Origin of the sequence: Roseibium sp. HPY-6 (genome assembly GCF_040530035.1) — a bacterium.
Taxonomy (GTDB): domain Bacteria; phylum Pseudomonadota; class Alphaproteobacteria; order Rhizobiales; family Stappiaceae; genus Roseibium.
The window spans coordinates 57,672-113,891 of the sequence record NZ_JBEWCD010000001.1; the positions used below are offsets into that span (position 1 = coordinate 57,672).

Sequence of the window (56,220 nt, forward strand, 5' to 3'; positions counted from 1 at the left end):
TCTTTGCCCACGCGAGATTCGACTCGGTGAACTCGAAGCTTTCTGGTTGTTCCGCGGCAAGTCTGCGAACCGCCATGGTGTTATCCCCGTCTTGTCACAGTGACCGGAGCCTGAATGGCGGCTGCCGAGGTCAGAATTTGGTCGTGAGCGCGCCGCATCAGCGGTCCACTTCACCGAAAACGATGTCCATCGACCCCAGCACCGCCGAAACGTCTGCGAGCATGTGGCCTCGGCACAAGAAATCCATGGCCTGCAGGTGGGCATAGCCAGGTGCTTTGATCTTGCAACGGTAAGGTTTGTTCGTGCCGTCCGACACCAGATAGACGCCGAATTCGCCCTTTGGAGCTTCAACGGCGGCATAAACCTCGCCTTCCGGAACGTGGTAGCCTTCCGTATAGAGCTTGAAATGATGGATCAGCGCTTCCATCGAGCGCTTCATTTCCCCACGTTTGGGCGGAACGATCTTACCGTCGACAGATGAAACCGGTCCCGTTTCCACTGTCAGCTTTTCAAGGCACTGCTTCATGATCCGGATCGACTGGCGCATTTCCTCCATGCGGATCAGGTAACGGTCGTAGCAGTCCCCGTTCTTTCCGATCGGGATATCGAACTCGAGTTCCGAATAGCACTCGTATGGCTGAGACTTGCGCAAGTCCCAGGGCGCACCCGACCCGCGAACCATGACGCCGGAAAAGCCCCAGGCCCAGGCATCGTCCAGATCGACAACGCCAATATCGACATTGCGCTGCTTGAAGATGCGGTTGTCGGTCAAAAGGCCCTCGATATCATCGAGCGTCTGGAGGAACGGATCACAGAAGTCCCAGATATCGTCGAGCAGATCACGCGGCAGGTCCTGATGCACGCCACCGGGTCGAACATAGGCGGCGTGCATACGTGCACCGCAGGCGCGCTCGTAGAAAACCATGAGTTCTTCACGTGGCTCAAAGCCCCAAAGCGGTGGCGTCAGAGCTCCGACGTCCATCGCCTGTGTCGTCACGTTCAGAAGATGAGACAGGATGCGCCCGATTTCAGAATAAAGAACCCGGACCAGTTGCCCGCGCTTTGGCACTTCGATGCCGATCAGACGCTCAACCGCCATCGCGAACGCATGTTCCTGGTTCATCGGGGCAACGTAGTCCAGGCGATCGAAGTAAGGGACCGCCTGCAAGTAGGTTTTCTGCTCGATCAGCTTTTCCGTACCTCGATGCAGAAGCCCGATATGCGGATCGACACGGGTCACAACTTCACCGTCCAGTTCCAGCACAAGACGCAGAACGCCGTGCGCCGCCGGGTGCTGCGGGCCGAAGTTTATGTTGAAATTTCGAACCTGAGCTTCAGCCATGTTGTGGCCCCTGTTGAGATGCAAACAGTTCCATGACCTGCGCACCTGTCAGTTTCTTGGTCTGGTTGGAAAATGCGAAATTGTCAGGCTTTTCGTCGATGAAGATTTCGGACGTGAATTCGAATAATCCGGGGTCATCGAAAGCGCCAACCGCAACACCTGCATGCGAACCGTCACGCATCTTCCAAAAGAGAGTGGATCCGCACTTTGTGCAGAATTGCCGCATGCCCCACTCTGAGGAATCAAATGTACCCAACTGCGCCTCGTCTTCAACGACAACACTGTCGCAGTTAACTTCCATAAAAGCGCCGCCGCTCCAGCGCCGGCACATGGAGCAATGACAAACACCCATCTCCATCTTGCTCGGGACCGCGGTAAACCTCACCGCGCCGCAAAGACAACCACCTGTCAATTGCTTGCTCATCCCGGCGCCGCCTCAGTTCGTCGTTGCTTTTTCGTCCCCAGGGAGCACGTAGTCGGTGCCTTCCCATGGCGACAGGAAGTCGAACGTTCGCATTTCCTGGTTCAATCGTACCGGTTCGTAAACAACCCGCTTCTTTTCATCGTCATAACGAACTTCAACGAAGCCGGTCACGGGAAAATCCTTGCGAAGCGGATGACCGTCAAAACCGTAGTCCGTCAGAATGCGGCGCAGATCCGGGTGGCCCGTGAACAGAATGCCGTACATGTCGTAAGCTTCGCGCTCGAACCACTCCGCCCCTGGAAACAACGGTGTAAGCGACGCGACTGGAGTGTTTTCATCTGTCTCCAGCTTCACGCGAATGCGCTGGTTCTGAACGGGAGACAGCAGGTGATAGACCACGTCAAAGCGCTTCTCTCGAGCCGGATAGTCGACGCCGCAGATGTCCGTAAGGTTTACGAACTTGCACGAGCTGTTGTCGCGCAGGAACCGGATCACTTCGAGTATGTCGGTCGCATTTACGGTGAGCGTCAGTTCGCCGTACTCGACCTTCCAGGACACCAGGGACTCACCCTTGCCGAGCTCGATATGCTCAGCGAGTTCCTTAAGCGTCTCATCCATCGTGTTCGACCTCACCCCACAGGAGCTATTCAAAAGCGCGCAGCGCTCGTTTTCTTGCAAATCTGCCGCCTCATGGCGGCAAATGTTTTATCTCTCAATTGTGCCCGTACGCCGGATCTTCTTTTGAAGAAGAAGCACGCCATAAAGGAGAGCTTCGGCTGTCGGAGGGCAACCCGGAACGTAAATGTCCACCGGTACAACGCGATCGCAACCGCGAACAACCGAATAGGAGTAGTGATAGTAACCGCCGCCGTTTGCGCATGATCCCATAGAGATCACGTAACGCGGCTCGGGCATCTGGTCGTAAACCTTACGCAGGGCCGGTGCCATCTTGTTCGTCAGTGTTCCGGCCACAATCATGACATCGGACTGGCGCGGAGACGCGCGCGGCGCAAATCCGAAGCGCTCGGCATCATAGCGCGGCATCGACATCTGCATCATTTCGACCGCGCAGCAAGCAAGCCCGAAGGTCATCCACATCAATGACCCAGTGCGGGCCCACTGAATGAGGTTGTCGGTCGATGTAACAAGGAAGCCCTTGTCGGCGAGCTCGTTGTTCACTTCGAGGAAAAACGCATCGTCCTCGCCAACCGGCTTGCCCGTATTGGGGTCAATAATGCCTTTGGACTGCGGTGCGACGAGCGGTTCTGTCGTGGTTAATCCCATTCCAGCGCTCCCTTCTTCCACTCGTAGATAAAGCCGATGGTCAAGACGCCAAGGAAAACCATCATCGACCAGAAGCCATACCAGCCAAGTTCACCAAAAACCGCCGACCAGGGGAACAGGAACGCCACTTCAAGATCGAAGATAATGAAGAGGATGGCCACAAGATAAAAACGTACGTCGAATTTCATACGTGCGTCATCGAACGCGTTGAAGCCGCACTCATACGCCGACAGCTTCTCCGGGTCCGGATTCTTGTAAGCCAGTACAAAGGGCGAGATCAGCAAAGCAAGACCGATCACCAGCGCAATGCCGATGAATACGACTATCGGGACATATTCCCGCAGCAATTCTTCCATGTTCCTCGCGTCCTTGCATTTGGATCCGGACCGGGAGACGGTCCTGAACCTGGGCTTCGTACTCATCGCCCCCTGCCAGAAGATTGCGCTGAGCCCGTCGGCCTATTGAACCAACATGCGAAGGCACGCTTATCTTACGACTTGGTGCAACGCAAGACCCCCTCATGGTCAAACTCTCGCCACACTCAAACCCAATTCGCAGCACGCCCCGCGGACTCAACCATTTCTGCCAGTTTGCACCAAGATAAAATCTCTTCACAAGTGGCTGGCAATTTTGCCGCACCTGCTCTGTCTTACCATGTTCAATCGCCAATCCGGAATGAATCGCTTTCAAACGCAAAAGGTCAACAATTTGAAGAAACTGCTTCCTGACGCCTGCCAAAGAACACAAAGACGCAAGCGGGAGCCGGCACACCGTTCAACGCAAAAGCACCACGCGGTTGGCGAACGGCTGATAAGCACGACAAGAAGACTGGATACGCATCGAGGTGGGAAACCGTGAGTGGCGCGAGTGACGGGGCTCGAACCCGCGACCTCCGGCGTGACAGGCCGGCACTCTAACCAACTGAGCTACACCCGCACATTCACGGTATTTTGCGCCACCCTCGTTCGATCTGAATGACCTGGAGGGAGTGGCGCGAGTGACGGGGCTCGAACCCGCGACCTCCGGCGTGACAGGCCGGCACTCTAACCAACTGAGCTACACCCGCTTCGTTCGGCGATTTGGCGTCGCCGTGAAGTGGCGCTGATGTACGGCGGCTGGAGAGCGAAGTCAAGCGCCGAGATTGACCTATTGTGTCGTTTTTTTAAAACCCGCCCATAGTCGCCAATGCAACGGATAAAAAACTCAAAGCCACTTGTGGAAAATGAATGACGTACCTGGGCGCGGAAACATCCGAAGACACGCATCGACTATCGGGTTTTTTCATTTTTTTCAGCCGTTTAGATCCAGAGTTTCCGCTCGGGACCCAAAAAACGCAACTGGACGTCAACCGCACTGCAGAACGGCAAACAAAGCAGATTTGCTTCGCTCAGCGAAATTCAAAACTGGTATGTTTTTGAGAGAGAATGGTGGGCGATGAGAGACTCGAACTCCCGACATCTTCGGTGTAAACGAAGCGCTCTACCAACTGAGCTAATCGCCCTCAACGAGGTGAGACGCCTTTTAGGGGCTCCGCTCTGGCTTGGCAAGACCTAAATTCCACAATCTGACTGTTCATCGCAGCTTTTGGATGAGCATTGCCTCAAGGCCCACAGCAGGCATCCCTTCTGCGACGCAAAGCCAATTCTCTACGAGCCTGCCGCGCTTTACCCTCATTCTTTATAAAGCTTGTCTGAGTGCTTTGAAAAATCTGGTGCAGGCATCAGTCACTGCGTGCGACCAGCTGATACCTACCGGCTGTCACTCAATCAAGCCCAAGGTGAATTGATTTCGGACAGCGGGTATCAAGAAACACGGCAGCAAACGGAACCTCAACAAAAAGCCCCGCTCCTGAAAATCAGAAACGGGGCTTTCGAGACGACTGTCCCGATCGCATGCAATTATGCGTTCACAGCGTCTTTCAGACCTTTACCAGCCTTGAACTTCGGCGTCTTAGAAGCCGGGATCTGGATCGTTTCGCCGGTCCGCGGATTGCGGCCTTCAGTTGCTGCACGGGCGGAAACAGTAAAGTTACCAAAACCGATGATGCGGACTTCGTCACCGCTTTTCAGCGTTTCTGTGACTGCGTCAAAAGTTGCGTCAACTGCTTCGCCCGCCTGCGCCTTGGTGAGGCCGGTCTTTTCTGCAACAGCTGCGATCAGATCGTTCTTATTCATAGCAGATACCTTTCTAAGAAACGGCAGATTGCCGACGATTCCTGTCAGCGCCGTTGCGCGAAATTCGGGCGAATTGAAACGAAACGCAAGTGGTTTTTTCGCAGAAAACCGCCATTTTGACCGATTATTCAAAAGAAAAGCCCCGGAATCACCGGGGCTCGTCCTTTTGTGCAGTGCAAATTAGACTTTAGTGGGCCAATACGCCCGACTTATCCTTGTCCGACTCACCTGCTTTGGCAGCCGCTTCAGCGGCACTTTCGTCCCACTCGATCGGGTCCGGCAAACGCACGAGAGCGTTTTTCAGAACCTCTTCCATTCCGGAAACCGGAATGATCTCGAGCGAGTTCTTGACCGAGTCCGGGATATCCGCAAGGTCCTTGGCGTTGTCTTCAGGGATCATGACAAGCTTGATACCGCCACGAAGTGCGGCCAGCAGTTTCTCCTTGAGACCGCCGATCGGAAGCACCCTGCCCCGCAAAGTGATCTCGCCGGTCATGGCAACATCCCGGCGAACCGGAATTCCTGTCATGGTCGAAATCACGGCAGTCGCCATTGCGATACCCGCTGACGGACCATCCTTGGGCGTTGCGCCTTCCGGTACGTGCACGTGAATGTCCCTCTTGTCGAAATTCGGGGGTTCAATCCCGAAATCAACCGCCCGCGAACGGACATAGGATGCCGCTGCTGAGATGGACTCCTTCATCACGTCCTTCAGGTTGCCGGTAACGGTCATCTTGCCCTTACCGGGCATCATTACGCCCTCGATCGTCAGCAGCTCGCCGCCGACTTCCGTCCAGGCAAGCCCCGTCACGACACCGACCTGGTCCTCAAGCTCAGCCTCGCCATAGCGATAGCGCGGCACCCCGAGGTAGTCTTCCACGACCTCGGGCGTGACCGTGATGCTTTCCTTGTCGCTCATGAGGATGTCCTTGACAGCCTTACGGGCAAGTGTCGCCATTTCGCGCTCAAGGTTACGCACGCCTGCTTCACGCGTGTACCGACGGACAACGAACTGAAGAGCGTCGTCTTCGATCGCGAATTCGCCTTCGCGCAAGCCGTGATCCTTCTCCGCCTTCGGAATGAGGTGACGCCGGCAAATCTCGACTTTTTCTTCTTCCGTGTAGCCGGCAATGCGGATGATCTCCATGCGATCCATCAGTGGACCCGGGATGTTCAGCGTATTTGCCGTGGTCACGAACATCACGTCCGAAAGGTCGTATTCGACCTCCAGATAGTGATCCATGAAGGAGGAGTTCTGTTCGGGATCAAGCACCTCGAGCAGCGCCGATGACGGATCCCCGCGGAAGTCCATACCCATCTTGTCGATCTCATCGAGCAGGAAAAGCGGGTTGGATTTCTTTGCCTTCTTCATCGATTGGATGACCTTGCCGGGCATCGAGCCGATATAGGTACGCCGGTGACCGCGTATTTCGGCCTCGTCCCGCACACCGCCCAGGGACATGCGCACGAACTCGCGTCCCGTCGCCTTCGCGATCGACTTTCCAAGCGATGTCTTACCGACACCTGGAGGGCCCACCAGACAAAGGATCGGACCGCGAAGCTTGTTGGCCCGGCTTTGAACCGCCAGATATTCGACGATCCGCTCCTTGACCTTTTCAAGACCGTAGTGATCGGTATCGAGAACCTTTTCCGCAAGCGCAAGATCATGCTTGACCTTGGACTTCTTGTTCCAGGGGATGCCGATCAGCCAATCCAGATAGTTGCGCACAACGGTCGCTTCGGCGGACATCGGGCTCATCTGCTTGAGCTTCTTGATCTCTGCAGCTGCGCGCTCACGCGCTTCTTTGGTGAGCTTCGTCTTCTTGATCTTTTCTTCAAGTTCCGCGACTTCGTCGCGCCCGTCTTCGCTGTCACCGAGCTCTTTCTGAATGGCCTTCATCTGCTCATTCAGGTAGTACTCGCGCTGCGTCTTCTCCATCTGGCGCTTGACCCGCGAGCGGATGCGCTTTTCGACCTGAAGAACGGAAATCTCGCTTTCCATCATGCCGAGCACGCGCTCAAGGCGCTCGGAAACAGACACGACGCCCAGGATCTCCTGCTTTTCCGGGATTTTGATCGCCAGGTGCGATGCGATCGTATCGGCGAGTTTGGAATAGTCGTCGATCTGGTTGACCGCTCCGAGAACTTCCGGCGACACTTTTTTGTTCAGCTTTACGTAATTTTCGAATTCGGAAACGACCGAACGCGCGAGGGCCTCAACTTCGATATTCTCGCCATCGCGCTCGGGAAGCACGGTTGCCGAGGCTTCAAAATAGTCTGACCTGTCAGAATACTCTCCGATCTGCGCGCGCGCGCCACCCTCGACCAGCACCTTTACGGTATTGTCGGGCAGTTTCAGCAGCTGAAGAACGGTGGCAAGGGTTCCGACGTTGTAGATCTGGTCCGGGTTCGGATCGTCGTCCGCAGCATTCATCTGTGTCGCCAGAAGAATGTGCTTGTCGGTGGTCATCACCTCTTCAAGCGCCTTGATCGACTTTTCGCGACCTACAAACAGCGGCACAATCATATGAGGGAAGACGACGATGTCGCGCAGTGGCAAGACGGGATAGACAGCAGTGCTGTCCGGATCTGTGGCGCGGATTTCTGCGTCGCTCATTATATTTCCTTTCTCGGCGTGTCCCGGCCCCATTCAAAAAAGCAACCAGAACACTGGAAAACGGCTTTCGGGCACTCTCCCGACAGGCCGAACCACTGCACCCCGACTGGGCGCGCATATGGTTCGCACGAGCCGTCTGTTAGCCCTATTAGGTGGACACCTCCACTGCCGGTGTCAAGGCAATCTGGTGTTGCAAACAGGTCTCGTCTGTTGACGACTCGCACCGCCGGTGGAAAACGCGCTGCCGTTTCACAAGCAGATACAAAAAACAAAATGCCGCTCGTTGAAAGCGGCATTTATTCACTAATTTCGCGAAACGCAAGATCGTATATTAGGCGCTTGTCGCCGAGGTCTCTTCGCGGTCCTCATAGATATAGAGTGGCCGCGCCTCGCCTTTGACGACTTCTGGCGAAATAACCACTTCCTTTACGCCCTTGAGGCCAGGAAGCTCATACATGGTATCGAGCAGGATCGATTCCAGAATGGACCGCAGCCCGCGGGCACCAGTCTTGCGCTCGATCGCCTTGCGGGCAATCGCTTTCAGTGCCTCGTCGTGGAACGCCAGTTCGACCTGTTCCATTTCGAAGAGACGCTGATACTGCTTGACCAGCGCGTTCTTCGGTTCGGTCAGGATGGTAACCAGAGCATCCTCGTCGAGGTCTTCCAGCGTTGCTATCACCGGCAGACGGCCGACGAATTCCGGTATGAGACCGAATTTCAGCAGATCTTCCGGCTCAAGTTCCGCAAAGAGCTCACCGATACGCCGGTCTTCAGGGGCATGAACCTGCGCCTGGAAACCGATCGACGTCTGTGTGCCGCGATCGGAAATGATCTTGTCGAGACCTGCAAAAGCACCGCCGCAGATAAACAGGATGTTTGTCGTGTCGACCTGCAGGAATTCCTGTTGCGGATGTTTGCGGCCACCTTGCGGCGGAACAGACGCAACGGTTCCTTCCATGATCTTCAGGAGCGCCTGCTGCACGCCCTCACCGGATACGTCCCGGGTGATCGATGGGTTGTCCGCCTTGCGGCTGATCTTGTCGACCTCATCGATATAGACAATGCCGCGTTGCGCGCGTTCAACATTGTAGTCGGCCGATTGAAGCAGCTTCAGGATGATGTTCTCGACATCTTCACCGACATAACCTGCTTCGGTGAGCGTGGTCGCATCGGCCATCGTGAACGGCACATCGAGAATGCGCGCCAGCGTCTGGGCGAGAAGCGTCTTGCCGCAGCCGGTTGGACCAACAAGGAGAATGTTGGACTTCGCCAGTTCCACATCGTTGTTTTTCGACGCGTGGTTGAGGCGTTTGTAGTGGTTGTGAACGGCGACCGACAGAACCTTCTTCGCACTGCCCTGCCCGATCACATAATCATCGAGAACATCGCGAATTTCCTGAGGGGTCGGGATCCCGTCCCGTGACTTCACCAGCGAGGACTTGTTTTCCTCACGGATGATATCCATGCACAGCTCGACACATTCATCGCAAATGAAAACAGTCGGGCCGGCGATCAGCTTGCGAACCTCGTGCTGGCTCTTGCCGCAGAAGGAGCAGTAGAGCGTATTCTTGGAATCGCTGCCGCTGGCCTTGGTCATGTAGTCAACCTCGCGTTTATGGGGACTTACCCCTTATCTTTCCGGTTTCGGTCAAAGTATGGCCTCGCCGGTATTGAAGACGCCGAAGGGCGCTGCTTCGTAATATAAGTCATCATGCTTCACCATTAAAAATCAATATAGGTTTAAGGCGAAGATGAAAACCCGGCATCAATTGGGGAAATTCCGGTCTCAGGGCAGAAAATTCAAACCTTCCTTAAGACCGGGTAAGTTCCATCAACCTTCGCCTTCGGCGCCCAGAGACGTCCGGTCGGTGATCACATTGTCGACGATCCCGAATTCCTTAGCCTTTTCAGCGGTCATGAAGTTGTCGCGTTCCAGCGCCTCTTCGACCTGATCGAGGCTTTGGCCCGTGTGCTTCACATAGATTTCATTGAGCCTGCGCTTCATTGCCAGAATTTCCTGTGCATGAAGCATGATATCGGCCGCTTGACCGCGGAAACCGCCGGATGGCTGGTGCACCATAACCCGCGCATTCGGCAGGATGAAGCGCATGTCCTTCTGTCCGGCCGCAAGCAGCAGCGATCCCATGGACGCCGCCTGGCCGATGCAAAGCGTGGAAACGGCCGGCCTGATAAACTGCATCGTGTCATAAATTGCCAGCCCGGACGTGACGAGACCGCCTGGCGAATTGATGTAGATTGCGATTTCCTTAGTCGGGTTGTCGGCTTCCAGATAAAGAAGCTGTGCGCTTACCAGAGTTGCCATGTGATCCTCGACCGGTCCGGTCAGGAAAATGATGCGCTCCTTCAGCAGGCGCGAAAAGATATCGAAGGCCCTCTCACCGCGATTCGTCTGTTCGACGACCATCGGCACGAGAGTGTTCATGTAGATATCGACAGGATCCTTCATACCTCATCCATAATCTTGAGATGTTGCCCGCAGACACCGGGCAGGACACAGACCCTATGAGCGCATCGATCCAGGGCCTGACTCGAAAAAAGCGACATCCCGTATATATGGGATGTCGCCCTCAACGCAAAGTCATGACAGATGCGGCGTGAAGGCAAGGTTAAAGCCCGGGCCGCATCTGGGGATAACAGGGTCTACGCTCAGGCGTCGTCCTCGTCATCGGCGACCAGTTTTTCCAACTCTTCCTTGGTCACCGTGTTGTCGGTTACCTTGGCGAGTTCAAGCATGAAGTCGACCACTTTTTCTTCGTAGATCGGAGCACGCAGGGACGCGAGCGCCTGCTGGTTGTTCTTGTAGTATTCGAACACCTGCTGCTCTTGTCCCGGGAACTGGCGGACGCGGTCGTATAGCGCGCGCTGCAACTCTTCATCAGTCACCTGAATGTCGTTCTTCTCACCGATTTCGGACAGAACCAGGCCCAGGCGCACACGGCGTTCCGCGATCTTGCGGTATTCCGCTTTAGCCTCTTCTTCCGTCGTGTCTTCGTCCTCGAAGGTCTTTTCGTTGCGCTTCATGTCTTCTTCGACCTGGCGCCAGACAACCTCAAACTCCGAATCAAGGAGCTTTTCCGGAAGATCAAAGGAATAGTGCTCATCGAGCTTGTCCAGAAGCTGACGCTTCACGCGCTGGCGGGTCATCTGGCCGAATTGGCTTTCGATCTGACCGCGAACGATTTCCTTCAGCTTGTCGAGCGACTCAAGGCCGAGGCCCTTGGCAAATTCATCGTCAAGCGTCACTTCGCCCGGAGCAGCCACTTCCTTGACTTCAACGTCGAAGGTTGCAGCCTTACCGGCAAGGTGGGCGGCCGGATAGTCTTCCGGGAAAGTCACTTCAACGACTTTCTCATCTCCTGCCTTCAGGCCGATGAGCTGATCTTCAAAGCCCGGGATGAACTGGCCGGACCCCAGCACCAGCTGACCGTTTTCATCGGCACCGCCTTCAAACGGCTCGCCGTCGACTTTGCCGAGATAGGACATTGTCACCCGGTCACCATCTTCAGCCGCACCGTCCTTCGTATCGAAGGGTGTGTTGTTCTTGGCGATGTCAGCGACCTGCGTGTCGACTTCCTCTTCGGCAATCTCGACGACCGGACGCTCGATTTCAAAACCGGCAAAATCAACGATCTCGAAGTCCGGCAGGACGTCATAGGTCATTTTAAAGGAAAGATCGGCATCCCCTGCCATGATCTTTTCTGCGTCTTCTTCCGGAAGATCCACTTCTGGTGTCAAAGCCGGGCGCTCAGAGCGCTCCTCAACGGCTTTCTGTGTGGTTTCCTGGATGGTGTTCGACAGGATTTCCGCCATCGCCTGACGGCCATACATTTTCTTCAGGTGCGCAACAGGCACCTTGCCTGGGCGAAAGCCCTTGATGTTGGCCTTGGATTTCAGGTCAGCCATGTATTCTTCGAGCTTGGTGGCAAGATCACCGGCCGGAATATCGATTTTGAGCTCTCGCTTGAGGCCCTCGGAGAGGGTTTCGGTTACCTGCATGGGTTTTTTGTCCTCGATCCTGAGCGGCAATTCGCCCTGGAGGTTTTGTTTTAAATCCCGTGTGCCGCACCGCTTGCGCTCCCCTTTTTCCGGAAGCGTTCAAAAGCAGCGCCTCGCCCCAAAGCGGACTCCGGGACGCACGATGGGAGCGCGATAAAGCGTGGGGCTGAAAGTGTCAAGGGTCGAGCGCTCCGGATAAGGGGAATCACAACGGTTTGGCGCAAGAAAATCGGATGCCGACGGCTTGTGGCCGGAGCGCAAACGCTGGCGATCTTCACCGGCACATCGATGCAACAGTATCTGCTTGCCGATTTTGCCGGTTTGTCCCCGCCCTGACGCATGAGCAAGTCCCCTGCTCTGCGCCAGCGCAGGAAGCAGCGGCACATCCCCTTATCGGGTACGCAAAGTGGCCAGTTGGTTGGCTGACAAAACTGATACACTTTAATCCGCATGCGGAAACGCTGTTGATACACTGCGCCGCAATATTCTCCAGCAATTGCCCAACCGCCTACCGGGCGGCATTACCCCTGCAGGAGAATGGAAATGAAAAAAGTCTTATCCGCTGCCTTTGCAGCGCTTCTTGTTTCGGCATGCACTGCGTTCGCGGCACCCGTAAGCGTGACCTTCACGAGCAACGGACCACTGCCCTATTCCGAAAGCGGCTTCTTGTTCGAAGGCAAGCCTGGCGACACCGTGACCGACAGTGTTCTCAATCCCATTCCGTTCGATGTCGGAGACACGATCGAGATTACACGAAGCGGTGAAGCATTCAGGTTCGTCTCATTCGAGATATACCGCCACAACTCGCTGCATTCCGCTTTCGACCTTCTCGGATTCCTGGGTGGCATGGAAGTCGTCAACTACGGCAATTTCGCCTTGGGCGGCGGAGAGTTTTTTGAAACGATCAACTCTGGCTCAAACACCCTGATCGACGAGTTGCGGATGGTTGGCACCGACCTGCGCGGCGGCGGACTGGCCATCAACACATACAGCTTCGACGTCGACAGAGGCCCCGTACCGGTGCCTGTTCCTGCCGCCCTACCGCTCCTTGCCGGCGGGTTGGGCCTCCTGGGCTTCGCCGGCAGGCGTCGCCGCAACGCGTCCTGAGCCAGGGTCAACCAGAGTTAAAGTTGAGGAGGCGGTTCATTTGGCCGTCTTTTTGACATCGCGCGGACGGCATCTTTCACACTGGGTCCCAGTGCAACACGGTTGGCCCGAGTGGCACGATCACCGCCACGCTTCCTTTCGAAGACATGAGGTTTCTGGCGATCAACTACCGTTTTGCCTGGTGCCTGCACGCTAAAGCAGCTGTTCCGCAGCCTGGTTCAAGGGCGCTGAAATACAATCGATACATTTGAAGAAATCAAACAGAAAAGTTCGGTTCCTACATCCCTTTTCAATGACGATTGACGTCTTTTTCCGGCGGGTACCGCCACTAATTCTTTTTGGATGTGAATTATGTCGAACGGCAATGAAAACTCAGTCAGGACCGCCATAAGGGAGTGCCGTTCGCTGTTATGGACCGCATTCTGGTTCGGGCTGTTCATAAATCTCATGATTTTGGCCGTTCCGCTCTTTTCGCTTCAGGTCCTTGACCGGGTTTTGTCGTCCGGCTCGTTCGAAACGCTTTCAATGCTCATGATCGCCGCCGGACTTGCTCTGGTGTTCATGGGCATCATGCGCGGTTTGCGCGCATTGATTTTCACGCACCTGAGCAGGTGGCTGGATGATCGGCTGTCTGGTGACATCCTTGAAAAAACCGTCAGGCTTTCGCTTCAAAGCTCCAAATTCGGCAGTCAGCCGCTGCGTGATCTTGGCACCGTCAGGAACTTCATTTCGTCTCCTCACCTGACCAATATGTTTGATGCCCCCTGGTCGATCATCTATTTCACTGCAATCTATTTCATAGACATCAGACTGGGGCTTACCGTTACGGTGGGCGCGATTGCGCTATTCTTGCTCGCGATCATTGCCGAAAGACTTCCGGCCGAGTCCTTGAGCGCGGCAAATGATGAGCAGGTCAAGGCGATGCAGTCGCTCGACACCATCCTGCGCAACGCTGAAGTTGTTAAGGCGATGGGCCTGCTCGCCCACGCAAGCGGCAAATGGCGGAACCTCAATCAGAACCAGCTGCACCACTCGTTTGTCGCTAGCAACATCGCGACTGTCATTTCACAACTGACCCGCGTCTTGCGGCTATCGATGCAGGTCATTGTCGTTTTCTTCGGAGCGATGCTGGCGATGAATAACCAGATTTCACCAGGCAGCATCATCGCAGTCGCCATTTTGACAGGCCGGGCCTTGTCCACGTTCGACGCCGCTGCCCCGATGTACAAAAGCCTGGTTGGCCTGCGCAAAGCCCTGAAAAGGCTGCTGTCGCTCGACGAGATGACAAGGTCGAACAGCGACACGATCAAAATGCCGGAGCCGAAAGGACGTGTGAGCCTTCAAGGCGCGACATTTGTCTCGAAAGCAAATGAACGAAGAATTCTGAACACCATTGATGTCGACATTCAGCCGGGCGAAGCCGTCGGCGTGATCGGACCAAGCGGTTCAGGAAAAACCACCATGGCGCGACTGCTTGTCGGTGTTCTGACGCCGACAACGGGCACAGTTCGACTGGATGGCGCGGTTCTGGAGCAGTGGGACCCGCAACAGCTCGGTGAAACAATCGGCTACTTGCCGCAGGACGTTGAACTGTTTGAGGGAACAATTGCGGAAAACATCGCGCGCCTTGATCCTGATGCGGACGACCTTGCCGTCATTGAGGCCGCACAAAATGCGATGGTTCACGAAACAATACTGAGCTTCCCGCAAGGATATCACACGCAAATCGGTGCAAACGGCTCACTTCTCTCCGCAGGCCAGCGTCAGCGTGTTGCGCTCGCAAGGTGCTTTTACGGCAAGCCCAAGCTCATGGTCATGGATGAACCGAATTCTAACCTTGATGGCGAAGGTGAAAGCTCTTTCGTCAAGGCAATTGAGCGGGCCAAGAAACTTGGCATCACGAGCATTACGATCGCCCATCGCCAAAGCGTGCTTCACAGCGTCGACCGTGTGCTCGTTCTTGAACAGGGAACTGTAAGCCTGTTCGGACCGACGCGCGAGGTTTTGGAACAGCTTGCGAACAACGACGACAAAGTCCGAATGATCCACAACCTGAAAAGGAAGGCGTGAAGCGATGTCCCCGGTCACACGCAAAAATTCCGGTTCCGGCCGCGTTTTCCGCTACGATTACAGGACAGCGGGCATCGGCCCGTCCCGTTGGGGCCTTTTTGTCATGATCCCGTTCCTTCTGCTGCTGGCAGCCTGGGCAAGTTATGCTCCATTGAGTGCAGCCGCCATTGCAGATGGCGCGGTTGTGCTGGATCACGACCGCAAGACCGTTCAACACCTTGAAGGCGGCATCATTGAAGACGTTCTGATCGCTGAAGGTGAGACGGTTACCCATGGCCAGTCGATCCTGGTTCTGCGCGACGTCAAGCAACGTGCACAGTTGGACACGCTCAAGTTTCAGCTCGCGAGTGCCCGGGCGCTGAAAAGCCGCTTGGTCGCAGAACGCAATGAGACCAGTGAGCTGGACTTTTCATCGCTTGAAACGGATATCGACCTGGCGGACGAAACCTTTGCGTCCCTGCGCCAATTGCAAACCAGGCTCTGGAAGAGCCGCGCCAAGGCAATTCAAACCAAAATCGATCTGATCGAAGCCAACAAGTCAGCAATCGTCAAACAGATTGACGGGCTGAATCATCAAATCAGATCCGCCAGCACCCGTCGCGATCTGGTGGCGACCGAACGCGAAGCGGTTCTGTCGCTTCACAAGAAGAAACTCACGACAAACAACCGACTGATGGAACTTAACCGGAATGCCGCCCGGCTGGAGGGTGAAGTCGGCATGCTGACTGCATATATTGGCCAGCTTGAACGGGAAATTTCTGCAGCAGACATAGAAATCATCGACTTGCGGACCGAGTTCCAGAGCAGGATTTTACAGGAATTGCAAACTGTCTCGCTGCGCATTCAGGACCTAGAGCATCAGATGACAGCGACAAAAGATCTGCTGGCTCGAACGATCATTCGAGCGCCCGCGAATGGCATCGTCCTCGATCTGCAAGTGCAGAGTCGCGGTGCCGTTGTCGGGCCGGGTCAGCGACTTCTTGAAATCGTACCGGAAGAAGACCGGCTCATTGTAGAAGCCCGGCTCAAACCAAACGATATCGACCTGGTGACGACTGGCACGCCCGCAAAAGTCCAGTTGTCGGCTTACAAGGCGCGAAAAATCCCGAAACTGGACGGCACGGTTTTGAGCGTCTCGGCAGATGTCATCGCGGATCCATCGACAGGCGAGCGCTACTTTAAGGCGCGTGTTCTGGTCAGCGACAAGATGATGGATGAACTCAAGGCCGATATCGCGCTTCATCCCGGCATGCAGGCGCAAGTGTTTTTCCTCGCGGGCGAACGCACGGTTGCCGACTACCTGTTATCGCCAATCACGGATGCCACCTACCGCGCATTCCGGGAGGACTAATGCTGCCACCCAGTCAGCGTGAACAAGCTCATCCATTCGTAAATCAGACAAAAACTCACCCGGGCCGGAGGCCTGATCCAACATGTCGAATGCTTTCCCAGTTCTGCGAAAACACCCGGAACTTGAAGGAAAAAAGTTCCTTATTGGCATCGGTGCGTCCAAATGCGGCACGAGCTGGCTTTACCGCTATTTGCAGACTTTGCCGGAAGTGACCGTATCCCCGCTCAAGGAAGTCCATTTCTTTGATCGAAAATATTCAAAATTTGCCGTTGAACCGATAGACACGTTGTCACTGAGACGGGTTGAGCAGTATCTCGGCGCAAATGTTGATCTGGTCAAACAGTTGGAGAGGAACCCTCATTTTCAGGCAAGCGTCGATCGCCTGCAGATGATGTACGACGACAATGCCTATTTGAGCCATTTTGCCAGGATCAGTGAAGACACAACAAAAACGCTCGTCGATATCACGCCCGCTTATGCAGTAATCGGCGAGAACGGCTTCCGGGAGATGCAGCATTATTGCAACTCGCAGAATGCGTTATTGAACATCGTCTTCATCATGCGGGACCCGGTTGACCGTCTCTGGTCTCAGTTGCGCCACACGCAGCAAAGACACCCGGACATGGATGTTGCAAAAGGATGGTCCGACATGATTTGCGACGAGTCGATCATCAAGCGCACCGATTACCGCGCAACTATCGAAGCGCTGGATGAGGTTTTTCCTCAATATCAGGTCAGCTACCTGTTTTATGAGAACCTCTTTTCCGAGGAAACGCACCGCGACATCTGCAGGATCGCGGATGCGGAATTCAAAGCAGCCGACGCAGATACAAGACAAAACGAAACGACTGTGAAACTGCCCATCTCTAAAGAAATTCATGAGCGGCTCTACGAACTCCTTGAGCCTCAATACCATTATTGCAAACAGCGATTTGGTGACGCGCTCCCGTCGGCCTGGTCAGGTTGATTTCACGCTTTTGAAAGTCAGTCCAGCCCAGGTAGCTCGCCCTCAGCATAAGAACATATATAGAACAAAAAACTCGAAAGCCGCGGCGCAAAGGCGCAAACCGTCTGAAAAAATTGAGACAATTCAACCCAGGCGCAGACAAGGGATTGGTACATTGCCTCCCCATATTCTCTTCAGTCGACGGTGAAACTGCCGGGCGGCTTTATTTAAACAGGAGTTTTAATAATGGTTGAAGATACATCTTGGTTTGCAATTGATGTTTATGCCTTCGAAGACGACACTGATACGGCGACGTTTTCCGGTGACAGCTATGAGGTCGCTACGGACAATGACCGTGGCACGCAGACAATCGCAACCGACAAGGTTTCGGATGCGGACAAGCGTTCTGCAAAGCGTCGCTAAGGCCTATTTTTAAAGGATTTGACAGCAGGTGGCAGCACCCAGGTCCTGCCACCGGCCCTTTCAACCCGAACCAGCGGGATTGCAAATAATTGCGGCAAAGTCGGATCGGCTCTGCCAAGACCACGGGCAATCCCGGGACAATAAATAGCCTTGCTGCCCCGTTCACAGCACAAGAACATATCAGGAACAATGCAAGGCAAGCAACTAGGGTACAAACACGCAATCCGGTTGAAAAAATTGAGACAATTCAATCCTGTTGCGGACAAGGGATTGATACGTTGCCTCCCCATATTCCTCTCAGTCGACGGCGATACTGCTGGGCGACATTTTTTAAACAGGAGACTGAAAAATGATTGAAGACGGAGTTTTGTTCGAACCTGTTTTTGGTTCTTTCGAAGACGGCGACGCTGACACGGCGACATTTTCCGGTGACAGTTATGAGGTCGCTAGCGATAACGACCGTGGCACGCAGACAATCGCAACCGACAAAGCTTCGGATGCGGACAAGCGTGGTGCAAAGCGCCGCTAAGCAAATTTTTTAAGGTATTTGACAGCAGGTGGCAGCACCCAGGTCCTGCCACCTACTTTTTGCATCTGAAACAGCGTAACGACAAGTAATTACGGAAAAGTTGGATCATACTTGTCAATATTACAAGCGACTATTTCAAGATAAAAAGACTTCGATAGATTGCTGATTGCATGTAAAATACAATCTAAATTTGGATCAAACTGCACGTATTCACGCAGATTAATTTAAAATATCCATTTTTCATTATGTAATTCTATTTAGTGCTTTCGAACAGCATGGGCGTAAAACATCAGCCCCCGGTGCAAAAGAATGAGCACAAGGCGCTCTCCATCTTTTGACTTTACGCCCATGCTGCAGTGCGGTATCGATATGATGTTTGTGTTACCTGCAAACCCGGGAGGTCCTGTGATCTCACCGCCGCATTGTTCGCAGGACCTCCTTTTTTGACGTTTACTGAATGAATTTATTTTTTGACCAGTCCACAGCGGCGGCACCACGATCACAAGGCAACAGGTATTTTCTCTCAATCGCTCCGTAACGTCCATGACGCCAAGCGCCGGCGAATTTCCGCATGACCCAATAGCGACACTGCGATCCGCCTTTTTTGCAGTGAGATTGAACCAAGGGCATTTGCTGAATTGCGCCATACGCGTTTCAGCCGTCTCGTTGGTTCCAGGACTGCCAGGCCGCAAATCTTTGCCTGTCCGTTGGCGCACTCCAACGACTTGCAGGTTCGGCCACATCCGCATTCCAGCGGCAGCAGGCCAAGCAGGCTTTAGCAATTGAAAATTTGGTGCGGATGGAGGGACTTGAGTAAGAATTTACTCTGATATTTTTCAGATATTTAAGCCATTTTTCTTCAAATATGTACATCATTTTGTACATCATTTTGTACATCAAAATTGCAAAATTAGTGCGGCAATACTTTGAACCTTACAGCTAAAGAAAACAAGAAAGTTTTACACCATTCGGCGGCTCTGTGGCGGAGTGGAAATCCTGATCCACGATTGAAATCACTATACAATTTTGGAAAACTCTCTCGCCTAGGCGCACAGAAGCGCATGGGAAAAATGCGTTTTGGAAAACATTTTGGGCGACTAACCGGTCAAGTAGTTGAGCCAGATTCCAATGGCAGCGACGATTACTGAAAACGCGACTGCGATAGCCGAGTACTTCGTCCACATTGCTGCTGATGCCTGCGCATCGGCAGCGGTCAATTGATGCCTCGCAGCCTCGATCTGCGCCGCTGCCACATCTCTTTGAACAGCCAAATCGCGTCGTTTAAACTCTAAATTGGTCCACTTGTCTTGTTGTGAGCCCGGTTCAGAGCCGTCTGATGCCAATTCCTCGTCCGACTTTCCTCTCAAATCAGCTCCCATACATACGCTCCTTAAGACTCACAGTTATTTTGCATCCAGAGCATGCCCCCGACGGGACTCGAACCCGCGACTACCATCCTTCGACGGTGTGTTTCGCCGCTCCACTACGCGGGCACTGCTCCAGACCTGAGACAGCGGTGACCGGGAACCCCCAATCCTTCGGAAAAGCCTTATCCTAGCGGACCGCTGAATTTCGTTTGGCTCCTTATTTGGTTCCTTAGAATAACCGTATCACTCTGATCTCGATGCCTTGGACCCGACTCGTTTCTGAGTACATGCCCTTAGATCGGCATTGATTCCACAGAAAATAACCCCTCATCTTTAGCGCTAAACAGGGAGTAATCACTATGACCCGTTTGATAGCGAACCGGAAGAATTTGGTGCCAGCTTAAGGTCTTTATTAGAACGAGGGCTAGTTCCTTGACGATCCCGGTTGTGTAAGCCAGCTCTGCATAAGCATCGTCGCGACGTGCGCTTATTGGTGGCCTTTGAAAGAACCGTACGAACTTACGGCCAAAGGCCTGACAGCGTTAGTCAAAGGGGCGAATTGGCATTCAACTTCTACGCGAAGCTACAATGAGTGGGCGTTAACTGGCATTGGCGCCCACGCTCCTTATGAGACACATCAATAACAACCATCGGTCTGGAAAACTTGACCACCAACAAAGTATTCCATTTTCCGATATGGCTTGAAATGTGCCCGTAAAACCGGCGCCTCGGCAGTGCCCACGAGCTGTGCAGCGACTACAAGCTTGTTTTCGCCACTCTCGACCGCCAAAACAAGATACCGAGCGCTTTGGGTATCAGGGTTTATGACAACATAACGGTCACCTTCGCTGTAAATGACCTGATATTCACGTCCTGGATTTTCGCATCTCAGATCGTAGTCATCTGCAAAACAAATTGTTGGGATGAACAACAACGCTAAGAAAAATTTTGCAGATACAGTCACTTCTGCTCGGCTCCTCAATCTTCAAAGAGAATAACGCTAGTATTAATGTCTTTATCAGCCAACACCGGCGAACCACTCCAAATACCTCGCCTCCATGTGCAAATCTTGTAATGATTGACAGCCTCGAAAATAGCGTACACCGGCGCATCGCCTGTGTCGAAGTACTCCGGAAGAGGTTCACCTACGCGAGAACTTATCCGCTCGTCTTTATGAGTCCAAGCTAAACCGTAAATGCGCCGCCCGGTTCGCAGGGGAACACCTAAATTCTTGCGTGCAATCTCATAGATTTTTTCTGCTTCTTCAGTGTCTTCTGTATCGGGAACAAAGAACTTCACCTTTCACGCCCCTTTACTTTCAAACCGGGAATTCCCGGTTCGGCTCCTCATGAGTCACTATTCGTTTTCAGCTTCGTCGCTTGAACACTCTCGCCAGTGTCGAGATTTCGAATCTCGAAACCCTTTTCTGCATACTTGTTTTTCTCTATCTGGAGAGACGCCGTGGGAAGCCAATTAATGGAAGTGGTTATGTCACCAGGGGATATTTCAAACCTCACCCCGTCAAACATCTGAAGTTCTCTACCATTTCGGCGCACCGACAAAAGTGTTGAGTCTTCCACCATAACACGCATTTCTCCTTAGTTTCCTCCGCGAATTTTCAAACGAATGAACCATCCGGCGAATGCCATCAGCACGGCAGCCAACACTGCCATCACCCAACTAAGGGGAGACCCCGGGCCATCTCGAACCATCTCCTAGACAATGCTGTCGACAACACCGAGTGCCGCGCCAATTGTCAGGGCTTTGGACAATTTGCGTGTGAGTAAGCCTGCAATGAGCCCGCCAACACCCGAAATGCTTGGTATTTTTACGAGTAATATCGTGAGAAGAGTCTCAATTTCAGACCTTTACGCTCCTTACTCAGTCGATCCGAATTCAAACTTTTGGTGCTTTTTTCCTTGCACAGCCTGCTCCCAACAGAAAATTGTTATGTCTCGTTTGTGCTTTTCAAAAACCCGCGAAGCCTTAATAATACCGCCCATAAACGTGATGTGATTTTGCTCAATAGCTTCTTCGTTGGTCGCATACTGTGTGCTGGTCCAGACAAGCCGGGCATGATCGATCTGCTCCAGCGTCATTTCCTTCTGCGGCCTGCAGACATTTTCTGTCCGCGCCGTGTTGCCTGATATCTCATCAAAAACATCTAGAACCATTTCCAGAAGATTGTCGCCATCGCTGCAATGACGCCCCTGCCCCAAAAATTAACTAAACCTTGACAGCAACCCGTGCGTGTGGATTCCTCATAGTTGTATTGAGTATCGGGGGATACAACTATGTTTCGAATTCTGGCGTTCTCATTGTTTCTTTGTCTGTCAGCGGTTAGCGCGAATTCAGCGGTAATCACATACGAATACGTCGGTCGCACTATGGTCGAGGTTGATCGTTTTGGCAGACTAGATCCAACTTCTACGTTTCAGGCGCAAGGTGGCATTCTCAAACTTGATGAAGCTGCCCTGCCAAACGGTACTCTGGTCAACACCACCGTTGATTTTACGTTCATTGGGGGCGATACCACTACGGTTTATCCTGGGCTTGTACAGTACACGGTGCTGCCTCGCTACCCGGAACTCTTCGGGCGCATTCGGATACAAACAAACAAAAACATGGATATCGTACGCTGGTCCCTCGTTTATTCTGGAGATCCTGGAGTCGCGACAATCAGCTTCGATCGAGACTTTGTTTCCCCCTACGGAAGGACCACCTACGTAGCTCATCGGGGATATTGGCTTAGAGACGGCGAAATGGGGCCTATCTCAGCGATAGTTCCGTTACCGGCCGCGCTTCCAATGCTGGCCTGCGGTCTACTCGCGCTTGGCTTCATGAGTAGACGCTTAAAAATCACGCAGCCTGCAACGTGATCGAATTAACCGTAAATGTATGGCTGTAATAGGCCCTGGTCTGCACTCTGATCCACATTGTGGTTCCAGAGGAAGTCGCGGTGAATACCATATCGCCGGTCGTGTTGTCTCCAATACGGTCGGCTGCATCAACTCCACCAAGATCAGTTCCCCCTGCTGTAAAACCAGCCCAAGTTTCCAGCCGAGACGACGGTGAACCAGACGGATCTTCGTTCGTCACATTGATTGTGACGATGTAGTTGGCGGCATCCACAACGGTGATCTCTGGAGAACGGGCCCCTCCCCCTCGTCAGACGCAGGGAATTTTGACTTGCCCAAACGGCGCGAAAAACGATAAGAACATTGCAGGAACAAATGTAGGCACGGGTATGTCACGACGTAGCGATCGCGGCACCGTCAAACTCGAACCAGCCCTCGAAAAACTTGGCACCGGTCGCGCCGGAGCAGTCCAGGTGATGCGCGAGGTAAAGATCGGCTCGCCGGTGTATCGGGAAGCCAGTAACGTCGCGGACGCGATCGACGATCTGACCGAGCGCTTGACCAGCGATAGGACGCATTTTCACGCGAAGCCCGCGTCGACGGCGCCGAAGGAGTGAGGCCGCACGCGGTGGATAGACTGTTAACGCCTCTACCGTTACGCTTTTTCTGCGATCACCGTGATCGCGAAGCAACCTCGCAAGTGATCCTCCGTACTCCCATATCACTTGCGAGGTTTCTTTCTAACCACATGCGCACCGCGATCGGCATCAATGCGCTATCAACCGATCTTCGTAACAAGCGCCTTTGAACACTGGGGATCGCCATAGACCGAACTGCCCGTAGACTCATCGAGGAAGAGATACAGGTACAGGTCACCCGTCAAAGCACCGGGCGGCACCGTGAAATCATGGGTGAGCCGAGCTGTGTGCCGGTCCTCATAACTGGCAGGAGGCGGGATCGCGCCGCTGCCATACTCAGTGCCGTTCAGTGTTTCGCCGAGCTTCCAAGTAAGGTCGCGGCGAAAGGCCTGATTAACAGACGGCCCGAAGCTCATGGGGAAGTCTGCAACAAGCCGGTAGTCCCCGGGGACAAGCTGCTTGTCAGCGCACAGGTTGATTGCGATCCACGGCCTCTGTCCCGTCTTGTCACACGCAATGCTGCCGTAAGTGGTTTCCACGCCGAGCGGCGCTTCGCCTTCCTCCAGGACTTCCTGAAACTGTTCAAGCCTGCGATGATCGAACACCCCGCCACCAACCGTAATACTGTCAAAAGCAAGCGGGTAGCGGCGCGGGAAGCCTGACTGAAAATCACTGTCAAAGTAGACATCAGCGGGCAGAGGTGCGGGCGCTGGAATGAGCACCTGATTGGTGCGCATTGAAACAACGGAAACTGGATCTGTAATCAGACAATCAACCAGAGACCCGTTGTCTACGGCTAGGGGTATGTACCATTCGCCGGTCTCGTCAGTGAGCAATTCCGATGAGTTCCGATACCATTGCCGCGTGAAATTCGGGTACGGGAAGGCGTTCCAAAGGCCCTCGCCAGCAAAAAGCACGGCATTGTCGTCGGGCATCTCAGCACCGACTTCAACGAACTGAGAGCCGAGGTAGGCAGGAAACTCCCGGCAGACAATTGCAGGCGGCACGAAATTGACCGGCGTGGCTCCTGAGTCGGTGCCTGTCGTAGTGACGCGGTTACGATATTCAACCGTTTCGCTCTGTTGTTCCGACGATCTGAAATTAAAGCTCCAATCGCCTTCGCCAGCACTGTTGACCGCCTTGATCTGGCAGAACAGCTGGACGCCTTTCGGAGGAACTGCGACCGTGCCGATATCCGACTGACCGGCAATCTCATGCCACTGGTATCCATCACGGCTATAGCGCACCCGGTATTCCGTGATCGGAAGCGAGCTGTACGTAACGCCCAAGGCCGCGAGCGACACATCCCATGAGATTGACCCGTCGCCGCCAAAGAAGAAATCTGGCGGAGACACCGTTCCATGGATGGGGTCAATAATTTCAGGCGGGCCGGTCCACGGCACGTGTCCGTAGGTCGCAGGCCAGTTGGCATCAACGATGTATTTCGAGGCGTCGAACCGCTCCGCGCCGATATCGATGAACCACTGCCGGAAGTCCACGCCGATCCTGTACATCGTCCGGTAGCGGTCTTTGAAACCAGGTGCCGATGCCCGCGGATTGGTCTGGTCGTTCGGTCCGTTCAAAAAGTGCTGAAGGCCGGTTAAACCGCCAGGACCAGGCCCCAACATAAGATCCGGTTCAAGCTCCACCGTGCGCACTGCGCCGGATATGTCGAAATACCGAGGTTGGGAAGCACCGCGACTTTTCTCAGACCAATGCGGCTTGCCGATATGGGAATTGTGGAAGGTGACACGGTTCCGAAACAGCTGACCTTTAGGAGCGGGAAAATCGACCGCCATGCCACGGTCTTCAATCCTGATCCAGTCGGGATGATCCTGCATATTCGACTTGATGGTCTGGCAGGCCGCCGCCATTTCATCGTCATTCATAACCCACGCCACATGGCGGAGGATGTTGTGATAGCCATGCCATTGACCAGCGCCAGCGGCATAAAGCATGCCTTTCTGGAACGTCGCAAGGACATCGAGAGCGATTGGTATGAGGCGATAAATGATCTGCCGCTTCTGTTCGTCGGTAAAGGCGCTGGAATGGAGCGCATAAAGAGCCGCTGACCGTGCTAGGCCATAGGTTCCGACATATCCATCGTCAGAGGCCGGATCGTTCACCATGCGGCGCTGCTTTTCCCCGCCAACGCCAAGATAGCCCGGGACAATGCTATCTAGATAGGTGATCAGTGTCGCGTAACTCACCGAGCCATCGACCGGCTGCGGTTCGTTGCGGAGCGGGCTCAGCGTTAGCGAAGAGATGTTGCGCAGTGTTTGATCCGGATTGCAGATCCCAGGGCAGATGAAACCTGCGGGCGGGACTTCTGCAAGGACGGTGAAAGGGATTATGTCTTCGGTTGTGTTCCACGTTGGCAGGTCGCCAAGAGTGTAGCCTTGCAGGCGTTTCTGCTTGGCAATGACGTTGTTTGTTCCCGCCAGGATGCTAAGCGGACCTGAAACCGCCATGTCGTCATTCTGCGCGTGGTCATAGGTCAGAGCTGTCGCGGTCTTCCAGTCTGCAAGAACATCGCCATACGCCTCGTCAAAGCCCTGCGAACCTGCATCAGAAAGGAACGGATTGAGCATCGCACCATGCGCCCAGAAGCCAGCTTCGATAGCCGATGGCGTTGAGAAGGCCGTAAAGTTGAAATTCTGAGAGGCAACAACAGCGGGGCGGCCCAAGGCATCAACGACCACGGGCATGGACTGGTCAAACGACAGTGTTTCGCCGCGAGCCAACATCGAAGTCTGCATAAGAGTTTCTGCAAGACCGCCGCCGGTAACAGGATTAGAGCCACCAAACCCACCGAAAAACCCGCGACCTGATCGTGCCAGCTGGATCGAAAGGTTGTTTACGAGATCCCGCTCAAGCCTACTCATGTGTCGCTCCAAACGGTGACCTGACCTTCAAGCGGGTTTTCAATGCGGAGACGAAGCCACGGCAACTGAGTGAGTTTGACGATCGGGTCCTCGTAGAACTGGACGGTCCGAACGACCTCCCAAGGTGCTGTCGCGTCTGCACGTGCTTCAATGTGAAGGGTGCTGCGATCGGCGGCTGAAAACTGAATTGTCACATCACCAGCTGGTTGCCATTCGCCACTTTCAAAGGTTGAAGCAGTTGTATTGATCCGTTCCATTCGTCTTTCCTTCGCTTGCAAATCGACCGGGAAATCTCGGCATCTGTGCACTGGCGAAGCATGAGGCTGGTCAGAGGGCGTCCCAAGGAAAAACGGGAAAGGAGACCGGCTCTGCTTGCCGGTTTCAATAAGCCTTAAACGGCTGTTTAAGCGGCCTTTGAGAGACGCTCACTTGTAATCGCGTAGTAGGCTTCCTCGCGCTCGCATCCGATAAAGCGCCGCCCGGCTCGCAGGGCTACAACACCGATCGTTCCAGACCCAGCAAAGGGATCTAGGATCGTCCCGGCTGGGTAGACTTGGACAAGTGTCTCCATGAGTGGCAGGGACTTCCTTATTGCGCGTAACATTGGAATGTCAGCTGCAGCAACTACTTTGAAAACACAACCAATAGTGTTTAACTTCGGGAGTTGCATTGATTTAGCAACCAACTCATAGTTTGGAGGAAAAAATGAAACCTAGTGCATTTTTCTCAAGTGTTTTGATGCTGTTTATTTCCAGTCCGGCATTTGCACAGAGTATTGAAGTATGGTCTAAAGAAACTAGTGGTGCTCAAGTAATCAAACGGTTCTGGGGTAGCAACTCGAATATGGAGCTACCGTTTCTGGCAACCGATGGGTATTGCTTTCTTACGGGAGTGCAGGGGCCGCTAAACAGTAAATCTGACAGCACAGGTTTTATTGTGAATAGCAGCGGCCAGTGGCAACTGGTCAACGACGGTGGAGCGTCTTGGGGTTACTGCGTTAAAACCAAATCTAGAGCGTACGAAGATGACTCTACCGACACGAGCACCGGCACAAGCCAATAGGCTTAGCGACAATACAAATCTAAAGGCTGCGATGAGAATAAGTCGTGTCTAGCTAGCCGCTCGGCGCGACATTAAGGGCGTGGTGGCGATACATGGCTACTGGGCGGGCGTTTGGTTTGGCGATCAGGCCCGCCGTCCGGATCAATTGATCCGGACCGTCCGTCAGGGAGACAATTCTCTCAATCTTGGGAGTTCAAAGATGGCTGGTCTTGAATACATCGAAATGCTTCGAAACGAGGCTCGAGATGCCGATATAGTGAGCGCAAACACACTTGCGAAAAATGCCTTGTCACTTGTTGAGAACGCACTGCGCTGGTTTGACGCCGATAGTAATTGCAGGCTTGCAGGTGATACAGCGACCGTGACCTGTCAGAGGCTCGCGAAAAACCTAATTGCGATGGCTCCGACAGAGGCAGAGAAAACTGTCATCGAAGAATTCCGGGCCGAAGCCTTGCAGGCGATTGATCTCTTCAAGGCAAGCTGTGAACGGTGTGGCCCCTCAGGCATGGCAAAAGCGCTCGGCGTTTAGCCAACGATCAAACTTCCCAGACCATGGGCGTCAGTCCGAGCGAGACAGCGAGCGCGTCCGCGTTGCTCTGAGCGGTTTGAAGGATCGCAGTGTAGTTGACGGGATCCGGTTCGGCTTCCAGAGCTGTCTTCGTTGACCGCCTCAATCCAGCGATCGACCCGGCGATCTGCCGGAAGGCTGTGGCGTTCGACATGATCGCGTTTGACAGATCGGTCAGGCTCTCGCCGGTCTGACTGGCTTCAGCCTGAAGCAACGCAAGCTGATCTACCGGGACCGTGTTCGGTTCCGCAAGATAAGACGTTGCGGCCGCTTCCTTTGCAAACCAGGACAGCTTTTCACCGATCGAGACATTGCCGGACACGTGGTCTTCGAACGCCTCCGCATAGGCAACAATCATCGCCTTGGCGCTTTCCAGCGTGTACTTGGCGATGGGAGAATGGACCCAAGCACCCGAACCGTTGTTCGCGGCCGGGTCATACTCGGAATCTGCGCTTGGTTTCAACGGTACTTCAACGGTGCCTTCCGGCAAAGCCGCGATAAATTCAGCGCTCGGCTCGCTGTTCGTCTGGCGATACCCATGGTCCGGGTGAAAAAATCCTCTCTCCATTACCTCAACTCCGTCCAGGCCGATATGCTGATCGCGCCGCCAACCCTGTAGAAAAATCCGTCTGGGACGATCCCTGACACGCTAGTCCCGGCCGTCCCGTTGCTCGTGCCAAAAGTCCGCCAATTCACACCATCAGCGCTTGCTTCAAATGGAACACCGCCGGCAGTGCCCCAGCGTATGAACACGGAGATAGGCCTCCCGGTTGTGTTCTGATAATCCGTGTTGACGAACCTCGATCCCGTAAGATCCTGCAAGGTCTGACCGACACCCAACAGCTGACTTTGCAGCGTCGCAATGTCCGCCTCGTTTGCATTTGCCTTGGACACAACGTTTGTCAGGTCTTGGATGACATTTGCCGCCGTGATCAGGACCGGATCATCAACACCATCGGAAACCTTGACCGCGATATAGCCGATGATCGTTTTTGGCCGTGTTTCAGATCCGGTTCGCGGCGTTCCGTTGACACCATCTGATACCGCTTCTCTGACCGGAGAGTTGCCATTTATGTCCACGACGAGACCGCCGTTAACTTGCGACGCATATTCAGCGGTGAAAATCCCGCCGCCGGCACCAGTCGCCGTTAATGAACCGACATATCTCGCATGCCAGTGACCCTGACCCTGGTCTTCCTGAAGGATACCCATTGCGCCGGCTGCGTCCGGGTTGATGGTCCCGCCGGGATCGCCAAAGCGGAAATACCGGCCTGCAAACGGCGGGAAATTACAGGTCGTTGCGCCATCGCCGTTGCCATAGCGGAACACACGGCAGGTCGTGCCGTTTGCCGTGGCATTTGCAGAAAGCGTCACCTGGCTCGGACCGTCGACCGAAAGGATCGTCGTGCCCGCCGGGATTTCCGCCCCTTCAACATCCATTCCCGGCGCAAGGTCCTGATCGGAGCCGATGCCGGTAACCACGGCAGACCCACTCGTAATGACAACGGTCCGCTCCGGCGCATAGTGGTCAAAGAGCATGTGATAGGTCGACCGGCTGAACGTCTGGTTTTCCGTTTTGACCACGACCCAAAACGCGCTCGGTGCGGCATCACTCATCCAGAGCATGGTTGATCCGACCGGCAGTTCGGCCCCGATGGCGGAAAGATCGGCTTTGCCTTGAATGTCCGTGTCCAGCTCTTCCAGTGCGTCCTGAACGTTTTCAGAGGTCATGCTCCCGGCCGGCGTTACAGCGATGCTGGCAGCGTTGCCCAGGACCGTGTTCGCCGCATCAATCGCGGACTGTGCGGCGTCGGCTGCGTCAGATGCGGCGGCAGTCGCAGCAGCATCCGCAAGCGCTCTGTCCGTGGCAGCATTCTGCGCGTGCCCCTCAGCTGCCCCAATCTCGGCTGCAGTCGGTCCGGTTGTCGGCTGTCCGTCCACCGCATCAAACATGACAACCGTGCCGGCACGGGTTGCTGCGTCCGGAAACGGGTTGATGAACTCACCTGTCGGAACGCGCAGAGAGTGCGACAGGTCCGTTTCCGGTATCGGCCCGATGCGCATCCAGGCACCTGCACCGACCTCGCCCGATTTCTGATAGACGCCCCGGTTTGCAGGAACCGGATCGCCCCAGACCTTTGCAACGGAACCCTCCACCCATCCGAGATCCGCCTGAAGATCGGCGAGCGTTCGGTAGTCGTCGCCAAGCGCAGCACCAATCAGCGCGACGAGTCTGTCGATGGAAATGACGGCAAGCGACTTTTGCCCACCCGTCTCCGTGTGGCCGAGCAAGTCGGTGATGACGGAAACCGATCCGTAGCTGTCTGTCCTAACGCCCATGAAGGCACTCCTTATGTGACGGTCACCGTGAACGGCCCGGCAAGCGGTCCGGCCTGGTCGTCCTGGTTCTGCGGTTCGAGGTAATAGTCGTAGTCACCCGCCGGCAGCAGGCTGGTGTCCTGGCCGGTGGAATCGCCGTCGACGACAACAAGTGTCGATGATTTGGAAACGGCGTGCGCACCAATCTGGTGCAGGCCCGTATCAAGCACACCGCCGGACGCGAGCCGGTAAATGATCACCTCGACGACATTGTCGTCGTTTTGAGTAACGATGGTGATATCAGCGTGCGCGACGTCTCCGGCAACGCCGCTGCCCGCACCGAGCGCCATCGGCAAGGCAGCATCCGAATCCCCGATCGTGACCACCGCAATCGTGTTGTAAGGCCCCGGCGTCCCGTTCGGTGTCAATGCGCGGGCTCTGAGGTCAACGCTGTTGCCGCTGACATAACCAGAAATGGGCGAGCCGCCATCGCCCGACGAAATCGAAATCGTGGTCCAGGTCGCGGTCCCTGTCAGACGATGATCGATTTCAAAGGTCGATACGATCGCCGAGCTGCCGGATCCCTGACTGATAAGAACATCCAGACCATTCGGATCGCCAGTTCCGGCAAAGCCGGTCCGGACGGCCGTGAAGACCGGCGCGGCTGGAACCAGTAGCGGATCGTTCAATTCACTGCCGACGACGCCAGACCAGATCGGAGGCGTTTCGGCATCGGTCAACGTGTCGACGATCGGAGACGCGTCAATCATCGTCACATGGCTGGTAAAGTTATCGCCGGCCTCAATACCCTTGATGATCAGCGCCTTGCTTTCAGAGACCGCCTTGCCAAAGTGCACCAGGTCACCGGCCTTTGGCGGAACGCCGCTGCCTGACAGAACAACCGCATCTGAAACACCCTCAACGGTCTTGACCGTGCGCACTGTTGAAACGCCGATTGTATCGGCTTCGGAAAGGCCCGAGCGAAACCGGATCGCATAGGCCTCACCTGCTTCCATGACGACGTCTTGATCCAGGACAACAAGCTGCCCCTCAACACTTAAGACGCGCGCTGCAACCTGCGTTTGCTCGAGCACATCAAATGAGCCCATAACAAGATCGCCGCGGGTTGCCACCCGGGCCGCACCGTCCTGCAGGGCGCTATATGCGTTTGGCCGGTGAATCAACTCATATTGACGGCGGCGCGCTTCAATCCAGATTTCATCCGGATCAGTCTTGCCGGGCAGTTCGATCTCTTCGGTCAGGGTGACTTCGCCGGCGAAACCCGGCCAGGGAACGATCCGCTCGGCTGGTTCGTAATCGTTGGTCTTGTCGAAAAACGGCACCCGGAACGCGTCCGGCGGATCGAGAAAGACCCTTTGCCAACGGAAATTCTCCGAGTTGCGCGGGTTTATATGATCAATAACCAGGTCTTGCGGTCTATCGACCACAACACTCCATTTGACACCGTCGTGCCGCGGCGAGGCCCGCCCTGCCCCGGCAATCAGTTGCAGGATTTCCAACATCGCAGCGTCAGTATCGAGAACGAAATTGCATTCCAGGTTCTTGGCCGCGCAGTAATCATGCCAGTCGGCGAGCTGATCGAAATCTATCGCGCTGTCAGGCACCGGATAGGCATTGACCGTTGACTGCAAAAGCCAGCGATAGAGAGACGCCGGATTGCTTGTCGCCCGTTCGATCCACGTGCTGGAACCGCTGTCCCAATCAAGGCAAACGCGCTTGCAAAGGGCATTCAGATCATCCAGCGCGCCGCTCAGCTGGTAAGTGGCCTTGATGCGCAAGGCGACAATCGCGAGCGGCTCCGGATAGTTGATCGGATATTCCGGCCGCATGGTCTGAACGGCAACCAACACGGACCGGTCCTGGACACGGGAACTCGTGCGCTCTGAGGTCATGCGTGTGACTTCGATCTCGTAACGTCCGCGCGCCGGGAAATCCCATGTATGCTGCCGGTAGAACGCCTCACGCTTCGCCGCAGAAACATTGAGCGTCGTAACCTCTGTCCAGGGATCACCGCTGTCTTGCGCCCGATAGCGAATGCGGATCGACACCGAAAGCGATTGCAGATTGCCGCTAGTGTCATAGTTGAAGAGCCCGCCTGGGAATGACACGACCACGGAAGCGCCTGTGCCATTTGCCGCGGAGTAGCGGACAACAGGTTCCTCGATCGACGGGCCGGAAATCACGTTGCCGGCATCATTGCGCGGCAACGGCCGTGTCAGGTCGCTTCCCGCGAGATCTTCCAGAACCTGGCGCGGATAGAGCGTGACCGGATCATCGCCCGGTAAGCCCTCGCGGACCTCCATTTCGACTTCGTCATATTCTTCAATATCGGTTGTCCCGATCTTGAAGTCCGACAAGCTGACCGGCCCGGGTCCGAAGACGAAGAGCCCCCGGATATACTGAATGTCGCCAACAATCTCGGTATAGGAGCGTGCGGCAAAGGGCGGTGCATATCGATGTTCGCCAAAGGGAACGGGCAACGGTGCATCCGGTGCTAGCCGGTTCTTCCAGCCACTGATGGAATAGGACTGCTTGACATCGCTGTCCGTTGGCGATGCCAGTGCTTCAGGACTTGCAGGAGGCACAAGGGCATTGATCAGAAGATTGCCGAGAGCCGTTACACCTAGCGTCAGCCCCGCCTGCACCAGACCAGCGGAAATGCCAAGTACACCCGCGAGCGCCGGCGCAAAAAAAGCACCAATGGCAATCGCGGCGATCGCGACAACTGCCTGCAGGATCGACCGGAGTGCGTTCTTGCCAGGCAGAACACGGATCACGACACGCACACCGGCGCGCGGGCGCACAAACTGCCAGTTCTTGCGCGCGATCGCCTGCGCACCCTTTTCAGTCACCAGAACCACCCGGATCGGCAAATCATCGCCAACAGCTTCCGGCAAAGCGGTCGCGACGATCTCCGCAAGGGTGAGCCCGTGCGGCAACGTCATGTCGATCCGGTTCGCCCCGGGATCGAACAACGGCGCAGCAATGACGGGAACGGTATCAGTCATCAGACCGCACCCTCATTTCTTCATGACGGTAATGCCCAATAAGGCGCGGCTGCCAGGCACCAGTCCGGTAATTTTCAACCTTGACCTGGTCTTCGCCCTGGACATGCAACATCCTGCCGTTCCCAACAACGACACCACAATGAGCGGCAAGCTTGCCAATTCGAAAGAGCGCGATATCAAAAGGCTGCGCACGATCCTCGACTTTCCGCCAGGGTCCGAACTCGATCGCATCCGAAAAGAGCGCGTTGAGCTCCTTGCGTTCTTCGCAGCTGACATAGTCCCCTGCATAGGAGGTCAGCTCCATGCCAAGCTCTTGCAGATAGACGAGCACGGCCAGGCCGTAGCAGTCGCAGCCCACACTTTCGCGGCCGAATTCCTTGAACGGAATGCCGACATATTTATTGCTCCAACTCATCTGTGAAGTCCCGGAAATCTCTGTTTGGTCATGCGCACCGATGGAAAGCTTTCTTCCTCGATCGGCTGCCGGCTCAGAAAAAGCGTAATCTCGGAGGCATCCCCCTCGGCGCGCACCAGCTTCAGGCCCCTGAATTCAGCCTCGATCAGATCAGGTGACGAGGCCAGGACGAGCGCAATGTCGACCGTGGCCTGCGAGTTGATCATTTGCAGAACGTCCGCAATGCCCTTGGTGACATTCTCTAAGGTGATAGCCGCTTCGGCAGGCGCTTCCTCCAGGTCGCTCGGCAAATCTGCGGACACGAGCACGAATTGAAACGGCTCACTGACCGGATTTGCACCGTTGAACGTGGACCGCGTTCCGTAGGTGAGCGGATCATCCGTGAGCCGATCTGCATTGTCGGTCGACAGGCGAACCGGCTCCGATAGTTCTTCATGCTCAATATGGAAAAGCGCGACCTCGATTTCTTTGGTGGAGTGCTCTTCCTGGAGAAGCCGCCTGTTGAGCGAAACCCGCCTCACGGCATCACCGACACGGGAAAGGTGACGACGAATTGCAGGCCGGGTTTGCTGATGGCCGGCATATTCTCACCAAAGAGCACCAGCCAATGGGCAGCGATCAAAATCGGCTCATCATCCGGCGCCAGGAGCGCATTGCCGTCGGGCGCGAGCAGCGGCCAGCCGTCCGTAATCGGATCCGGCATCAAGAACGGCAAAGCCCCCATTTGAGTATCTACTTCATGGAAGGTTTCAAAGACGGCAAGCTGCTCGCGGTTGATCTTGATACTGAGCGACACAAGCGTGCTGACAGAGGAAAAACGGCGCTTGTAACCAGGCGGCCCGGTTTCCGCGCGCTTCTTGATGCGCGGGTCCTGGAGCTGCTTCTGAAAACTGGAGCGTTGAGGTTTCGGCAGCTCTGCCGGCCAAACAGGTATCATCGTTTAGCCCTCTGCTTTTTGACGCCATAGGTGCGGCCGAGCATGCGTTGCGCGGCTCCACCTGGCAGGGAGAACGAATCTGCGACTTGCTCCGAGATGATAAACTTCGTGCTCCGTCCGCCGCGCTCATCGCGGCTTTCTTCGACATCGACTTGCGCATTTGAATAATTGTGCACCTCGATCTTGCCAGGTGCGTCATTCGCCGCGGAGTTGCGCATTCCAGTAGCGCTGCCGGTCCCGGCAAACGGTGTTACATACCCGCCAGAACGAAACCCTTTCAGCGCGCCGCTGTGGATCTGGTCCAAGACACCGACACCGATACGCCGCGTTGCCGGAGCGCTGAAGACATATTCATTGGCGTGCACAAGACCGGCGACATCAGAATCGGCGCCTGGTCCAGTCGAACCGCCGCGGTTGAAGCCGAAAGCACCTGCGAGACCCTTGAAGATCCCGGAAAAGAACCCGCTGAAGCCACCGCCCCCGGCACCGTCGCCGAGCCCGCTGAAAACGTTCTGCAGGCCTTCCGTCATGGTTCCGGCAAGCTCCTGCGATTGACCGGCAAAGGATGTTGCCGTGTTGGCAAGGGACGTGCTGCCTTCTGCAAGCGATCCGATCGCCTTGCTCATGCCGCCATCAAAGCGCGTCAGTCCGGACGACGCGGTCTGAAGATCGCCGCCGAACACGTTTAGTGCCTCTTCGGCCGCCTGCAGGCGCCCTGTCCAGTTGTGCATGGCTTCCGGATTGCCATAGGAAAAGCCGGACGGCCGCTCGAACCCGCCGAAGGCAGCAGTCGCCTCACGCACATTGCGGCTTGCCAGCAGGTCCCGGAACGCGCGGCTTTCCGTGGTTTGCAATTCGTGCCAGGCAAAGTCCAACTGGCCACGCACATTGCCGAGGTTCTGCCGACCGCCGATATAGTCGAACAGGTTGAAACGGCGGTCATTGTGCTGGAAGAGGCCAAAGGCGTTGCCGCCGTCACCGATCGCATACGGGTTGAACGCGCTTTCGGCCGAAACGTTGCCGACAATCCCGGCAACCTGGTGCGGCTGCAGCCCTTTGCCGAGGAAATACCGCCAGACCTGCGAGGCCACCGAGCCGCCGGTTGACGGCGCGATCGCCGAAGCCGCCGCCGGCAGGGACGCTGCAGCGGTCGCAGGCGGACTGTAGCTCGAAACGGATGTCGCGGCTCCGCCGCCAAACCCACCGGCCCGGCCGCCTGTGATCGAACTGAACAGCCTGGAGAGGAAGTCGGTCGGCGCAGGACCGCCCAGCAGGAAGTTGAATTGACCGGCGAGGAAGTCGCGCAGGATCTGCTTTGCAAGCTTTTCCAGAACGTCGGAAAGCTCTTCACCGTTGACAATTGCATCGGCCAGGCTGTCGGACAGCTCTTCACGCAGCGGAGCGGTCGCTTCTCGAAGATCGTTTGTGCGCCGTTCGGCAACAACGAGCTGCGCAGCGTATCGGCTCGGACCGTCCCCGGACGCGATCTGCTCCAGGCGCTCAAGAGCGGCCGCAGCATCATCGGTGGCACTGGCATAGTCCCGCATGGCCGCGACCCGGGCGTCGTCGGCATTGCCGCCCGCGCGCGCGAACAGCCCTTCGTTTTCCAGTTCTGCAATGCGCTGCAGACGCGCTGCCAGCTCTTCTGCAGGTGCACGGCTGGTTTCGATCAGCCGCTTGACTTCCGACAGGCGCTTTTCAAGGTCACGGTTGCCGCTCGAATTCAGCTTGTCGATGACCTTTTGGTAGTCTTCAGCCGCTTTCGCTCGCGCGTCGGCTGCTTGGGCTGCCGTCAGAAAGCCCCGCTCTTCAGCCGCCGCGATATCCCGCAAGGTTTCCTGATACTTGTCAGCCGCCGGCGTGATCCGTTCAACCCAGACCTCGGCGAGCTTTTCGAGCCGCTTTTGCTCTTCGCCGTCCTGGAAGGTCTGGTCACGCACAGCGCCTGGCGGCGGTTCCGGCTGAAAGACAAAATCGTCCCTGAAACCGTTGCGGCGGTCGAGTTCCTTCTGTCGACGTTCTAGCTCAACATCAAGGCGCTCGAGATCGTCCCGGGCAGTTTTCAGCTGCGGCTCAAATCTCTGATCGCGCCCTGCCCGCGTTTCCAGGTCCTGGATGCGCTCCAGAAGTAAGATCCGATCATTTAAAAGCGTGTTGAATTCAGTCTGAACCCGCTGTGTCGACCGATCCTCAACCTCGCGCGTGAGATCAATCAGGGAACTGAAACCGGCAAGAGCGGTCGCAAGAAATTCGCTTAGTGCCTGAGCTGCCGGAGCCGCATCCAGAAGCGCGCGCTTCAGGTTCCGATCTATTGTCTGCGATGCCTTGGTCAGCTCGCTATCGAGGTCCTCGGCGCGTTTGACAACATCGTCCTGAAAGACCAGGCCAAGATCGCGCGACTCGTCGATCATGCGGCGCAAATTGTCTGAGCCGCGGTCAATCAGTTCAACAAAACGCTCGCCGGCGGTCCCGCCGAAAATTTCATCCGCAATCCGGATCTGTGCGGCGCGGTCGAAGTCTTCCAGGCGCTCCACGATCTCAACCAGCAGCTCGGACGGGTTTTTCAGCTGCTCCTGAAGCTCGCTGGCACTGAAGCCAAGGCGCTGGAAGGCTTCCGCCGCAGGCCCTGCGCCCGTCAGAATGAATTCATCCGCGCGAAGGTTCAGTTCCTTGATACCATCGGTCAACGCGTCGACGGATATCCGGTTCCGGTCCGCAACAAGTTGCAATTCCTGAAAAGCTTCAACGTCAAGACCGGCCCGGCGTGCGGCATCACCAACCTCGGCGATCGAGCGTGCGGCGTCGCGAGACGACGTCACGACCTTTGCAAAGCCGAGCGACAAGGCACCGATACCGATTGCGGCAGCTGCCCCCGCCGGCCCCATCGCGCGCAAACCCGTGCCGGCAGCGCCAAGGTTCGCGGAAAGCCCGGTCGCGCTCGTCCTCAGATCATCGACTGCTGCGTCAACAGCCTTCAGGCTGCGGCGCGCCGGTTTGCTGGCGCGCTCGATCCGCTTGAGCGCCTGCTCGCCTTCAGTACCAAAGCGGCGCAGCTCGCGATGGACGGCCTTGCCGTCAACAGCAGCAAGCCGAATGCCGACTTCAGGCATCCTACCTCTCATGTTGCGCTCCGTATTGGTCCTGGAAGGACTTTAGAAAGGCTGCTTCGTAGTGAACGAGAAAGTCCGAGACGATCCCGGCTTGCGAAGCGGTAAGATCACCGGCGCGGGCAAGTGCCTCGCCGATCATGAGGCCGGTGCGCCGGCCATCCTTGTCGGAGATCCGCCAAACGCCGTCACCTGTCGCGAGCCGCACCGCCAATTGACCAAGGCCTGTGCGCGGCTGGTTCTTTTCCATCGGGCATTTCTGCCCGCAATACTCGTTCAGGTCTTTGCAGCCGCTGCAGTATTGTCCTCCGCCTCGCCCGAACCAGGCTGCGAGACGGCGGATACGTTTCCCTCTTCTCGAACCGCGAATTCAACGGAATATGCGACCTTGTCGAAAGCCCGTTTCATGTCCGGATAAAGAAGAAATTGGCCGATCGTTGTGCGATTGATCGGCAGCGGCGCACCGTCGTCACCGGACACATTTTCCCACCTGGTGACAACCTGCTCAAACAGGAGCACGCTGGAGATAAAGGATGACAGGCCGAGATAGTTGCGAAACCGGTCGGAAACACTGTCCTCGTCACCGTCGACCTCGTCCGCTTCGCCCGAACCTTCAAGCAGGCTTTTCGGCACGCCGTAGCTGGTCAATGCCTCTCTTTGCATGACCATGTCGTGGATTGCGCTCGACGCTTCCGTTTGCGCCTGACCGACATCGATCGAGTTGGCCGGACGCATGGTGAGGACAACGCCATAGGGAAACTCTACAGCGCGGTCCTCGAACGAAAATTCAGACGGATTAAAGGACATAGGCGTCAATGTTGTTTGTAACGGTGACGGTCAGCATCGGCGCGCCGGATGTTTGCTCGGCCCGGAACCCGAATTCCGATTCCAGACGGCCAGGACCGCTGATCGGCGCGAACGGTGCACGGTCGAAACGAACCGCAGGCATCGCAAAGGTGATCCGCGCATCCGCTGCCTCTCCGAACTCCAGTTCCAGGGCAACCGGATTGCCCGCATTCATGATGTCGTAATACGTATCGTCGACATAACGAACGCGGCCGTTGCCGGTCAGCTGCGCCTCGGTATCAAGGTCATAGCCGGAGACAAACTTTGTGCCGTTGATCGATTCGTCATCAGCAAAGCCGTTCTGGTAGTTGATCGAGGCGCCGAGGAAGTTACCCGCAAGCACACCATTGACCCTCAAAAGGCCCTGCGATGCCGGCAGCAGAGACGTCGGTATCATAGCGGGCGGCACACCGCCGCCGGTGCTGGTCAGCTTAACCTGGTTGCGGGCAAGGCAGTTGAGCGTCACCTGCCGGAAACCGCCGCTCCGGGTCGCGTCCAAAGACATACCGTTCACGACAACACCAAGCGTCTGGTAGAACGCCAGACCGGCGCGCTTTTCAACCTCGATCGTGCGCCAGGGCAAAACTTCGCTGCCGGACGTCCAGACATGCGTGTAAGGTCCTGCCCCGGTCGTGTTTGGCGCACCGAACAGATGCGTCAGCCAATAAGGAAAATGGTTGGCATCCAGCGGCACGACGATATCGCCGGCAGCACTCAGTAGACCGGGCTGCGGCTCCGTCGCATCGCGGTTGTTGTTCCGGTCAAGGCCGATCAGCGGATTTTCCTCGAACGGCTCGGCTTCGCCAAGGTTCTCGGAATAGAAGAACGTCGGGATATAGTTCCCGCTCGCAGCGGTATCAAACTGTGTCTGCGTGCCGAACAGAAGGTTCAGGTCTTGCCGCGTGGCTTGGCGCTGGTTGCCATGGGAAAGCTCCTTTAGATCAGCCGCGGACTGCGGCAATGGATTTTTCAAGGTCGGTTGCCGGGCGGACCTTGACCCCGAGTGCTTCGATTTCATCCGGCTCAAGCCAGAGAACCGCACCGCGGCGCTTCTCGCCGTGGTCCTCAAGCAAAAGGAAATGGCCCGCCTCCGGCGTGGCCGCGGTGCGCTTCTTGGTCATGTCTCACCTTTGAAATCGTCAGAAGGGTTGGTCTGAAGTCAGTTGCACTTCGATCAGGATCAAAAGCCCGGCGAGGTTCGGAACACCCTCTGTCACAAGACCCGATCGCTGAATTCCGGACATCCGGGTGTCGTCGCAGGCGCCACCCAGGGCCGGATCTGCGTCGATCGCCGTTGCGACCGCCCCGACAATTCCGGAAAGCGCAGCGCGGCGATCGGCATCCGTATCGCCTTGAACAATGATTTCCAGCGTTGGCAGCAGCGTCAGTTCATAAACGGCGCCGTTTCCAATCAGAACATTGTCGACCTGGATGTCGCCGTCGATCAAATTGGCGTAGCCAGCTGCGTCTCCGTCGAGTGCTTCCAGCATCTTTTCCAGGGGCTCGTTCCGATGAACCGAGGGAATGGAGGTTTCTGCCGCGGCAAGTGTCGTCAAGACAGCCGCGAGCGCTGTAAGCGCTGTATCGGAATTCATTGTCCGAGCCTCCGTGCAATTCCTGTAACGACGCGCCGGACATAGAGCTGCTCGGCGATCGCAGCGACGGAGTCAATGTCGAAGCGCTTCGCGAGCCGGACCTGCTTGACAAGCACGTACATCAGAACGGGTTGCGACTTGATGCGACCGCCCTGTTTCACGACCCGGGACCGGCGCTTCTTGCCGCCCGACCTCCTGAAACCCTTTTCGGCGATCGCGTAGAAAACCCGGTTGCCGCTTCCAGGCTTTGGGAAAACCTTCAGGCTGTCGAGGCCGAAGGTCTCCAAAAAGTCTTCCATGGACATGCGCCGGCCACGGGCGCCTCGCTTCCGGCTTGCAGGAGCGAAGTCTGTCGGCACCGCAAGAAACCCGCCCGGACTTTTCGAGCGGATCGGGTCGGCCGAAGAAAACGCAGAGACGATATGCGGTGCTTTCGACCAGATCAGCGCCGCAGGCTCCAGGGTCAGCACGTTGCGCCCTGGAAAGGTCCGGTGCCGCCAGGTTTTGGCGAGACGGTTTCCAAGGCCGGCAGAGGTGACCTGCTGCCGGAACCGTTTCTTCACGGCCGCCGCAACGTCGTCGGTCGCCTCATAAATGGCGCTCGCGACTTCGTTGGTCTGCCGGTCGAGTTCCTTCTGCAGGTTTCCGACCAGGGCAAGCTGGATATCAGGCATCTAAAGAGCCACGCGGCAGCGCCAGACGAGCCTGGCATTGTCCTTCAGGGTTGGCTTGGCAACGATGTTCTGGGTTGCGCCGTTGACCTCGAATGCTCCGCCTTCGGTCGGCGTCACCTCACTTGCACGAACAAGATAAATCGTTTCCCGCCCCACCGGCCGGGAGACGAAATCGCCCATGTCGACACCGACATCGTCGTCGCTCTCAAACAGCAACTTGCACGGTGTCGCGCCGTAAAGGCCGTCGACGCCGAGCCTTTCAAAGGCGGCGTCGACAGCTTTTTTTGCAATATCAGAACGCATAAGCGGTCCGCTTAGTTGGAGGTCTCGAGTTCAACAACCAGGTTCGGCTGCTTGCAAACCGCGAGCCGGTTGGACTGAGACTTCATTTCAACACCAGCGCCGTGATCGAGAACCTTGCTCGAGATATAGACCGGATCGGAAGCGTCAGGCGCGATATTGACCATGTCGACGTGATGAACCGGTCCCTGATACGTAGTGAAAAGGTTCTGCGTGCCGGCAGGGTATGCGTGCCCTTTGTTCGCCTCGACGATTGCCTCGGACGTGATTGCACCAGCCGTGTTGCGAACCGGGAACGAGCCCTTGTATTCACGCCACAGGATCTGGCCAAACTCGAACACCCTGCCCCAATTGCCACCAAGGTTTTGGCGTTCAATGTCCTGAAGCCTGGACGCCTGCTGCGTTTGTATCCAGAATTTCTCGACATTCGGATGCGAGACAAACTTGCTGAAGAAGCTCGGAGAGACGACGGTTTCGATTTGTGTCGAGGTTTCGCCTTTCAGATTGGTCTGAACGTGGTCGATCACTTCCTCACACTTTTCATAGACATTGGTGCTTGCAGTGCCGAGGGCAAAGTCAATCGTCTTCTTTATAAGATTGAAGATGCTGAAGAGATCGTAGAGCGTGCGACCCTTACCATCCTTGATCAAACCACGCAGCATACCCATGCGGATGTACTCCAGGGTGATCGAGTGGTTTCTGCGGATTGTGTTGAGACGACGCGCGGTCTCGGTGCCGAGATTGCGCGCGCTCATCATGCCGTTGATGACTTCAACGCCGCCAACCAGGTCCTCAGCCTTGATTGTTTCCAAATGCGGAAAGTGCGGGATCATGAGGATGGTGCCGCCGATATCGTCCTGCTCGGACATCTGACCGGGTGCGCCCGGTTCGTCGGCCGCGAGAACGACGATGTATCCGTCGCGGAAATCGATGCGCACAAAACGCGATGCCATCGGCTCATCGGGCGCCAAGTTCAATGCATTGAGCATTCCATATTCATTCGGAATGCGGTTGACCTCTTCGGTCAGCTCAACATTCGAGTAGGGAAAGAGAATTTCCGGCATAGCCTTTCACTCCTGAAGATATCCGGCCGTGCCGGAAGGTATGAAAAAGGCCGGCAGTGCCGGCCCGTTATCGTGAGGGTTACGCGGTGCGGACCACGATCCCCTGTTTTTCGAGGTCTTCGAGGGCGACCGCCTTCTGCGCATCGGTAACGCCATCAGGCCAGACGATGCCGTTGGCAAAGCACAGGACATCACGGCGCAGCGCGATAAGGCCGATCGGAAGATCGACACCGTATGGCGCTTCCGCATCGGTTGCAGCAATGCCCCACGGAACCTCAGACCCGTCAAATGCTGTCGGATCCCATGCAACCACCTTGCCCGCATTGGGGTTGATATCCGCACCCGAGACCGTGATCTCGAAACGGTCACTGGCTGCAAAATCATTGCTGCCGTCGGCGATGGTGAAACGAACCTGCTTGGTGAAGGCAGCACCGACTTGAGCTGTACCGATCGATTCCCCGTTCGGATCGCTGACCTCGAACGTGCCGCCATTGGCCGCCGGCTCGGTGCAGACGACGGTATAGACACCCTCTTTGACCTTGCCGGTAACGGCGGGCGCCGACATTGTGAGAACACCATTGCCGGTATTGCTGGCATCGACCGCCACAGCGGCAGAGATATCCGCCGCGGTGGCAAGCATTGCGAGGATCATGCCGACAGTGATCGTGCGAACCACACCGCTGCCGGCAAGCAACGTGACGCTTTCGCGCGAATAATCGGGATTGACCTCCCATTTCAGGACCGAAGTCAGACCCTTCGGCTGGGTCATAGAGTAGTGCGGCAACATGTTGAAAGTCCTTTCAATCAGCCAAGTAAAGGTGGTCCCCGGCCCTGAAACGGGTCGAAGTCAGATCTCGTAAAACGCTGGTTGCTGGGTTACTTCGCGAAGCGGTCGACGGCCTTGGAGAGGCTGGAGCGCTGTTTTTCCGTTTTCAGCGGACCGCCGAGATCAAGGTCGGCACTTGCCGACGCCTTGTCTTTGCGATCCGCGAAGTCGTCTTCTTCCTTGGCTTCGACCGAGGCCTTCGGCGATTTACCAAGCGCGGCATTTGCCGCCTCCGGGCTTTGATCCGTGTCGAAGGCAAAATGACGGGCGAGTTCCTCCCGTCCTTCGGCTTCGTCGCCGTCCAAAATGGCCTTGATACGGCCGCGCTCGGCTTGCGCCCCGGCCTGTTCGCCTTCACGGCGTGCAGTAGCAGCCGCAGTGTCGAGCTGTTCTTGTGTAATGCCCGAAGCTGATGCATCGGGCAGCTGGTTGTTCCCGCTCATGGCTAGTCTCCTTTGCTGCGAGATTGTGCGCCCGACGCGGGCGCGGGAAAGATCTTCAAGGACCTCGTCGAAAGTGCCGATTTCGTCTGCGAGACCGGCCGAGACCGCCTCGTCCGAGAACAGCGTGTTGGCCTCCAGGTCGCGGATCGCGTCCTCGCCTATGCCACGGTGTTCGCCGACCAGGGATACAAACCGGGTCATGATGCCGTTGATCTTGGCCTCGATCGACGACAGCGCATCGCCTTCCAGCGGGCCGAAGGGATGACCGTCGACCTTGCGCGCGCCGGCATGAATGATGGTCGCCTTGACCCCCCGGTTTTCCATCTGCTTGCTGCGATCAAAATGCAGCCAGAGAACGCCGATTGAGCCGACCTCCGAGCTTTCGGTCATGACGATCTTGGAAGCACCGCTCACCAAGCCGTACCCGGCGGATGCAGCCAACGAATTGACGATCGCAATGACGGGCTTCTGTTCGGCAACAGAACGCACCAGACGCGCGGCTTCAATCATGCCGGCAGCCTGCCCACCTGGTGAATTGACATCGAGCAATATGGTTGAAACTTCGCTGTCAGCCGCGGCCCTGGTCAGCGCTTCCGTAAAACCCTCATAGGACGTCATGCCCGAATAGGACCCCATCCAGGCACCGCGATTGACAAGCTCGCCCATCAGCTGAATGCGCGCGACATTACCGATGCGGGCATAGCCCTGCCATTCAGGACCATTAACGCCAGGTTCGATGACCTCTTCGCCGCGAAAGCGATTGCCCTGCGGTTCCGGCATGGCCTGGCCGAGCATGCGCGCTGCCAGATATTCGCCGATCAGAAGCCCCTGGCTCTGCGACAGCAGCAACGGCGTGTCGAAGACCTGCGAGGCGGCCCGCAGGTAGCTCAATTCATTGATTTCCGACATGGGGGTTACCTTTTTACCGAACCCACTCTGTTTCATGTCACCACTGGCACGAGCGCAGCGGAAAACGCTCATTTCTTGGGACGTTGTGCGTTAAAGACGATGGGAGAGAACGATGTTTCGGTCTTCTGCTATTTTTTACGCTCAAATAGCTATAACGAGACCAGTGTTCGCCGAGTCGTTGAATTGACAGCGTTGTGATGCATGAAAATAGCCGATTAATTGTCATACGGGTCTGGCGCTATGACGACCAGCAAAGGTTGAAGAAAGTGAAAAAAGTTCTTTCTGAATACTGGTACGAGCACAAAATTGTTATCATAGTGACAATATTTGGCTCATTGTGGGCGATTTACATAAATTACATCGATAGCGACAATAAATTTACTAACAAATTGATCGGCGCTCTGATTGTTGCAATGATTTATTTGTTTTTCCATCTATTTCTAATGATTTTGAGAAACATTAGACAGCAAGAGAAATAACGTTTATTTATTTATGCTAGTAAAAATGTTATCATGATAACTAAAATACTGCTATTGGCGAGCTTTTATCGTCAATCACATCTAGGTTTAAAATCCGCCACGCATCGCATAGCGGGTGCGGACACCTTGCTTGCGGTCACAAGCAGCCTTGAGTTTCGTGATCTGAAGCTCGAGCTCCTGCAAATTGGCGGGCTGCACCATGACGTCGAATTCCTGGTATTTGACGCGGACTTCGCTTTCGCCGGCGACGAGCTTGTAATAGGCCGTCTGAAGCACCGGCCAGACAAGGCACGGGTCGGTCGTGTCAATGCCGTCAAAGATGCTGGCCATTACGCGTCGTCCTTGTCTTTGTCGTCGCCATCTTCGGCGTCTTCGGTCTTGTCCTTGCTGTCTTCGCCGTCCTCAACGTCGCTTTCGCTGGCGCCAGCAAGCGGCGATCCTTTTGAAGCGTGCGGGTCTGACAATCCGAGATCCTCGTATCGCTTGGTTTCGCGGGCGCGCTGCTCAGCAACGCTTTCCCACTCGTATCCGAGCTCGCCGCACTCGATGGAAAGGTTGGTGACGCCGCGCTCCAGGCGCTCACCCATGGATTTGGCGGATTTCAGATCGTCGGCGGTCGGCTTGGCCGGTCCGTTCCAGTCGGTTTGTGTTGCCGCGGCGCGCACACGCAGGAAATTCCGATAGCCACCTGGAAACGGTATCCAGCGATTAAAAATCTGCTCTTCCAGCCAGGCGTCATAAACAGCCTGATAGAACGGTGCGACCAGGTCCTCGCGACGGCTCACGACCTGCGGCCAGAGCGAGGCAATCCCCATGCGCACGCTCGAATAGGTCGCGCCCTCATAATCGAACGCCAGCGCCTCATAGGAAACGCCGATCGCGCGGGCGATTTCGCGCAAGAGGTTCCGCATGAACGGCAGATAATTGTTATGCGGATGGTTCGTATTGTGAAACTGAAGCTCTTCACCGAAGAACAAGTGCGCGATTTTACCGTGCGCGCCTAAATCGAGTTTCGTGTTCTTTGCCCATGCTTCCTTGAGACCGAGAAACGTTTCAAGTTCGCTCGATACTTGCGTCTGCCCCTCACCCTCACCCTTCGTGCTGAGACCTTCAAAAACCTCTTCAGACAAGGCGTTCGATTTGATCGTCGCTGCAAAAACAGTCTGCAGGAGCGCCGCGACAAGAGTGGCGTCCGCCAGCTGGTCGACCTGCCGGAATACCTTCAAGATGGCCGCAAACGGAGAAATGCCCCGTGTCTGATCGGCATCGCCGTCATAGGTGTGAATGATCAGCGGGTGCCCCTCTTTATCGCGCGCGAGCATATCGACCGTCTTGTCGAAACCGTTCAGCCGCGCCCGCACCCGGTATCCGATCGCCATGCCGTCGGCGTCCTGGTACACGCCCTGGTGCAAACGGACCTCTTCGCGGGTCTCCTGAGTGATCCGGAGCGGGCTCAGAAGCTGGACTTTCGTACGCGTGAGCGAATTCGGTCGCTGGCGCAGGACCATCCGGGCAACGCCCTCACCAAAGGCATAATGCGACTTGAGCTGCGTCCGCGCCATTTTGGCGATGGTCATCTTGCCCCGGGCATCGCACTCATGCGGGTTGTTCGCGTAGGACCGGAAACGCATCGCCACATTGCGGGCCCATTCGCCGGCATCGTCCTGGCTTGAAAACCCGCACAGCTGCCAGTCCGGCTTTGGCGTCAGTTTCAGGCCGTTGCCAATCGTATCGCCGACGGCCTGATCGACCGCGCCTTTCATCCAACCCGAATTGTGGATTGATTCAATCGCGCGCGATGCGACCGACGACCAGGCCTCGCGAACGTCTTTCGAAGCTTCGCGCAGTGACGGCCGCGGCCAACCTGCAAGAAACCCGCTACGATCCGGACGCAGGAATTGCGCGGACGGCTGAGACCGCCCCGGAAGAACATCCGAGCTGGTCACGTTTGGCAGAAATTTTGGCATGATTACCCGTTCAAGGATTTGGCGAGTCGCTCAAATGGATTTTCCTTCGGCTTTGCCGGCGCCTCCGCCGGTTTCGGCGCCAGCGGCAAATCTTCTATATCGAGCTGGACTTCGGTGGCTTGCGTACAGCGTTCCGCCTCCAGGCCGTCCCAGACCGCGCCAGGCATGGACCGAAGTCCCATTTTCGTTGCCGCGGCTTCCGCCTGGTTCATCGTGTCGAGCGGTTCGTTCGCCTGGAGCGGATCTTTCGTCCAGCGCCAGACCTCAAACCCGTCCTTGTTCTTCTTCGCAACACGGCGCTCTGCCGTCAGGCCCCGGAAATATTCATCGTCAAGCCCGCAGGGAAAAGCGACATAGCCCGGTTCAAGCGGATCGGTCTTGCGGATGTTCTTGTAGAGCCCGATTTTCATGACCGAGCTGTTGAAGTTGTAGAACCGGCGCGAATACTTTTTCGGCTTTCCGGTCTTGTCGTTGTACTCCTGCCGCACCCGCTGCAAGCGCGGTGCGATATCAGATCTGGCACCACGGACCATGATCACGCGCGAAGCCGGAAAGCGTTTCGCCCATCCCCAGACATCGGTTGTGTAAGCGTTACCGTCGATCGCCGTCATGTCTGGCCGGAGTCGATGCCCGCATGCGTTCGGCCACTCGTTATTGACCAGGGCGTCGAGCAACTCTCTGGTCGGTTTCTCGCTGATGTAGCCAGGCACAACACCATAGTCGACGACGAAACGCCGCAAGTCCCTGTCCCATCCAACAAGCTGCCATTCAACCCGGTCGCCCTGTACGTCAATTCCGAGCGTGATAAACACCGCGCCCGCCGGGATCTGCCCTTTCGAATACTCCGACACCGCGGCCCGGTCACGAAGGTCCTCCCAGGGCGGCGCGTCGCCGGCAGCTTCATAAGCCAGCCCGACAACGTCGTTCATGAACGTCTGCTCGCTGGCCGGGTCTCCTTTGGCCTTCAGCCAGGACCGGGCAATACGTTCGAACGTTTGCAGCACCGAATAGGCCGACCAGATCCAGAAGGACCGGTGCTGGCGCTTGGCGTTCTCGTTGTCCGCACGCCATTCAAGCTTTTTCAGCATCGCCGGACGGTGATGCTCTTCTATCACCCCGCCGCAGTCAGGGTCGGTGCAAACGAAATGCGCCCGCTCCGGATGTTCCTCGTCTAGGTTGGCCAGCATGTTGTCCCACTCAAGAACCTGCATGTGACCGCAATGCGGACAAGGCACATACGGCCGCTCCTGGCTGCCGTCCTCGTAGTTCCGGGAGATCCTGCACCCTGGCAGGACCAACGGTGTAGAGATCTTGACGATCTTCGCGAATTCATGCGCCTGGCTGCGCGAATCCGCCTGCGCTTCCGGATCACCGGCTGAGTTGGTTTCCCATTTCGCCAGATCGTCCTGGACCTGGTTTTTCATGGTCACCATCGAGAGCGATGCCGGCGAGTTCGCACCGGAAATCTGGATAGCGCCGCGGCCGTCAATACGTTCCTTGTAGAGGATCGAGTCGCCGCCATCGCGGCTCTTTTGCGAAAACAGTGCCCTCAGCGAGTTCGTGTTTTTCAGCATGGGCGCCAGTTTCTGTTTCGACCAGCGCTGCGCGTTGCCCTCTGTCGGGTGGACGTAAAGAAAGTCGCCCGGAACCATCTCCAGCGACCCGCAACAGAAGATATTCGCTAGGACCGTGCCGCCGAGCTGCGCGCTTTTCTTCAGTGTCACGATCCGGCAGGGATCTTCGGGCGACATCGCCCGCAAGACCTCATCGAAATAGCCGAACAGATCCCGATTGTATGGGCCCGGATACGGGCTTTCACGTTCGGAAAGGACGATATTGTCCTCGGCCCATTTGAGATAATCGACCTTCGGCGGCGGCGTCCAGGCATTCGCCATGGCCTCAAACGCAAGGCGCTCCGGATTGGCCGTGTGAACGACGTGCTGGTTCACTCGGCTGCTTCCAGCATGGTCTCGCCGATCTCCGTCTCAACAGTCGCCGGCGAGACCTCAGCCTTTGCCCTCGCCGCATCGGCCGCCCGGCTGCGCATCTCGGTAAACTCCGAGCGCAGCTCATGGAGCACGTCACGGACCGGCAACTCGAATTTCGAGGCAATCTTTGCGGCCATGGTCGGCAAAGCTCCTTCGAATGTCTGGATCATCTGCACCGCAATGCGCGTGTTGCTCGCGGTGACCTCTTCAGTCGGTGTGAACCGGCCCTTGCGCGCCTCTTCGTCCTCGGCCGCTTTCCGGCTTCTGATCTGCTCTTGAAAGAGCCGCTCCTGCTTGAGCTTGTCCTCGATCGAGGGTGTCCGAAGATCCGGCAGATCGGGTCTCGGCTCAGCTCCCTCTGCCGCAACCTGGTCGAAAGTCGGCTCAGCCACCTTCTGCGGGCCAGCCAGCTGCGTTTCCATCCCATTGCCGAGCATCTGCCCGATGTCGAGATGCCGGCGGAGCTGCTCACGGGCGACCGGCACATTGATCTTGGACAGTCGGCCGGTTCCGACCAGGGCATCGCCCGAAATCTTGCCTTCAGCGATGTACTGAGACACCCGGCCAGGGCTGACGTTGATCAATTTGGCGAATTCGCCCTTGCTGACAACGGCGTGTTCACCCGCACTTGCTGTCACAGGTTCGCTCCGGCATGGATCTCAACTTTAGGAATTTAGCCCCGACTTTAGGACTTTAGCCGACTTTAGGCTTCGAATTTAGGGTCAGACTGGCGACATTAAACGCTCAGTCCCCCCGTTTTGTCTTTTGGCGGGATACGGTCCCTACTTGTTTCACGCGTTTTTGTGAAACCCTCGAATTTTGATAAAGCCGCAACGTAGCAAGCTGTGCACTTTCGCATGCGCCCCTGACCAATTGACCAAGATTGTCCGCCAACAGCCCAGCTCGGCCAGTGTGGTTTCGCACCTTTTGCGTTGACACATGGGCACGCGCATAGATTTCTTGCCGCAAAGCAATTGAAGATCAGCCATTCATTGACTGCACAAAATTTAAGATGATTGTCTTAACCTACGAGTGAGCAGCCGTAAGTTGGCCGCGGTGTTTTTCAGAGAATCTGGAAGCAGAAAATTCACTCACTGTTTGCCGCTTGCCGACCCAAACCGAGATGATTTAGTTGGCGAAACTTGCAACAGCACAAATCTAAGCTGCGACCTTTTCCTTTAGACCATAGATATAGCAGACTTCACTAAAAGCCTCTTCGGGATCGGGCTTCGATGCCTGTCCCGTGATAGTCCCAACAATGAACTCGAGAGCAGTAACAGCTCCTGCGATGTATTCACCTTTCGCTAGCGATCCAAATAAGCTTGGTGTCGCTTCAAGCAGGCGCAAACCTGTCCGCTTGGCAAATTTTTCACCTTTCTTCGCCACGGCGCGCTCCAATTCAGTGAGCTTCACGTGAAGGTGGTTATTGAGATTGATGTCGGCGAAATGCGCCACGTCCTCATAGTTACCGCTGATGAGCCCTTCAAAGCACTCTGGCACAATAGTCCGCAGGTGTGACAGGTAGTCCTCACGCTCCTCTTGCAACTCCTCTCGGATTTCTGGAATTGCCTCCTTGTCTATAGTCCAGAGAGCCGGAAAAGCGATACGCAGACCACTCATCGCGAGCACTGGAAGAATATCAGAAGTGCGAAGCTTTCGAGTTGATGCTGTACGCGCTTGTGTTAGCAGGGTATGTGGCGTGAATAGGGTGGCCTCATTAGTGGTGACAACGCTTTCGATTGCTTGCACATCATAATAGCTGTCAATGCAAAGTTTGATCGTTTCGATGGCCTTTAGTTGATCAGAGTGCGTCGACTTACGACCTGATCCCTCAGCCACGTAAACCTGAACTGCCTGTTCGGCGACTTGAGCTCTATAATTCGAGCTGTCCCTCAGCATGGCGACATCAAGTCCACTTTTAGCCCGTTGGATGGGGTCCGATAGTACGTTGTCGATAGACTTTAGCATCCAACCAAGTTCCATCTGCCAGAAATTGCCGAACTCAAGATCAAGATCGAGGTTAGGAGGCACTACTTCGATCAGGTCAACTGGATCAAATAGCAGCCGAAGTGCGGTGTTTTGACTTGAATATTTCAGGTGCGGATTAACGGACTCCCTATCCGGGTTCAGTACTTCCGACAGTAGATCGAGACAATTCGTTTGCTTCGCTGCCTCGCCAATTGCGCTTCTTGCTTGAAAAAAGGCTGCAAGACCAGCTGCTGGTGGATCAAACAATACGACTTTCAAAAGACATGCTCCAAAATCAAAAACGAATAAATGTCTTCAGAGAGTGACCGTTTCTACACCGAATTTCAAGTTTTTGTTCCCCAACCCGTATCCTGAAACTCATTGGCCATAAGTCAAAACATGGTGATCGAATGATAATTTCGATATCAAATTGTAACTAAAAGCGACAACAATCAGGCGGTGGACGGTGGCGATACCTTCCTTTGCTCAACTGTCTGCCTTGAAATCAGCGAATAAGTGTTTGGGTTCGAACAAGTCGAAACACCTGAACTAAAAGTTTAAATACATGCTCTGTGCCGGAGTATTCAGCAATCTTAGGCTGCAGGAATACGTTGCGCTAGCAAATCCAGATAACAAATTTCGAGACGTTCAACTCACTTGGCGTTTGAAAGCTGCTGCTGCGTAGGTCTCTTCTTCAACCAGTTGACTTCAAAGCGATATCTGAGAAAATTTCTCGGACATCTCTCCCGCCATAAAACCTCGTCGCACCAACTCCGCAGCTCCTGCGTCTTTTGTTGGCTGGGTCCACCGCTTCGGTCGCCTATTCGCGTCTGGCCTTGCGCCAGCATCAGGTCCGAAGGATCCGACGAATCGTCCTGATATCAAGAAGTAATTTCAACGCCCAAGGTCGTCAACAGAGGCGGTCAGCGCCGTCCGCCGTCCGAACACACTCACCTCGCCCCGGAAAATCTCGCGCGCCTGCTCGTATCCCGTGATCTCCACATCGAAGCCGGCAAACGGGCCTTTGATCAGCTGCAGCACCTTCCCCACCTGGATGAACGCGCCGTCCGGAATGCGCTTTTCCGTGTTTAGCCGGTCGATCAGCGACACCATTTCGGACGCTTCCAGAAGATACGGCATTCCGTTTTCTTCAATCGATAGAATGCCTTCCACCCCGTCGCACTTGCGCACCAGGGCAAAGTCCTGCCCCGCATTCGCGTCGATCCCGGCGAACAGATAGCGGGAGAACATCGGTTTCTTGAGCGCGATTTTCTTCTTCGAGCGCGGCTGTTTCCGCTCGAAACTCTCTTCGGGAAGATGCGCGATTACCCCGGCCTCAATCAGCCCCATGAATGCCCGGCGCTCACATCTCGGGTTGGCATACACCACGCACCAAAGCAGTGGATATCCCTTGACCAGCGCCTTCAGAAGCTCAATCTCCGTGCTCAGCTTTTTCCGTGATGCGCTCATTCCGCTGCCTGCCTTTCGGTGATGCTTGCATGCTCAGTTTCAAAACGGGTGATTGCCGCCTGAACAGCGTCCAGCGCGCTGGAATAGGTGGAAAGCTCCTCCGGTGGCGACGGCAACCAGATCCAGTCGGGGCAATCGCGGTCCTGGCCAAACCAGGGCCAACCCCGCTCCTTGTGCAGCGCCTTCCAGGCCTGCCAGGTGGCCGAGCCTTTCGCCACGTTGCAGAACAGCGCGGCAAGTGGTGTCAGCGCCGGATCTGCCTGAACACCGAGATGCCGGCGGATCGCCCGCTCGTGCATCGTGTTGACGCGCGGCCAGCCGGTCATGGCCCGTTTTTCGAGCAAGAATTCCTCCCGGCTGTAGAGCCCCTGGGCAACCATCTGCTCCTGCGCCATGGTCAGTTTCGGCGGCGGCCCTTTCGGGTCTTCCATCAGTGAGGCAAATCGCGCCGCCCCCCACGCCTTGCCGAAGGGTTTGGCTTCAAGCGGTTGTGCGGATCGGTTTCCTGAAGCGTTGACCGGCACCCGCTCCCAGAGCTTGTCGCGCAGATAGACCGCAAATGCGCAGAATTTTGATCGTCCCAGCTGCTCGCGAACATGCAGCACGTAAGCTCCGAGACGATCGGCGGCTGCCTCACGGTCGGGCTCCGACAGGTTGAACCACTCGGCCTCTGCCGTGGTGGCGCTGTCGCTGGCATAGGTTGGCCAGTCGGCATGCGTTTTTCGAAACCGCCGCTTCCAGGTGTCCTTCGAAACGCTCAGCCCTTCCGGCTCTGCGGCTTCGCGCGCGCGCCCTCTCTCCTCTGGACTGGTTATTGGAATGTTATCTGGAATGTTCTTATCCTGGTGGACCTCCTCCACCACCTTTTGGGAACCAGCTCCACCACCTTCGGGAACGAGCTCCACCACCTTTTTGCCGGAAGGTGGTGGAGGAGATCCACCACCTTCATCTGTTTCCAGAGGCTCTGAGGGCGCTACGAGATCTCGTTCCAGCCACCTGACCGAATACTCGTTCCGCTTCCATTTCTGACCGCGAAAACCGTGCTGAGAGACGGCCACCCAGCCCTTTTCCCGGGCAATGCCCAGGTGCTTGATCACGGTTTTCTTGTCCAGGCTGCTGTATTTCACAAGATCGCTGATCGGCGGAAAACAGCTTTCCCCGAACTCGTTCATGAACATGGAAAGGGTCAGCAGCACATGTTTTGTGGTCGCCGGCAGCTCCTTTGCCGCGCACATGGCGTGCCGCCAGCCCCAGGCTTTGCTCCCTTCGTGGCTCACCGAAAACCCTCCTGGTCCTGCGGCAACGCGGAAACAGGCGCCAGTTTGTCGTCAAAATCACAGCCGAGCGTGACAGACATCAGCCCACCGATCCCCTCGGCCTGGATCAGACCGCGATTGCGCAGGAACCAGAGCGCGGACACGCAGCTGAAATGATCCATCTTCGCGATGCGGCAGAGATCCACGGTCGAAAGGCACAGGCCGCCATTGTTGTGGCACTTCGCTAGAGCTTGCAGCACGTCACGCGCTGTTTTGCTCTGTAGGTACAGCCCGGCTGCCCAGGTGATTGCCCGCTCGCTCATGCCGCCGCCCTCCGGTTGCAGAGGCGCGCACGCTCTGGTTTTATGAAGCTCTTTGTTTTGCCCATTGCTTCAGGCCGTTCATGAAAAGAGACAAGAGCCCTCGACCCCGGAAGCGCGCTGAGCGCCTGCCGAGCACCGCGCCCCCAACGCCTGTCGCGCCCATGGCCGTCGCAGCTGCGGCGCTGACACCTTGGCAACGTCGGGCGCAATGGCTTCGCAACCATCCCTTGGTCGTGATCCTGGAAACAGCAGGTCTGGTCGGATTGATCTTCGCAGTGGGCTTGTTTTTTTACGAGCTGCGCGAACGTCAGGACGAGCGCATCGCCAGATCCTGGCAGCTTCTGACGACCCCTGCCCCCGGCAATACTGGTAAGAGGAAAGCGCTTGAGTATCTTAACAGCCAATATGGCTGTCTGCCGGCCACAATTGGTGAAGAGGAAAAGCCCTGGTGCTGGAAAACCCGTACAGATCTTCAAGGAATCGATTTGTCGTCCAAAACGCATCGCGGGGCAGTGGATCTCTTCAGAGTTGATCTTCGCGGCGCGTGGCTTAGAGGAGCGAACCTGTCCGGTGCGGATTTTACCAACGCGCTTTTGTCGAATGCAATCGTTCACGGAACCAACCTGTCCCGGGCTAACCTTTCCGCGGCCGACCTGACCGAGGCCGAACTTGGTAGGACACAACTCTACAAAGCTGATCTTTCTGGAGCTGACTTGTCCGGGTCGAACCTCTACGGTGCTGAATTGCGCGAGGCGCTCCTGATCAATGCTAATCTCACCAGGGCGGGCCTGGTGATGGCAGATCTCTATAGGGCAGACTTGACCAAAGGAGACTTCTCCGGGGCCACGCTGATCGCGACCAACCTCTCGCGCGCTGATCTGTCCGGTGCAAACTTGAACGGAGCAGACCTTTCGGTGTCGAACCTGACCGGTGCGAACTTGGACAGTACGAGTTGGGCAAATGCTGTCACTACTTATATGTGGGCGTTCGAAAACGCTCCGCCTCGCAACGCCCCAGAAACCGTTTTGAAAACTCTCGCATTCCGAAAAATCGACGAATCCTGGAGTGACTTTGTTGATCGTATGATGCACGAACGGCCCGAAATGGATTGGACGGAAACTCACAAGCTGCTTTTTAGTGACGGCTGACATCACACCGTGTCCCCTCAGCTCCGAAACGCGCCCGTTCCAGAAGCTCCAGTGATTGAAGGTGATGTTCCTGCGCGCTCAGCATGGCGGTGCTTAGGGCCTCGGCGGCGGTGACGGCCGGGAGTTGGGAGACCTCCGGTGTTTCGCGCAGCTCGTTGACGACAACGGCCAGCGCGCACATCAGCCCTTGCAGGTGATAGTGCTCAGCGTGCAGCCTCAAAATGAGATCGAATAAGCGGTCTGGGGTATCGCGGGGCCGTGCGTTCGCACGTCTCCCGTTGCCTGTCGTGGACATGGCCAGTCTCCTTGTGTGTTCACAAGTCCGACCAGCACTCTTGGCGGTAATGGTGGCCGGACGCACAGAGTCCGCCAAGAACCGGCCACAAGGAACCAGCATGCCCGAGGGCATCTCTATACGCCCGACCATAGGAGCGCACACGCTCCTATATGGGTGCGCGCACAAAAAAACGCACCCAGCAAGGAGCATGGCGCGTCGAGCGCCTTGTGACTGAAGGGGCTTGGCGGTCCCCGATCCACACCCTTTTCGCGTGGACCCTGTCACCTTGCGCTGATTTGGGAAATTCGTCAAGTTGAAGCGATTGACACTGCAACCAATTAACTCGCGGAAAACCGAATGCTGCAAACCACCCGAATGCTGGCTTGGATCAGTTTCTTTCAGAAAATTAGAGTTGATGAGACCGTAACCGACGACTCGGACCAAGACGCAAACGCGAACCCAGAACCGAGCCTCTCTGGTGCAGACGTTTTTCTGAAGCTCGTCCCTCCGACGACTAGGGTCGGATCCGTACCAGCGTTCAAAATAACCAAGTTTCGAGACTTTGACCCAAGCGAGATTCCACTTCCCGCCGCCACAACTAACGATACGGGTCTTCGTCGTGACATTGTCATGACCGATCTTGTCGCGATTTCCCTTGAATGCGCAGAGGCAGTTGTCCTTCCGGAAGAAATTTGGGGCCTTTTGGGCGACAAGAAAGCCGCAGAAAACTTGTCGGTTTTGTATTTGTCGCTCAAAGCTTGCGTAATTGCTACGGAGCCCGATCTGTTTCAAAAACAGAAAGGAAAATTTGAAAAACATTTCGAAAAAATGCGCACCAACAATGCCGAAAGAACGCGCGCTGTCGTAAAGTCTGCGCAACAGGAAATTGAGAAAGAAATTGAAGACTTGCGTGGCACCCTTTCGAAGGAACTCGAAGAAGAACGCAAAAAAGTAGAGAGTGCTGCCAAAGAGGCAATTGAAAAGTATAAACGAGAAGCGGGCGCAACACTGATTGTAAAGGGTGCCAACGATCTCTGGGGCAAAAAGCTTTCTGCTCATAGGTGGATTTTCGGCGTTTCTGCGTTGGCTTTCGTGCTGGTGGTTGTAGGTACAATCAGCTTCTCGATTTTTTTTCGCACAGAGATCTCCGACGAGCTTTTGAAGCTTGAACCACTGTTCCAAGGGCACGTATTCGGCGCGGTCGTTCTTGTTCTCATA

The 56,220-nt window shown here is 55.9% G+C and carries 57 protein-coding genes and 4 tRNA genes (2 of these 61 running past the window's edge); 12 read left to right on the forward strand and 49 right to left on the reverse strand.

All coding sequences use genetic code 11. The features are described 5' to 3' along the window. The 14 genes from ABVF61_RS00235 to tig form a co-directional block, all read right to left on the reverse strand. Positions 1 to 76, reverse strand: the start of a protein-coding gene (locus ABVF61_RS00235) for an NADH-quinone oxidoreductase subunit E (protein ID WP_353991544.1). 1,184 nt of this gene lie to the left of the window's left edge; 76 of the gene's 1,260 nt are visible here — the first part of the coding sequence; its start codon is at positions 74 to 76; its stop codon lies off the left edge, out of view. Positions 77 to 157: 81 nt separating this feature from the next. Further along, positions 158 to 1,342 (reverse strand): NADH-quinone oxidoreductase subunit D, encoded by a 1,185-nt coding sequence (locus ABVF61_RS00240; RefSeq protein WP_353991545.1) that lies wholly within the window; start codon positions 1,340 to 1,342, stop codon positions 158 to 160. After that, positions 1,335 to 1,766 (reverse strand): GFA family protein, encoded by a 432-nt coding sequence (locus ABVF61_RS00245; RefSeq protein WP_353991546.1) that lies wholly within the window; start codon positions 1,764 to 1,766, stop codon positions 1,335 to 1,337. The genes ABVF61_RS00240 and ABVF61_RS00245 overlap by 8 nt, the downstream gene beginning before the upstream one ends. A gap of 12 nt (positions 1,767 to 1,778) precedes the next feature. Continuing rightward, on the reverse strand, positions 1,779 to 2,384 hold the full coding sequence (locus ABVF61_RS00250; protein WP_353991547.1) for an NADH-quinone oxidoreductase subunit C: 606 nt from the start codon (positions 2,382 to 2,384) through the stop codon (positions 1,779 to 1,781). Between the two features lie 87 nt (positions 2,385 to 2,471). Next, the gene (locus ABVF61_RS00255; RefSeq protein ID WP_299484012.1) at positions 2,472 to 3,050 is read right to left on the reverse strand and encodes a NuoB/complex I 20 kDa subunit family protein; all 579 of its coding nucleotides are present in this window, start codon (positions 3,048 to 3,050) and stop codon (positions 2,472 to 2,474) included. Further along, entirely contained in the window at positions 3,041 to 3,406 is a 366-nt protein-coding gene (locus ABVF61_RS00260) for an NADH-quinone oxidoreductase subunit A (RefSeq protein WP_299484141.1), read from the reverse strand. Before ABVF61_RS00260 ends, ABVF61_RS00255 begins: the two co-directional genes overlap by 10 nt. 503 nt (positions 3,407 to 3,909) lie before the next feature. Then, positions 3,910 to 3,986 (reverse strand) — tRNA-Asp (locus tag ABVF61_RS00265). Between the two features lie 53 nt (positions 3,987 to 4,039). Continuing rightward, a tRNA-Asp gene (locus ABVF61_RS00270) sits at positions 4,040 to 4,116 on the reverse strand. A gap of 359 nt (positions 4,117 to 4,475) precedes the next feature. After that, positions 4,476 to 4,551 (reverse strand) — tRNA-Val (locus ABVF61_RS00275). A 397-nt stretch (positions 4,552 to 4,948) separates the two neighbouring features. Further along, positions 4,949 to 5,224: a non-specific DNA-binding protein Hbs gene (gene hbs, locus ABVF61_RS00280; RefSeq protein WP_155190222.1), complete on the reverse strand. Its 276-nt coding sequence runs from the start codon at positions 5,222 to 5,224 to the stop codon at positions 4,949 to 4,951. A gap of 187 nt (positions 5,225 to 5,411) precedes the next feature. Next, positions 5,412 to 7,841: an endopeptidase La gene (gene lon / locus ABVF61_RS00285; RefSeq protein WP_353991548.1), complete on the reverse strand. Its 2,430-nt coding sequence runs from the start codon at positions 7,839 to 7,841 to the stop codon at positions 5,412 to 5,414. 331 nt (positions 7,842 to 8,172) lie between these two features. Continuing rightward, a complete protein-coding gene (gene clpX, locus ABVF61_RS00290) occupies positions 8,173 to 9,438 on the reverse strand; it encodes an ATP-dependent Clp protease ATP-binding subunit ClpX (protein ID WP_299482107.1) in 1,266 nt (421 codons plus the stop codon). 234 nt (positions 9,439 to 9,672) lie between these two features. Further along, positions 9,673 to 10,308: an ATP-dependent Clp protease proteolytic subunit gene (locus ABVF61_RS00295; protein ID WP_353991549.1), complete on the reverse strand. Its 636-nt coding sequence runs from the start codon at positions 10,306 to 10,308 to the stop codon at positions 9,673 to 9,675. 200 nt (positions 10,309 to 10,508) lie between these two features. Then, positions 10,509 to 11,858 (reverse strand): trigger factor, encoded by a 1,350-nt coding sequence (gene tig / locus ABVF61_RS00300; protein WP_353991550.1) that lies wholly within the window; start codon positions 11,856 to 11,858, stop codon positions 10,509 to 10,511. A gap of 543 nt (positions 11,859 to 12,401) precedes the next feature. Between tig and ABVF61_RS00305 the strand changes: the two genes are divergently transcribed. From ABVF61_RS00305 to ABVF61_RS00330, 6 genes are all read left to right on the forward strand, one after another. Continuing rightward, positions 12,402 to 12,965, forward strand: coding sequence for a PEP-CTERM sorting domain-containing protein (locus tag ABVF61_RS00305; protein ID WP_353991551.1), 564 nt, complete (start codon positions 12,402 to 12,404; stop codon positions 12,963 to 12,965). A 351-nt stretch (positions 12,966 to 13,316) separates the two neighbouring features. Continuing rightward, a complete protein-coding gene (locus ABVF61_RS00310; protein ID WP_353991552.1) occupies positions 13,317 to 15,035 on the forward strand; it encodes a type I secretion system permease/ATPase in 1,719 nt (572 codons plus the stop codon). 4 nt (positions 15,036 to 15,039) lie between these two features. Then, a complete protein-coding gene (locus tag ABVF61_RS00315) occupies positions 15,040 to 16,386 on the forward strand; it encodes an HlyD family type I secretion periplasmic adaptor subunit (RefSeq protein ID WP_353991553.1) in 1,347 nt (448 codons plus the stop codon). Between the two features lie 82 nt (positions 16,387 to 16,468). Beyond that, positions 16,469 to 17,353, forward strand: coding sequence for a sulfotransferase (locus ABVF61_RS00320; RefSeq protein WP_353991554.1), 885 nt, complete (start codon positions 16,469 to 16,471; stop codon positions 17,351 to 17,353). A 225-nt stretch (positions 17,354 to 17,578) separates the two neighbouring features. Next, positions 17,579 to 17,755 carry a hypothetical protein gene (locus ABVF61_RS00325; protein WP_353991555.1) on the forward strand — a complete coding sequence of 59 codons (177 nt, stop codon included), beginning with the start codon at positions 17,579 to 17,581 and terminating at the stop codon, positions 17,753 to 17,755. A gap of 349 nt (positions 17,756 to 18,104) precedes the next feature. Beyond that, positions 18,105 to 18,284, forward strand: coding sequence for a hypothetical protein (locus tag ABVF61_RS00330; RefSeq protein ID WP_353991556.1), 180 nt, complete (start codon positions 18,105 to 18,107; stop codon positions 18,282 to 18,284). A 1,097-nt stretch (positions 18,285 to 19,381) separates the two neighbouring features. On the opposite strand, the gene ABVF61_RS00335 is transcribed toward ABVF61_RS00330, so the two are convergent. The 5 genes from ABVF61_RS00335 to ABVF61_RS00355 form a co-directional block, all read right to left on the reverse strand. Beyond that, entirely contained in the window at positions 19,382 to 19,663 is a 282-nt protein-coding gene (locus tag ABVF61_RS00335; RefSeq protein ID WP_353991557.1) for a hypothetical protein, read from the reverse strand. 43 nt (positions 19,664 to 19,706) lie between these two features. After that, positions 19,707 to 19,777 (reverse strand) — tRNA-Phe (locus ABVF61_RS00340). A gap of 511 nt (positions 19,778 to 20,288) precedes the next feature. Continuing rightward, positions 20,289 to 20,615, reverse strand: coding sequence for a hypothetical protein (locus ABVF61_RS00345; protein ID WP_353991558.1), 327 nt, complete (start codon positions 20,613 to 20,615; stop codon positions 20,289 to 20,291). 14 nt (positions 20,616 to 20,629) lie between these two features. Continuing rightward, on the reverse strand, positions 20,630 to 20,950 hold the full coding sequence (locus tag ABVF61_RS00350; protein WP_353991559.1) for a hypothetical protein: 321 nt from the start codon (positions 20,948 to 20,950) through the stop codon (positions 20,630 to 20,632). 578 nt (positions 20,951 to 21,528) lie between these two features. Beyond that, complete coding sequence (locus ABVF61_RS00355; protein WP_353991560.1) at positions 21,529 to 21,870, reverse strand: hypothetical protein; 342 nt, start codon at positions 21,868 to 21,870, stop codon at positions 21,529 to 21,531. Between the two features lie 75 nt (positions 21,871 to 21,945). Between ABVF61_RS00355 and ABVF61_RS00360 the strand changes: the two genes are divergently transcribed. Beyond that, positions 21,946 to 22,530: a VPLPA-CTERM sorting domain-containing protein gene (locus ABVF61_RS00360; protein ID WP_353991561.1), complete on the forward strand. Its 585-nt coding sequence runs from the start codon at positions 21,946 to 21,948 to the stop codon at positions 22,528 to 22,530. Here ABVF61_RS00360 and ABVF61_RS00365 read toward each other — a convergent pair. Next, positions 22,511 to 22,783 (reverse strand): hypothetical protein, encoded by a 273-nt coding sequence (locus tag ABVF61_RS00365; protein WP_353991562.1) that lies wholly within the window; start codon positions 22,781 to 22,783, stop codon positions 22,511 to 22,513. The two genes, ABVF61_RS00360 and ABVF61_RS00365, sit on opposite strands and share 20 nt — an antisense overlap. A 115-nt stretch (positions 22,784 to 22,898) precedes the next feature. On the opposite strand from ABVF61_RS00365, the gene ABVF61_RS00370 reads away from it, so the two are divergent. Continuing rightward, on the forward strand, positions 22,899 to 23,126 hold the full coding sequence (locus ABVF61_RS00370) for a hypothetical protein (RefSeq protein WP_353991563.1): 228 nt from the start codon (positions 22,899 to 22,901) through the stop codon (positions 23,124 to 23,126). A 161-nt stretch (positions 23,127 to 23,287) separates the two neighbouring features. Here the strand turns inward: ABVF61_RS00370 and ABVF61_RS00375 are convergent, their stop codons facing one another. The 3 genes from ABVF61_RS00375 to ABVF61_RS00385 form a co-directional block, all read right to left on the reverse strand. Continuing rightward, entirely contained in the window at positions 23,288 to 26,032 is a 2,745-nt protein-coding gene (locus tag ABVF61_RS00375) for a hypothetical protein (protein ID WP_353991564.1), read from the reverse strand. Beyond that, a complete protein-coding gene (locus ABVF61_RS00380; RefSeq protein WP_353991565.1) occupies positions 26,029 to 26,289 on the reverse strand; it encodes a hypothetical protein in 261 nt (86 codons plus the stop codon). The genes ABVF61_RS00375 and ABVF61_RS00380 overlap by 4 nt, the downstream gene beginning before the upstream one ends. A 146-nt stretch (positions 26,290 to 26,435) precedes the next feature. Next, a complete protein-coding gene (locus tag ABVF61_RS00385) occupies positions 26,436 to 26,702 on the reverse strand; it encodes a DNA methyltransferase (protein WP_353991566.1) in 267 nt (88 codons plus the stop codon). Between the two features lie 35 nt (positions 26,703 to 26,737). On the opposite strand from ABVF61_RS00385, the gene ABVF61_RS00390 reads away from it, so the two are divergent. Then, positions 26,738 to 27,094, forward strand: coding sequence for a hypothetical protein (locus ABVF61_RS00390; protein WP_353991567.1), 357 nt, complete (start codon positions 26,738 to 26,740; stop codon positions 27,092 to 27,094). A gap of 199 nt (positions 27,095 to 27,293) precedes the next feature. Then, a complete protein-coding gene (locus ABVF61_RS00395) occupies positions 27,294 to 27,623 on the forward strand; it encodes a hypothetical protein (RefSeq protein ID WP_353991568.1) in 330 nt (109 codons plus the stop codon). A gap of 7 nt (positions 27,624 to 27,630) precedes the next feature. On the opposite strand, the gene ABVF61_RS00400 is transcribed toward ABVF61_RS00395, so the two are convergent. From ABVF61_RS00400 to ABVF61_RS00520, 25 genes are all read right to left on the reverse strand, one after another. Continuing rightward, positions 27,631 to 28,230, reverse strand: coding sequence for a hypothetical protein (locus ABVF61_RS00400; protein ID WP_353991569.1), 600 nt, complete (start codon positions 28,228 to 28,230; stop codon positions 27,631 to 27,633). Further along, positions 28,230 to 30,002, reverse strand: a complete 1,773-nt coding sequence (locus tag ABVF61_RS00405; protein ID WP_353991570.1) for a hypothetical protein — start codon at positions 30,000 to 30,002, stop codon at positions 28,230 to 28,232. Before ABVF61_RS00405 ends, ABVF61_RS00400 begins: the two co-directional genes overlap by 1 nt. Positions 30,003 to 30,013: 11 nt before the next feature. Continuing rightward, positions 30,014 to 33,010 carry a host specificity factor TipJ family phage tail protein gene (locus ABVF61_RS00410; protein ID WP_353991571.1) on the reverse strand — a complete coding sequence of 999 codons (2,997 nt, stop codon included), beginning with the start codon at positions 33,008 to 33,010 and terminating at the stop codon, positions 30,014 to 30,016. After that, positions 33,003 to 33,425, reverse strand: coding sequence for a C40 family peptidase (locus ABVF61_RS00415; RefSeq protein ID WP_353991572.1), 423 nt, complete (start codon positions 33,423 to 33,425; stop codon positions 33,003 to 33,005). Before ABVF61_RS00415 ends, ABVF61_RS00410 begins: the two co-directional genes overlap by 8 nt. Beyond that, positions 33,422 to 33,946: a hypothetical protein gene (locus ABVF61_RS00420; RefSeq protein WP_353991573.1), complete on the reverse strand. Its 525-nt coding sequence runs from the start codon at positions 33,944 to 33,946 to the stop codon at positions 33,422 to 33,424. Before ABVF61_RS00420 ends, ABVF61_RS00415 begins: the two co-directional genes overlap by 4 nt. Beyond that, positions 33,943 to 34,362 carry a hypothetical protein gene (locus ABVF61_RS00425; RefSeq protein ID WP_353991574.1) on the reverse strand — a complete coding sequence of 140 codons (420 nt, stop codon included), beginning with the start codon at positions 34,360 to 34,362 and terminating at the stop codon, positions 33,943 to 33,945. Before ABVF61_RS00425 ends, ABVF61_RS00420 begins: the two co-directional genes overlap by 4 nt. Further along, positions 34,359 to 37,484, reverse strand: coding sequence for a phage tail tip lysozyme (locus ABVF61_RS00430; RefSeq protein ID WP_353991575.1), 3,126 nt, complete (start codon positions 37,482 to 37,484; stop codon positions 34,359 to 34,361). Before ABVF61_RS00430 ends, ABVF61_RS00425 begins: the two co-directional genes overlap by 4 nt. After that, positions 37,474 to 37,719, reverse strand: coding sequence for a hypothetical protein (locus tag ABVF61_RS00435; RefSeq protein WP_353991576.1), 246 nt, complete (start codon positions 37,717 to 37,719; stop codon positions 37,474 to 37,476). Before ABVF61_RS00435 ends, ABVF61_RS00430 begins: the two co-directional genes overlap by 11 nt. A 26-nt stretch (positions 37,720 to 37,745) precedes the next feature. Further along, positions 37,746 to 38,276 carry a hypothetical protein gene (locus ABVF61_RS00440; RefSeq protein WP_353991577.1) on the reverse strand — a complete coding sequence of 177 codons (531 nt, stop codon included), beginning with the start codon at positions 38,274 to 38,276 and terminating at the stop codon, positions 37,746 to 37,748. Continuing rightward, a complete protein-coding gene (locus tag ABVF61_RS00445; RefSeq protein WP_353991578.1) occupies positions 38,266 to 39,276 on the reverse strand; it encodes a phage tail tube protein in 1,011 nt (336 codons plus the stop codon). Before ABVF61_RS00445 ends, ABVF61_RS00440 begins: the two co-directional genes overlap by 11 nt. Beyond that, positions 39,257 to 39,436 carry a hypothetical protein gene (locus tag ABVF61_RS00450; protein WP_353991579.1) on the reverse strand — a complete coding sequence of 60 codons (180 nt, stop codon included), beginning with the start codon at positions 39,434 to 39,436 and terminating at the stop codon, positions 39,257 to 39,259. The genes ABVF61_RS00445 and ABVF61_RS00450 overlap by 20 nt, the downstream gene beginning before the upstream one ends. A gap of 18 nt (positions 39,437 to 39,454) precedes the next feature. Next, entirely contained in the window at positions 39,455 to 39,910 is a 456-nt protein-coding gene (locus ABVF61_RS00455) for a hypothetical protein (protein WP_353991580.1), read from the reverse strand. Next, the gene (locus ABVF61_RS00460; RefSeq protein WP_353991581.1) at positions 39,907 to 40,584 is read right to left on the reverse strand and encodes a DUF6441 family protein; all 678 of its coding nucleotides are present in this window, start codon (positions 40,582 to 40,584) and stop codon (positions 39,907 to 39,909) included. Before ABVF61_RS00460 ends, ABVF61_RS00455 begins: the two co-directional genes overlap by 4 nt. Continuing rightward, positions 40,585 to 40,887 carry a head-tail joining protein gene (locus ABVF61_RS00465; RefSeq protein ID WP_353991582.1) on the reverse strand — a complete coding sequence of 101 codons (303 nt, stop codon included), beginning with the start codon at positions 40,885 to 40,887 and terminating at the stop codon, positions 40,585 to 40,587. Positions 40,888 to 40,898: 11 nt separating this feature from the next. Then, a complete protein-coding gene (locus ABVF61_RS00470; protein WP_353991583.1) occupies positions 40,899 to 41,948 on the reverse strand; it encodes a major capsid protein in 1,050 nt (349 codons plus the stop codon). A gap of 79 nt (positions 41,949 to 42,027) precedes the next feature. After that, the gene (locus ABVF61_RS00475; RefSeq protein ID WP_353991584.1) at positions 42,028 to 42,735 is read right to left on the reverse strand and encodes a head decoration protein; all 708 of its coding nucleotides are present in this window, start codon (positions 42,733 to 42,735) and stop codon (positions 42,028 to 42,030) included. Positions 42,736 to 42,824: 89 nt separating this feature from the next. Then, positions 42,825 to 44,126, reverse strand: a complete 1,302-nt coding sequence (locus ABVF61_RS00480) for a S49 family peptidase (RefSeq protein WP_353991585.1) — start codon at positions 44,124 to 44,126, stop codon at positions 42,825 to 42,827. A gap of 566 nt (positions 44,127 to 44,692) precedes the next feature. Then, positions 44,693 to 44,935 carry a hypothetical protein gene (locus ABVF61_RS00485; RefSeq protein ID WP_353991586.1) on the reverse strand — a complete coding sequence of 81 codons (243 nt, stop codon included), beginning with the start codon at positions 44,933 to 44,935 and terminating at the stop codon, positions 44,693 to 44,695. Further along, positions 44,935 to 46,572 carry a phage portal protein gene (locus ABVF61_RS00490; RefSeq protein WP_353991587.1) on the reverse strand — a complete coding sequence of 546 codons (1,638 nt, stop codon included), beginning with the start codon at positions 46,570 to 46,572 and terminating at the stop codon, positions 44,935 to 44,937. The genes ABVF61_RS00485 and ABVF61_RS00490 overlap by 1 nt, the downstream gene beginning before the upstream one ends. Positions 46,573 to 46,574: 2 nt before the next feature. Further along, complete coding sequence (locus tag ABVF61_RS00495) at positions 46,575 to 48,521, reverse strand: phage terminase large subunit family protein (protein ID WP_353991588.1); 1,947 nt, start codon at positions 48,519 to 48,521, stop codon at positions 46,575 to 46,577. After that, a complete protein-coding gene (locus tag ABVF61_RS00500; RefSeq protein WP_353991589.1) occupies positions 48,518 to 49,198 on the reverse strand; it encodes a hypothetical protein in 681 nt (226 codons plus the stop codon). Before ABVF61_RS00500 ends, ABVF61_RS00495 begins: the two co-directional genes overlap by 4 nt. A 520-nt stretch (positions 49,199 to 49,718) precedes the next feature. Further along, positions 49,719 to 50,807: a hypothetical protein gene (locus ABVF61_RS00505; protein WP_353991590.1), complete on the reverse strand. Its 1,089-nt coding sequence runs from the start codon at positions 50,805 to 50,807 to the stop codon at positions 49,719 to 49,721. 615 nt (positions 50,808 to 51,422) lie between these two features. Next, complete coding sequence (locus ABVF61_RS00510; protein ID WP_353991591.1) at positions 51,423 to 51,998, reverse strand: transcription termination/antitermination NusG family protein; 576 nt, start codon at positions 51,996 to 51,998, stop codon at positions 51,423 to 51,425. Beyond that, positions 51,995 to 53,275 (reverse strand): helix-turn-helix domain-containing protein, encoded by a 1,281-nt coding sequence (locus tag ABVF61_RS00515; RefSeq protein WP_353991592.1) that lies wholly within the window; start codon positions 53,273 to 53,275, stop codon positions 51,995 to 51,997. The genes ABVF61_RS00510 and ABVF61_RS00515 overlap by 4 nt, the downstream gene beginning before the upstream one ends. After that, on the reverse strand, positions 53,272 to 53,577 hold the full coding sequence (locus tag ABVF61_RS00520) for a hypothetical protein (RefSeq protein ID WP_353991593.1): 306 nt from the start codon (positions 53,575 to 53,577) through the stop codon (positions 53,272 to 53,274). The genes ABVF61_RS00515 and ABVF61_RS00520 overlap by 4 nt, the downstream gene beginning before the upstream one ends. A gap of 80 nt (positions 53,578 to 53,657) precedes the next feature. On the opposite strand from ABVF61_RS00520, the gene ABVF61_RS00525 reads away from it, so the two are divergent. After that, positions 53,658 to 54,725: a pentapeptide repeat-containing protein gene (locus ABVF61_RS00525; RefSeq protein ID WP_353991594.1), complete on the forward strand. Its 1,068-nt coding sequence runs from the start codon at positions 53,658 to 53,660 to the stop codon at positions 54,723 to 54,725. Here the strand turns inward: ABVF61_RS00525 and ABVF61_RS00530 are convergent. Continuing rightward, the gene (locus ABVF61_RS00530; protein ID WP_353991595.1) at positions 54,712 to 55,020 is read right to left on the reverse strand and encodes a hypothetical protein; all 309 of its coding nucleotides are present in this window, start codon (positions 55,018 to 55,020) and stop codon (positions 54,712 to 54,714) included. The genes ABVF61_RS00525 and ABVF61_RS00530 overlap by 14 nt on opposite strands. Positions 55,021 to 55,359: 339 nt before the next feature. On the opposite strand from ABVF61_RS00530, the gene ABVF61_RS00535 reads away from it, so the two are divergent. Then, on the forward strand, positions 55,360 to 56,220 hold the 5' portion of the coding sequence (locus tag ABVF61_RS00535; protein ID WP_353991596.1) for a DUF6161 domain-containing protein. The gene runs 252 nt beyond the window's last position; 861 of the gene's 1,113 nt are visible here — the first part of the coding sequence; the start codon lies at positions 55,360 to 55,362; the stop codon falls past the right edge of the window.

Bases quoted from the DNA above. Each gene is read 5' to 3' on its own strand.
- ABVF61_RS00450 (WP_353991579.1), bottom strand. From the start codon at position 39,436: ATGACCAAGAAGCGCACCGCGGCCACGCCGGAGGCGGGCCATTTCCTT.
- ABVF61_RS00395 (WP_353991568.1), top strand. From the start codon at position 27,294: ATGGCTGGTCTTGAATACATCGAAATGCTTCGAAACGAGGCTCGAGAT.
- ABVF61_RS00370 (WP_353991563.1), top strand. From the start codon at position 22,899: ATGTCACGACGTAGCGATCGCGGCACCGTCAAACTCGAACCAGCCCTC.
- ABVF61_RS00400 (WP_353991569.1), bottom strand. From the start codon at position 28,230: ATGGAGAGAGGATTTTTTCACCCGGACCATGGGTATCGCCAGACGAAC.
- ABVF61_RS00510 (WP_353991591.1), bottom strand. From the start codon at position 51,998: ATGAGCGCATCACGGAAAAAGCTGAGCACGGAGATTGAGCTTCTGAAG.
- ABVF61_RS00415 (WP_353991572.1), bottom strand. From the start codon at position 33,425: ATGAGTTGGAGCAATAAATATGTCGGCATTCCGTTCAAGGAATTCGGC.
- ABVF61_RS00520 (WP_353991593.1), bottom strand. From the start codon at position 53,577: ATGAGCGAGCGGGCAATCACCTGGGCAGCCGGGCTGTACCTACAGAGC.
- lon (WP_353991548.1), bottom strand. From the start codon at position 7,841: ATGAGCGACGCAGAAATCCGCGCCACAGATCCGGACAGCACTGCTGTC.
- ABVF61_RS00470 (WP_353991583.1), bottom strand. From the start codon at position 41,948: ATGCCGGAAATTCTCTTTCCCTACTCGAATGTTGAGCTGACCGAAGAG.
- ABVF61_RS00435 (WP_353991576.1), bottom strand. From the start codon at position 37,719: ATGGAAAAGAACCAGCCGCGCACAGGCCTTGGTCAATTGGCGGTGCGG.
- clpX (WP_299482107.1), bottom strand. From the start codon at position 9,438: ATGACCAAGGCCAGCGGCAGCGATTCCAAGAATACGCTCTACTGCTCC.
- ABVF61_RS00475 (WP_353991584.1), bottom strand. From the start codon at position 42,735: ATGTTGCCGCACTACTCTATGACCCAGCCGAAGGGTCTGACTTCGGTC.
- ABVF61_RS00330 (WP_353991556.1), top strand. From the start codon at position 18,105: ATGATTGAAGACGGAGTTTTGTTCGAACCTGTTTTTGGTTCTTTCGAA.
- ABVF61_RS00320 (WP_353991554.1), top strand. From the start codon at position 16,469: ATGTCGAATGCTTTCCCAGTTCTGCGAAAACACCCGGAACTTGAAGGA.
- ABVF61_RS00325 (WP_353991555.1), top strand. From the start codon at position 17,579: ATGGTTGAAGATACATCTTGGTTTGCAATTGATGTTTATGCCTTCGAA.
- ABVF61_RS00240 (WP_353991545.1), bottom strand. From the start codon at position 1,342: ATGGCTGAAGCTCAGGTTCGAAATTTCAACATAAACTTCGGCCCGCAG.
- ABVF61_RS00360 (WP_353991561.1), top strand. From the start codon at position 21,946: ATGTTTCGAATTCTGGCGTTCTCATTGTTTCTTTGTCTGTCAGCGGTT.
- ABVF61_RS00305 (WP_353991551.1), top strand. From the start codon at position 12,402: ATGAAAAAAGTCTTATCCGCTGCCTTTGCAGCGCTTCTTGTTTCGGCA.
- ABVF61_RS00525 (WP_353991594.1), top strand. From the start codon at position 53,658: ATGAAAAGAGACAAGAGCCCTCGACCCCGGAAGCGCGCTGAGCGCCTG.
- ABVF61_RS00405 (WP_353991570.1), bottom strand. From the start codon at position 30,002: ATGGGCGTTAGGACAGACAGCTACGGATCGGTTTCCGTCATCACCGAC.
- ABVF61_RS00245 (WP_353991546.1), bottom strand. From the start codon at position 1,766: ATGAGCAAGCAATTGACAGGTGGTTGTCTTTGCGGCGCGGTGAGGTTT.
- ABVF61_RS00490 (WP_353991587.1), bottom strand. From the start codon at position 46,572: ATGCCAAAATTTCTGCCAAACGTGACCAGCTCGGATGTTCTTCCGGGG.
- tig (WP_353991550.1), bottom strand. From the start codon at position 11,858: ATGCAGGTAACCGAAACCCTCTCCGAGGGCCTCAAGCGAGAGCTCAAA.
- ABVF61_RS00335 (WP_353991557.1), bottom strand. From the start codon at position 19,663: ATGGGAGCTGATTTGAGAGGAAAGTCGGACGAGGAATTGGCATCAGAC.
- ABVF61_RS00250 (WP_353991547.1), bottom strand. From the start codon at position 2,384: ATGGATGAGACGCTTAAGGAACTCGCTGAGCATATCGAGCTCGGCAAG.
- ABVF61_RS00385 (WP_353991566.1), bottom strand. From the start codon at position 26,702: ATGCAACTCCCGAAGTTAAACACTATTGGTTGTGTTTTCAAAGTAGTT.
- hbs (WP_155190222.1), bottom strand. From the start codon at position 5,224: ATGAATAAGAACGATCTGATCGCAGCTGTTGCAGAAAAGACCGGCCTC.
- ABVF61_RS00255 (WP_299484012.1), bottom strand. From the start codon at position 3,050: ATGGGATTAACCACGACAGAACCGCTCGTCGCACCGCAGTCCAAAGGC.
- ABVF61_RS00465 (WP_353991582.1), bottom strand. From the start codon at position 40,887: ATGCGTTCTGATATTGCAAAAAAAGCTGTCGACGCCGCCTTTGAAAGG.
- ABVF61_RS00315 (WP_353991553.1), top strand. From the start codon at position 15,040: ATGTCCCCGGTCACACGCAAAAATTCCGGTTCCGGCCGCGTTTTCCGC.
- ABVF61_RS00455 (WP_353991580.1), bottom strand. From the start codon at position 39,910: ATGAATTCCGATACAGCGCTTACAGCGCTCGCGGCTGTCTTGACGACA.
- ABVF61_RS00410 (WP_353991571.1), bottom strand. From the start codon at position 33,010: ATGACTGATACCGTTCCCGTCATTGCTGCGCCGTTGTTCGATCCCGGG.
- ABVF61_RS00440 (WP_353991577.1), bottom strand. From the start codon at position 38,276: ATGTCCTTTAATCCGTCTGAATTTTCGTTCGAGGACCGCGCTGTAGAG.
- ABVF61_RS00425 (WP_353991574.1), bottom strand. From the start codon at position 34,362: ATGATACCTGTTTGGCCGGCAGAGCTGCCGAAACCTCAACGCTCCAGT.
- ABVF61_RS00375 (WP_353991564.1), bottom strand. From the start codon at position 26,032: ATGAGTAGGCTTGAGCGGGATCTCGTAAACAACCTTTCGATCCAGCTG.
- ABVF61_RS00380 (WP_353991565.1), bottom strand. From the start codon at position 26,289: ATGGAACGGATCAATACAACTGCTTCAACCTTTGAAAGTGGCGAATGG.
- ABVF61_RS00460 (WP_353991581.1), bottom strand. From the start codon at position 40,584: ATGCCTGATATCCAGCTTGCCCTGGTCGGAAACCTGCAGAAGGAACTC.
- ABVF61_RS00295 (WP_353991549.1), bottom strand. From the start codon at position 10,308: ATGAAGGATCCTGTCGATATCTACATGAACACTCTCGTGCCGATGGTC.
- ABVF61_RS00485 (WP_353991586.1), bottom strand. From the start codon at position 44,935: ATGGCCAGCATCTTTGACGGCATTGACACGACCGACCCGTGCCTTGTC.
- ABVF61_RS00310 (WP_353991552.1), top strand. From the start codon at position 13,317: ATGTCGAACGGCAATGAAAACTCAGTCAGGACCGCCATAAGGGAGTGC.
- ABVF61_RS00390 (WP_353991567.1), top strand. From the start codon at position 26,738: ATGAAACCTAGTGCATTTTTCTCAAGTGTTTTGATGCTGTTTATTTCC.
- ABVF61_RS00480 (WP_353991585.1), bottom strand. From the start codon at position 44,126: ATGTCGGAAATCAATGAATTGAGCTACCTGCGGGCCGCCTCGCAGGTC.
- ABVF61_RS00260 (WP_299484141.1), bottom strand. From the start codon at position 3,406: ATGGAAGAATTGCTGCGGGAATATGTCCCGATAGTCGTATTCATCGGC.
- ABVF61_RS00430 (WP_353991575.1), bottom strand. From the start codon at position 37,484: ATGAGAGGTAGGATGCCTGAAGTCGGCATTCGGCTTGCTGCTGTTGAC.
- ABVF61_RS00530 (WP_353991595.1), bottom strand. From the start codon at position 55,020: ATGTCCACGACAGGCAACGGGAGACGTGCGAACGCACGGCCCCGCGAT.